At 68.8% G+C, this 49,261-nt stretch carries 38 protein-coding genes (1 of these 38 only partly in view); 19 read left to right on the forward strand and 19 right to left on the reverse strand.

Annotation, left to right across the window (positions count from 1 at the left end):
- A protein-coding gene (locus tag ACFVJ3_RS07635; protein WP_378451487.1) for a sensor histidine kinase crosses the window boundary here: on the reverse strand, positions 1 to 185 show its start. Its footprint begins 1,000 nt before the window's first position; the window shows 185 of its 1,185 coding nt (coding positions 1-185); it begins with the start codon at positions 183 to 185; the stop codon falls past the left edge of the window.
- Between the two features lies 1 nt (position 186).
- The gene (locus tag ACFVJ3_RS07640; protein ID WP_378451488.1) at positions 187 to 822 is read right to left on the reverse strand and encodes a response regulator; all 636 of its coding nucleotides are present in this window, start codon (positions 820 to 822) and stop codon (positions 187 to 189) included.
- 268 nt (positions 823 to 1,090) lie between these two features.
- Between ACFVJ3_RS07640 and ACFVJ3_RS07645 the strand changes: the two genes are divergently transcribed.
- Complete coding sequence (locus ACFVJ3_RS07645) at positions 1,091 to 1,567, forward strand: hypothetical protein (RefSeq protein ID WP_378451489.1); 477 nt, start codon at positions 1,091 to 1,093, stop codon at positions 1,565 to 1,567.
- A gap of 53 nt (positions 1,568 to 1,620) precedes the next feature.
- On the forward strand, positions 1,621 to 1,761 hold the full coding sequence (locus tag ACFVJ3_RS07650) for a hypothetical protein (protein WP_162130654.1): 141 nt from the start codon (positions 1,621 to 1,623) through the stop codon (positions 1,759 to 1,761).
- Positions 1,762 to 1,847: 86 nt separating this feature from the next.
- Here ACFVJ3_RS07650 and ACFVJ3_RS07655 read toward each other — a convergent pair whose 3' ends face one another.
- Genes ACFVJ3_RS07655 through dnaK form a run of 4 tightly spaced genes read right to left on the reverse strand, consistent with a single transcriptional unit; the run spans position 1,848 to position 5,953 of the window.
- Positions 1,848 to 2,255: a heat shock protein transcriptional repressor HspR gene (locus tag ACFVJ3_RS07655; RefSeq protein ID WP_378451490.1), complete on the reverse strand. Its 408-nt coding sequence runs from the start codon at positions 2,253 to 2,255 to the stop codon at positions 1,848 to 1,850.
- Complete coding sequence (gene dnaJ, locus ACFVJ3_RS07660) at positions 2,255 to 3,439, reverse strand: molecular chaperone DnaJ (RefSeq protein WP_378451491.1); 1,185 nt, start codon at positions 3,437 to 3,439, stop codon at positions 2,255 to 2,257. Before dnaJ ends, ACFVJ3_RS07655 begins: the two co-directional genes overlap by 1 nt.
- Positions 3,440 to 3,461: 22 nt before the next feature.
- Positions 3,462 to 4,112 carry a nucleotide exchange factor GrpE gene (gene grpE, locus ACFVJ3_RS07665; protein ID WP_378451492.1) on the reverse strand — a complete coding sequence of 217 codons (651 nt, stop codon included), beginning with the start codon at positions 4,110 to 4,112 and terminating at the stop codon, positions 3,462 to 3,464.
- Positions 4,109 to 5,953, reverse strand: a complete 1,845-nt coding sequence (gene dnaK, locus ACFVJ3_RS07670; protein WP_037243515.1) for a molecular chaperone DnaK — start codon at positions 5,951 to 5,953, stop codon at positions 4,109 to 4,111. Before dnaK ends, grpE begins: the two co-directional genes overlap by 4 nt.
- Positions 5,954 to 6,267: 314 nt before the next feature.
- Here dnaK and ACFVJ3_RS07675 point away from each other — a divergent pair, with 314 nt between their 5' ends.
- Positions 6,268 to 6,834: a hypothetical protein gene (locus tag ACFVJ3_RS07675; protein ID WP_378451493.1), complete on the forward strand. Its 567-nt coding sequence runs from the start codon at positions 6,268 to 6,270 to the stop codon at positions 6,832 to 6,834.
- Between the two features lie 5 nt (positions 6,835 to 6,839).
- Here ACFVJ3_RS07675 and ACFVJ3_RS07680 read toward each other — a convergent pair whose 3' ends face one another.
- Positions 6,840 to 7,094, reverse strand: coding sequence for a hypothetical protein (locus ACFVJ3_RS07680; RefSeq protein WP_378451494.1), 255 nt, complete (start codon positions 7,092 to 7,094; stop codon positions 6,840 to 6,842).
- Between the two features lie 131 nt (positions 7,095 to 7,225).
- Between ACFVJ3_RS07680 and ACFVJ3_RS07685 the strand changes: the two genes are divergently transcribed.
- Positions 7,226 to 7,768, forward strand: coding sequence for a DinB family protein (locus ACFVJ3_RS07685; protein WP_378451495.1), 543 nt, complete (start codon positions 7,226 to 7,228; stop codon positions 7,766 to 7,768).
- A gap of 198 nt (positions 7,769 to 7,966) precedes the next feature.
- On the opposite strand, the gene ACFVJ3_RS07690 is transcribed toward ACFVJ3_RS07685, so the two are convergent.
- Genes ACFVJ3_RS07690 through ACFVJ3_RS07705 form a run of 4 tightly spaced genes read right to left on the reverse strand, consistent with a single transcriptional unit; the run spans position 7,967 to position 13,422 of the window.
- Complete coding sequence (locus ACFVJ3_RS07690) at positions 7,967 to 10,216, reverse strand: alpha-galactosidase (RefSeq protein WP_378451496.1); 2,250 nt, start codon at positions 10,214 to 10,216, stop codon at positions 7,967 to 7,969.
- The gene (locus tag ACFVJ3_RS07695) at positions 10,213 to 11,148 is read right to left on the reverse strand and encodes a carbohydrate ABC transporter permease (RefSeq protein WP_378451497.1); all 936 of its coding nucleotides are present in this window, start codon (positions 11,146 to 11,148) and stop codon (positions 10,213 to 10,215) included. Before ACFVJ3_RS07695 ends, ACFVJ3_RS07690 begins: the two co-directional genes overlap by 4 nt.
- Complete coding sequence (locus ACFVJ3_RS07700; protein ID WP_378451498.1) at positions 11,148 to 12,071, reverse strand: carbohydrate ABC transporter permease; 924 nt, start codon at positions 12,069 to 12,071, stop codon at positions 11,148 to 11,150. Before ACFVJ3_RS07700 ends, ACFVJ3_RS07695 begins: the two co-directional genes overlap by 1 nt.
- 55 nt (positions 12,072 to 12,126) lie before the next feature.
- Positions 12,127 to 13,422: an ABC transporter substrate-binding protein gene (locus tag ACFVJ3_RS07705; RefSeq protein ID WP_378451499.1), complete on the reverse strand. Its 1,296-nt coding sequence runs from the start codon at positions 13,420 to 13,422 to the stop codon at positions 12,127 to 12,129.
- 230 nt (positions 13,423 to 13,652) lie between these two features.
- On the opposite strand from ACFVJ3_RS07705, the gene ACFVJ3_RS07710 reads away from it, so the two are divergent.
- The 6 genes from ACFVJ3_RS07710 (at position 13,653) to ACFVJ3_RS07735 (ending at position 21,429) form a co-directional block, all read left to right on the forward strand.
- Positions 13,653 to 15,731, forward strand: coding sequence for a beta-galactosidase (locus tag ACFVJ3_RS07710; RefSeq protein ID WP_378451500.1), 2,079 nt, complete (start codon positions 13,653 to 13,655; stop codon positions 15,729 to 15,731).
- Entirely contained in the window at positions 15,728 to 16,534 is an 807-nt protein-coding gene (locus ACFVJ3_RS07715; RefSeq protein WP_378451501.1) for a DeoR/GlpR family DNA-binding transcription regulator, read from the forward strand. Before ACFVJ3_RS07710 ends, ACFVJ3_RS07715 begins: the two co-directional genes overlap by 4 nt.
- On the forward strand, positions 16,521 to 17,687 hold the full coding sequence (gene galT, locus ACFVJ3_RS07720; RefSeq protein ID WP_378451502.1) for a galactose-1-phosphate uridylyltransferase: 1,167 nt from the start codon (positions 16,521 to 16,523) through the stop codon (positions 17,685 to 17,687). Before ACFVJ3_RS07715 ends, galT begins: the two co-directional genes overlap by 14 nt.
- Positions 17,684 to 18,874, forward strand: a complete 1,191-nt coding sequence (galK, locus tag ACFVJ3_RS07725) for a galactokinase (RefSeq protein ID WP_378451503.1) — start codon at positions 17,684 to 17,686, stop codon at positions 18,872 to 18,874. Before galT ends, galK begins: the two co-directional genes overlap by 4 nt.
- Positions 18,875 to 18,902: 28 nt before the next feature.
- Complete coding sequence (locus ACFVJ3_RS07730) at positions 18,903 to 19,985, forward strand: ABC transporter ATP-binding protein (RefSeq protein ID WP_378451504.1); 1,083 nt, start codon at positions 18,903 to 18,905, stop codon at positions 19,983 to 19,985.
- A 124-nt stretch (positions 19,986 to 20,109) separates the two neighbouring features.
- Positions 20,110 to 21,429, forward strand: coding sequence for a DUF2252 domain-containing protein (locus tag ACFVJ3_RS07735; protein ID WP_378451505.1), 1,320 nt, complete (start codon positions 20,110 to 20,112; stop codon positions 21,427 to 21,429).
- Positions 21,430 to 21,435: 6 nt separating this feature from the next.
- On the opposite strand, the gene ACFVJ3_RS07740 is transcribed toward ACFVJ3_RS07735, so the two are convergent.
- From ACFVJ3_RS07740 to ACFVJ3_RS07750, 3 genes are all read right to left on the reverse strand, one after another.
- Complete coding sequence (locus ACFVJ3_RS07740) at positions 21,436 to 22,932, reverse strand: dynamin family protein (protein WP_378451506.1); 1,497 nt, start codon at positions 22,930 to 22,932, stop codon at positions 21,436 to 21,438.
- Positions 22,929 to 24,773: a dynamin family protein gene (locus ACFVJ3_RS07745; RefSeq protein ID WP_378451507.1), complete on the reverse strand. Its 1,845-nt coding sequence runs from the start codon at positions 24,771 to 24,773 to the stop codon at positions 22,929 to 22,931. The genes ACFVJ3_RS07740 and ACFVJ3_RS07745 overlap by 4 nt, the downstream gene beginning before the upstream one ends.
- A gap of 172 nt (positions 24,774 to 24,945) precedes the next feature.
- A complete protein-coding gene (locus ACFVJ3_RS07750; protein ID WP_378451508.1) occupies positions 24,946 to 28,269 on the reverse strand; it encodes an IniB N-terminal domain-containing protein in 3,324 nt (1,107 codons plus the stop codon).
- A 357-nt stretch (positions 28,270 to 28,626) separates the two neighbouring features.
- Between ACFVJ3_RS07750 and ACFVJ3_RS07755 the strand changes: the two genes are divergently transcribed.
- The 6 genes from ACFVJ3_RS07755 (at position 28,627) to ACFVJ3_RS07780 (ending at position 37,039) form a co-directional block, all read left to right on the forward strand.
- Positions 28,627 to 30,447: an Hsp70 family protein gene (locus ACFVJ3_RS07755; RefSeq protein WP_378451509.1), complete on the forward strand. Its 1,821-nt coding sequence runs from the start codon at positions 28,627 to 28,629 to the stop codon at positions 30,445 to 30,447.
- A gap of 7 nt (positions 30,448 to 30,454) precedes the next feature.
- On the forward strand, positions 30,455 to 32,416 hold the full coding sequence (locus tag ACFVJ3_RS07760) for a LuxR C-terminal-related transcriptional regulator (RefSeq protein ID WP_378451510.1): 1,962 nt from the start codon (positions 30,455 to 30,457) through the stop codon (positions 32,414 to 32,416).
- A gap of 134 nt (positions 32,417 to 32,550) precedes the next feature.
- A complete protein-coding gene (locus tag ACFVJ3_RS07765) occupies positions 32,551 to 33,696 on the forward strand; it encodes a hypothetical protein (RefSeq protein WP_378451511.1) in 1,146 nt (381 codons plus the stop codon).
- Between the two features lie 112 nt (positions 33,697 to 33,808).
- A complete protein-coding gene (locus tag ACFVJ3_RS07770) occupies positions 33,809 to 35,128 on the forward strand; it encodes a S1 family peptidase (protein ID WP_378451512.1) in 1,320 nt (439 codons plus the stop codon).
- Positions 35,129 to 35,367: 239 nt separating this feature from the next.
- Positions 35,368 to 36,678, forward strand: a complete 1,311-nt coding sequence (locus ACFVJ3_RS07775; protein WP_378451513.1) for a S1 family peptidase — start codon at positions 35,368 to 35,370, stop codon at positions 36,676 to 36,678.
- Positions 36,679 to 36,847: 169 nt separating this feature from the next.
- On the forward strand, positions 36,848 to 37,039 hold the full coding sequence (locus tag ACFVJ3_RS07780) for a TetR/AcrR family transcriptional regulator C-terminal domain-containing protein (RefSeq protein WP_378451514.1): 192 nt from the start codon (positions 36,848 to 36,850) through the stop codon (positions 37,037 to 37,039).
- On the opposite strand, the gene ACFVJ3_RS07785 is transcribed toward ACFVJ3_RS07780, so the two are convergent.
- The 4 genes from ACFVJ3_RS07785 to ACFVJ3_RS07800 all read right to left on the reverse strand — a co-directional run bounded on the left by ACFVJ3_RS07785 (position 37,040) and on the right by ACFVJ3_RS07800 (position 40,241).
- Complete coding sequence (locus ACFVJ3_RS07785) at positions 37,040 to 37,741, reverse strand: hypothetical protein (protein ID WP_378451515.1); 702 nt, start codon at positions 37,739 to 37,741, stop codon at positions 37,040 to 37,042. It lies immediately after the preceding gene.
- Positions 37,738 to 38,448, reverse strand: a complete 711-nt coding sequence (locus ACFVJ3_RS07790) for a hypothetical protein (RefSeq protein ID WP_378451516.1) — start codon at positions 38,446 to 38,448, stop codon at positions 37,738 to 37,740. The genes ACFVJ3_RS07785 and ACFVJ3_RS07790 overlap by 4 nt, the downstream gene beginning before the upstream one ends.
- Before the next feature lie 381 nt (positions 38,449 to 38,829).
- Positions 38,830 to 39,501 carry an ammonium transporter gene (locus ACFVJ3_RS07795; RefSeq protein WP_378451517.1) on the reverse strand — a complete coding sequence of 224 codons (672 nt, stop codon included), beginning with the start codon at positions 39,499 to 39,501 and terminating at the stop codon, positions 38,830 to 38,832.
- Positions 39,502 to 39,794: 293 nt separating this feature from the next.
- Complete coding sequence (locus ACFVJ3_RS07800) at positions 39,795 to 40,241, reverse strand: hypothetical protein (RefSeq protein WP_378451518.1); 447 nt, start codon at positions 40,239 to 40,241, stop codon at positions 39,795 to 39,797.
- Between the two features lie 618 nt (positions 40,242 to 40,859).
- Between ACFVJ3_RS07800 and ACFVJ3_RS07805 the strand changes: the two genes are divergently transcribed.
- Positions 40,860 to 44,063, forward strand: coding sequence for a heterodisulfide reductase-related iron-sulfur binding cluster (locus ACFVJ3_RS07805; protein WP_378451519.1), 3,204 nt, complete (start codon positions 40,860 to 40,862; stop codon positions 44,061 to 44,063).
- A gap of 101 nt (positions 44,064 to 44,164) precedes the next feature.
- Here the strand turns inward: ACFVJ3_RS07805 and ACFVJ3_RS07810 are convergent, their stop codons facing one another.
- The gene (locus ACFVJ3_RS07810) at positions 44,165 to 45,685 is read right to left on the reverse strand and encodes an Hsp70 family protein (protein ID WP_378451520.1); all 1,521 of its coding nucleotides are present in this window, start codon (positions 45,683 to 45,685) and stop codon (positions 44,165 to 44,167) included.
- Between the two features lie 227 nt (positions 45,686 to 45,912).
- Here ACFVJ3_RS07810 and ACFVJ3_RS07815 point away from each other — a divergent pair, with 227 nt between their 5' ends.
- Together ACFVJ3_RS07815 and ACFVJ3_RS07820 are read left to right on the forward strand one after the other, a co-directional pair.
- Positions 45,913 to 47,337 carry a hypothetical protein gene (locus tag ACFVJ3_RS07815; protein ID WP_378451521.1) on the forward strand — a complete coding sequence of 475 codons (1,425 nt, stop codon included), beginning with the start codon at positions 45,913 to 45,915 and terminating at the stop codon, positions 47,335 to 47,337.
- A gap of 88 nt (positions 47,338 to 47,425) precedes the next feature.
- A complete protein-coding gene (locus ACFVJ3_RS07820; RefSeq protein WP_378451522.1) occupies positions 47,426 to 49,171 on the forward strand; it encodes an Isoniazid-inducible protein iniA in 1,746 nt (581 codons plus the stop codon).
- The last annotated feature ends 90 nt before the right edge of the window (positions 49,172 to 49,261 follow it).

Raw genomic sequence — 49,261 nt, forward strand, 5'->3', positions numbered from 1 at the left:
CCGAGCGCGACCGCCGCGTACCCGATCAGCAGGCCCGCGAAGACGTCGGGTTGCCAGTGCGTCACGCGGATCACCGGCCCGAGCAGCGCCATCAGTCCGATCAGCGGTAACCGGAGAATCGCGGTCACCCGGACCGCCTCGGTGCTGTAGCGACGAACTACGCGACTCTGGGACGGATGCGGCACGTCACTCCAGCAAGCCGCGTCGCATCGCCTCGGCCACCGCGGCCGCGCGGTCGCTCACCCCGAGCTTCTCGTAGAGACGCTGGACATGGGTCTTGACCGTCGACGGCGCCAGATACAGCTCACCGGCGATCGTGGGAATGCTCTGGCCGCGCGCAATGAGCGCCAGCACTTCCTTCTCCCGACCACTCAGCACCGGCCCGACCGGTTCACTGCGACGACGCACCTCGCCGGCCAGTCCGACGGCGAGGGAGGCGGGGAGGACGTCGCGGCCCTGAGCGCAGTCGAGGACGGCTTTCACGATCTCCGCCCGGGTCGACTCCTTCGGCAGGAACCCCGCCGCCCCCTCCTGCAACGCGTGGTAGACGATCGCGGACTCGTCGTGCGCCGAGAGCAGCAACACACGTGTGGCGAGTTCGGCTCGTCGCACGGCCGCCGCCACCTGGGAACCGTCCAGCTCCGGCATCCGGTAGTCGAGCAGTGCGACGTCGGGGGCGAGTTCGCGGATCAGGGCGAGCGCGGCCGCGCCGTCGTCCGCCTCGCCGACCACCTCGATGTCGCCACTCGCGAGGAGCGCACGGACGACACCGTCCCGAAAGATCGGGTGGTCGTCGCCAACCACGACCCGCACGGCACTCACGGCGCGGTCCGATGCGAAGCGACTCCGGCGAAGTCCATTGCTCACTTTCTCACGAGAGCAGGCCCGCGCGGAGCACTTCGCGGCGCCGGTGTCCCCCGATCGGTGGACACCGGATTCATCCCGCCCTCGGTCCTGTCGGTGGACAGACGACGGCGCACATTCGCGACATAGTTGGTGCACACCGGAAAACGGGGCCATCGGAAATCGAAACCCCCACGGCCCCAGACGTTCCACCCCCCCGAAGCGTCAGAACTCAGGAGAAGCCATCATGCGCACCACCGCCCGCCGCCGCATCGCCCTCTTCATCGCCCTGCCCGCCACCGCACTGGCTGTCACCGGACTCGCCGTTGCGGCCGCCGGGACGGCCACCGCCGGAACGATGCCGACGTCGGGACCCACGATCGCGATGACGATCAGCAACGACACCGACCTGCCGATGGTCCTCCAAGGGTGGTCGAACCCGTACGGGCAGTGGATTCAGGCGCCGTCGGACTACCTCGCCCCGCACAGCAGCCAGATCGTGAAGGCATACTCCACCGACCCGAACGGCGTCGAGGTGGACGCCACCTACTCGCTTCCCGGTGGCGCCCAGGCCGTGTTCCGCGCCGACAACTACAACAACACGACCGACGTGGACGGAACTCGCGTCGACGCCAACTACGGCCACGCCTACGGCATCAGCAGCTGGATCGACTCGGGCTACCCGAACATGAACGCCGGTTACCACCTGTACGGACACCCCTGACAGACGATCCCGACCATCCACTGAACACTCGAAGAAAGCCGGAGAACATGATCATGCACGTCACCGAGACCCCCACCCCGACGGTCTCCCGCACGATGTGGACCACCGAGGAGATCAAGGCGCGTCTCGAGGAGATGAACATTCCGCGCTCACGTACTCGCCGCGGGCCCCGCTGGGGAAACCGCGACCGATAAGCCGGGGGTTGGGGCCCGATGTCGCACTGGTTCACTCCGACAGAACCAGTGCGACATCGGTTCGGTTCACCCGGATGTTCGCCGGGTCAGCGCTGGTGTCGCGGCTTCCACACGACGAGCGCGTTGCTCCGCGGGATCGGCACGAGGTCGCGCCGGTAACCGGCGTGAATCTTCGCGACCTCCTCGGCCAGCTCACGGACCCGGTGCTGCAGAGCCTCCACCTGGTTGGTGAGTTCGATGATCCGCTTGATCCCGGCGAGGTTGACACCCTCGTCCTGCGAGAGGCGTTGCACCTCGCGGAGCAGCGCCACATCCCGCGGCGAGTATCGGCGCCCGCCACCGGACGTGCGGTGCGGGGTGACGAGACCGAGCCGGTCGTAGGTGCGCAACGTCTGGGCATGCATGCCGGCGAGTTCCGCGGCCACCGAGATCACGAAGATCTGGGCGTCCGGATCAACCGCGGTCTCGCGTGGATCCTGGGTCGTATCGCTCATCAGGCACCCGCCCACCCGGCCCTGGGATCGAATCCGCTGGCCTTCTCTGCTTCCAGATAGGTCTTCAGTGCTTCGGTGGCCGGGTCGTCGAGCTTCTGCGGAACGGCGACCTTGACCGTGACCAGCAGGTCACCGGCGCCACCGGCGCGCTTGGGAACGCCTCGGCCGCGTACACGCAGGACCCGGCCGTCGGCCGTGCCCGCCGGAATCTTCACACCGACACGCCCCTCCAAAGTGGGGACGGAGGCGGTGGTTCCGAGCACGAGCTCACCGTAGCTGACGGGGACGACGAGCGTGAGGTCGTCGCCGTTACGGCCGAACACCTTGTCGGGACGCACCCGGACCGTGACGAACAGGTCGCCGGACGGCGCGCCGCGCAGGCCCGCCTCGCCCTGGCCTGCCAGCCGGATCTTCTGTCCGTCGCTGACACCAGCGGGGACGCGGACGGTGATGGTGCGGGTCCGGTTGGTGACCCCGTTGCCGTGGCACACCTCGCACGGCGAGTCGATGATCGAGCCGGTACCGCGGCAGTCGTCGCACGGCTCACTGAACCCGAACGCGCCCTGGTTGCGGCTGACGATTCCGGTTCCGTTGCAGCGCGGGCAGACTCGCGGGCTGGTTCCCGGCTTGGCACCGCTGCCGTGGCAGGTGGTACACGGCGACGGGCTGGTCAGTCGCAGCGGCACCGTGACACCCAGCGTGGCTTCGCGGAATTCGAGGGTCGTCTCCGTCTCGACGTCGCTGCCACGACGGGGACGGTTGGTCGTGCGGGTCGCGCCGCCACCACCGGCGCCGCGATTGAACAGGCCACCGAAGATGTCGCCGAGGCCGCCGTCACCGGCCGCCGCGCCGCCGCCACCGAACAGGTCGTTGATGTCGAATCCGCCCTGGCCGAAACCGCCCGCTCCCGGGTTGAATCCGCCGCCGCCCTGACCGAACCCGCCGCTCGCGAACAGCCGCCGGGCCTCGTCGTATTCCTTGCGCTTGGCAGGATCCGAGAGCACGGCGTGTGCTTCGCTGACGGACTTGAAACGCTCCTCGGCCTTCGTGTCGCCGGGGTTCGCGTCGGGATGAAGGTCGCGGGCGAGCTTGCGGTACGCCTTCTTGATCTCGTCCGCGGATGCGTGGGACGAGACGCCCAGCTCCTTGTAGAAGTCCTTTTCGATCCACTCCCGCTGGCTCACTGGGCGTCTCCTCCTCTCGCTCTTACTCTTGTTCCGACTCGGCGGGCTTCGCCGCCTCGTCGGAGGTGTTCGCGCCGTCATCGCCGGCGCGGTCGATCACAGCTACCATCGCATGCCGCAGGACGCGATCACCGAATTTGTAGCCCTTTCGCATCACCGTGCCGAGAACGGGGTCGTGACCCTCGCCCTCGTGCTGCACTGCCTCGTGCAGCGCCGGATCGAATGCGTCGCCCTCGGCACCGAACTCGCTCAGGCCGAGCGAGGTGAGGGTGCCGGTGAGCTTGTCTGCCACACCCTTCAGCGGCCCCGAGTCGAGGTCGCCGTGGCTGCGTGCACGGTCGAGGTCGTCCAGCACCGCGATGAGCTCACCGACGACGGACGCCTTGGCGTTCGCGATGTCGGCCTGCTTGTCGCGCTGGACACGGCGGCGGTAGTTGGCGTACTCCGCCTGCAGTCGCTGCAGGTCGGCGGTGCGCTCCGCCAACTCGTCCGTCTCCGGAGCTGCCGTCGCCGGCAGGTCCCCTTCGTCCACCGAGCCGGGCTGCGGGGCGGCAGCGGTGCCCGCGAGGGGCTCCACTACCGGCTCCGCGTCCCGTGTCCGACCGGTCTCGGGGTCGATCTTCCGCTTGTCCACGAAAGTGACCGGTTCCTGCTCGGTGTTGTCGGACGTCACTTCTTCTCCGAGTCGGACGGCTCGTCCACGACCTCGGCGTCGACGACGTCGTCGGCACCACTCGCGCCGGAGCCGTCGGTGTTGGCGGCTTCCTCAGCGGCACTGGCTTCGTAGATCGCCTGGCCGAGGGCCTGCGACTCGGTGGCCAGCTTCTCGACCGCGGTCTTCACGGCCGCGATGTCGGTGCCTGCGAGAGCGTCGTTGGCTTCCTTGATGGCAGCCTCGACCTTCTCCTTGACGTCGGCGGGCACCTTGTCCTCGTTGTCCTTGATGAACTTCTCGGTCTGGTGCACCAGCGACTCGGCCTGGTTGCGAACCTCGGCCTCCTCGCGGCGGGCCTTGTCCTCCTCGGCGTGAGCCTCGGCGTCCTTGACCATCCGCTCGATCTCTTCCTTGGACAGACCGGAGCCGTCCTGGATCTTGATCGTGTTCTCCTTGCCCGTGCCCTTGTCCTTGGCGGTCACGTGCACGATGCCGTTGGCGTCGATGTCGAAGGTGACCTCGATCTGCGGCACGCCACGCGGGGCGGGCGGCAGGTCGGCCAGCTCGAACGAGCCGAGCAGCTTGTTGTGCGAGGCGATTTCGCGCTCACCCTGGAACACCTGGATCTGCACCGAGGGCTGGTTGTCGTCGGCCGTGGTGAAGGTCTCGGAACGCTTGGTCGGGATGGTGGTGTTGCGCTCGATGAGCTTGGTCATCACGCCACCCTTGGTCTCGATGCCGAGGGACAGCGGGGTGACGTCGAGGAGCAGCACGTCCTTGACCTCGCCCTTGAGGACGCCGGCCTGCAGGGCGGCGCCGACGGCGACGACCTCGTCCGGGTTGACGCCCTTGTTGGGCTCACGGCCACCGGTCAGCTCGCGCACCAGATCGGAGACGGCGGGCATACGGGTGGAACCACCGACGAGCACGACGTGGTCGATGTCCTTGACGGCGATGCCGCTGTCCTTGATCACGGCCTGGAACGGCGCGCGGGTGCGGTCGAGGAGATCGGAGGTGATCTTCTGGAACTCGCTGCGGGACAACTGCTCGTCGAGGAACAGCGGGTTCTTGTCCGCGTCGACGGTGATGTAGGGCAGGTTGATCGACGTGCTCTGCGAGGAGCTCAGTTCGATCTTGGCCTTCTCGGCAGCCTCACGGAGACGCTGCAGGGCCATCTTGTCCTTGGTCAGATCGATGCCGTTCTGAGCCTTGAACTTGTCGACGAGCCACGTGACGATGCGCTCGTCCCAGTCGTCACCACCGAGGTGGTTGTCGCCGGACGTGGCGCGAACCTCGACGACGCCGTCGCCGATTTCGAGCAGCGAGACGTCGAAAGTGCCGCCACCGAGGTCGAAGACCAGGATGGTCTGTTCCTTGTCGCCCTTGTCGAGGCCGTAGGCCAGGGCGGCCGCGGTGGGCTCGTTGACGATGCGCAGGACGTTGAGTCCGGCGATCTGGCCGGCTTCCTTCGTGGCCTGACGCTGGGCGTCCTCGAAGTACGCGGGGACGGTGATCACGGCGTCCGTGATGTCCTCACCCAGGTACGCCTCGGCGTCGCGCTTCAGCTTCATGAGCGTGCGCGCGCTGATCTCCTGGGGCGTGTACTTCTTGCCGTCGATCTCCACGTTCCAGTCGGTGCCGATGTGGCGCTTGACGGAGCGGATGGTGCGGTCGACGTTGGTGACGGCCTGGTTCTTGGCGGGCTGGCCGACCAGCACCTCACCGTTCTTGGCGAAGGCGACGATCGACGGGGTGGTGCGTGAACCTTCGGCGTTGGCGACCACTACGGGCTCGCCGCCCTCCAGCACAGACACGACCGAGTTCGTTGTACCGAGGTCGATACCGACGGCACGAGCCATAGTGTTCCTCACTTTCGTTTTGCAGTCCTGTGGGCAGGTTATTCATGACTGAACTGCGATGTTGGCGCTTGATGAGCGCCCTCCGCTCAAGTTTGCACTCCGACACCGTCGGGAGTCAATTCGAACTTGAGTCTTGCACGCTCAATCTTGTCGTAAGGCTCAACGGAGGGGTGCGGAGATTTGTTCCCGGGTGCCCACACTTTTTTCGGCGCCTTGTTTCGGCGCCTTGTTTCGGCGCCTTGCTTCGGTGCCTTGCTTCGGCGCGGACCCGCGCGTCGGCACGCCACGGTACGGCAGGTCGATAGGATCGCAGCGTGACGACACCCGAACAGCCGCCACGCCGGCCGGAACCGCCGCGACCCGTACCGCCGCGTCCGGAGTTCGCGGTCACCCCGCTGCGCGCAGCCCCCACCGATGCCACCCCGAAGGCGGTCGCGGTGTCGCTGTCCGCCTGGGTGGGATCGTTCGTCGTTCTCGCCGGAATCGCCGGGGCCATCGCGCTCGACCTCGGCGCGGTACGCGACGCCCTCGAGTCATCGGTGGCCGCGGACAATCCCGGGGACTCCGCGACGGACATCACCGACACGGTGAACCTGACGCTGATCGGCAGCGGCGCCATCGCCGTCGTCCTGATCCTCCTCGGGCTGCTGGGGATACAGCTCCTGCGCGCCCGGAAACCGGCGGGCCAGATCACCCTCGCCGTCGTCGGCGTCCTCAGTGTCGCCGGCGGGGTGGGCCTGTGGATCCTGCTGTCCGACGCCGGTGACGCGACCGCCGGTGTGCTGCAGTGGGCGCCGCTCGCCTACAGCGCCCTCGTCGCGGTGGGAGTGCTCGCCCTGTTCGCCCCCGGGGTGTCCACGTGGCTGCACCGGAGTCGCTGAGACTCTCACTTGGCACGCGTCGGTGGCGGGGAAAGTGTTCCGGGCAGGTTGTCGTCCGGTGCGAGCAAGGGAACCGTCAGGGCTCGCCCGAATTCCATCCGCCCGCCGGTGTCGATCTCGGCGGCGGTCGAGGCGTATGCGAACGTGCCGACTCCCACTGTGACGGCGACGAGAACGGGCGACACCATGCCCCCGAGAACGCGGGGCCATACGCGTCGGCGCGAGGGCCGGGGTGCCGGTCCCGGCGAGTCGAAGTTCATACGAGAATCCTTCGCGGCGGGAGCTTTCCGCACATCCAGGAAGGCACCCAACTTGGACCCCGAGAAAAACCCTGAGAAGGCCTTCCTAATGAGGACCGTTTCTGACCTCAATCGCCCCTATCGTTCTTCTCATGACCACTTCGCAGAAGTCCCCGGCCACCGGTGAGCGCGCCGACCTCCTCCAAATCCTGCAGGAGCAGCGAGCCACCCTGTTGATCACCGTCCGCGGCATCGACGACGAACAGGCACGGCAGCGCTCGACCGTCAGCGACCTGACGCTCGGCGGACTGATCAAGCACGTGTCCCACACGGAAAAGCACTGGGTCGAAACCATTCTCGAACCCGACGAGAACGCGGAGTTCGACATGGAGTGGGCGATGGAGAAGTACTACATGCGGGACGACGAAACCCTCGAGGGACTGCTGGCCGAGTACGCCGAGGTGGCCCGCGCGACCGAGGCCGCCGTGGCCGGACTCGACGACCTGGACGTGCTCGTCCCCCTGCCCACCGCACCCTGGGCGCCCGACCGGCAGTGGTGGACGGTCCGTCGCACCCTGCTCCACATCATCCGGGAGACCGGCCACCACTCCGGTCACGCCGACATCATCCGGGAATCCCTCGACGGCGGAAACACCACCATGCAGATGGGCGCCGACGCCGGCATGGAGTTCTGACCGGCGGCGAGAACAGACGAAAACACCTCACCGGGTTCGGGTTCCGGTGAGGTGTTCTCTTCTCAGCGTGTGGCGTTTCGAGTGTTGACGGGCCTCCTGCGGTTCAACCTTTTCGCCGACTGGTGAGAACTATGGTGCCCCGATCCGGGGGCTCCGGCTACCTACCCCAGGGTGCATGTTGCCCACCTGCTGCTGCGGTTACGCCTCCGCCGTGACGGAGAGCACGACCACGTCGTCGGGGAACGACGCGGGTGTCTGCAGACCCACCACCGCGAGGGCCCGGCCCGTCATCGAGATGCCGGGAACCTCGCTTCCCGCGGACAGTCCGTCGGCTCGTCCGCCGCCGGGTGCGGTGGTGATGGTCGGCTGGTCGTGTGGGGGCACGTTAAACCACGCGGGCGGTTTCAGGCCCTCGTCCGGTTCACCGGCGAAGACGGGACGCACCCGGTAGCGTCGGTCGGGGTCGAGCCCGGGCAGCGTGAACCTGCCGCGCGGTGACACCTCGGAGCGCCCCACGTACGCGAGGAAGAACAGCGCCTCCGCCCGGTCCTGCGCGACGGCGCCGTAGACGAGCAGGGTCGGGTCGATTTCGTCGGCGCGCACCATCGTTCCCGTGTGCAGGAGTTCACGGTGCCGCTTGTACAGGTCGATCCACACGGCGAGCTGTGCGTTCTCGTCGTCGGTGGCGGTCGCGAGGTCCCACTCGATCCCGAGGTGACCGTAGAGCGCCGTCCCCGCCCGGAACGACAGGCGGTGGTATCGGCCCGTCGTGTGCGAGATGCCGGACGCGATGTGCGAGCCGAGCAGCTCAGGGGGAAGCAGCTGCATCGTCCACCGGTTCATCTGCTGGCGCTCGAGCGGGTCGATGCAGTCCGAGACCCAGACGCGGTCGGTGCGTTCGAGGATGCCGAGGTCCACCCGCGCTCCTCCCGACGAGCAGGATTCGATCTCCAGTCCGGGGAAGCGGCGCTTCAGTTCATCCATCAGCCGATAGGTGGCGAGAGTCTGGTCGTGGACGCCGGCGCGCCCGTGCGGTGCGGTGCCCGCGTCGATCAGGTCGCGGTTGTGGTCCCATTTGATGTAGGCGATGTCGTACTCGCGGAGGATCGCGGACATCCGCTCGAGGATGTGGTCGTACGCCTCGGGGATCCCCAGGTTGAGCACCTGCTGGTTCCGGGACGGCACGGGTGTCCGCCCGCCGGTCGCCATCACCCACTCGGGATGTTCCCGCGCGAGGTCGGAATCGAGGTTGATCATCTCCGGTTCGAACCACAGGCCGAACTCCATGCCGAGGGAACGGACGTGATCGACGATCGGATGCAGACCGTCCGGCCACACCGTTTCATCGACGTGCCAGTCCCCCAGTCCCGCCAGATCGTTGCGCCGGTACCTGAACCAGCCGTCGTCGAGCACATAACGTTCGACGCCGAGCTTTGCCGCGCGATCCGCCAGGTCCGTCAACCGGGCCAGGTCGTGGTCGAAGTAGACCGCCTCCCACACGTTGATCGTGACCGGGCGCGCGCGCCGCGGGTGCGTGGGGCGCGACCGGAGATAGTTGTGGAAGCGATGCGCCTGGTCGTCGAGCCCGTCGCCATAGGCGCCGTAGATCCAGGGCGTTTCGTAGCTCTCGCCGTCCGCCAGCCGTACCTCGCCGGGCAGGAGTAGTTCCCCGCCGCCGACCACCTGGAAACCGGTGAAGAGACGTTCGGCGTAGTGGCGGTGGTTGCCGCTGAACGCGACGTGGGTGCCCCACACCTCGCCGCGCGCGAGACCGAAACCGGGTACGCCGACGGAGAGCACCGTCGCGGCGTCCGGGCCGGTGCGACCCTTGCGCCCTTCCCGTTCGTGGATCCCGACGGTGAGCTCGCTGCGCTGCGGGACGCGTTCCTTCCCCCATCGGCCGGCGAAGTCGAGGATTTCCCGCGCCTGCGGCGGGACCGGGAACGCGAGCTGGAGGTCGTCGAGAAAATAGAAGGAGTCGCCCGCGTTCGTGACCTCGGCGCGCGCCCTCAGGAGGCCGCTCGGCAGCAGTTCGATGTCGAGGACCAGACCGAGATCGGCGACCGTGTCGTGCGCCGTGACCCGGACTCTGCCCGCACCGGCCGAGACGAGTCCCGACCGGTGCTCGGCTCCGTCGACCGTGAGCGTGGTGGTCGTGAACAGCGGCGACCAGTCGGCGCCATCGCGATGCCCCGCGATCCCGGGTTTCCCCACCCACCCGGTGTGGTGTTCGGGGAGTATCGACAGCCGCACCGGGAGATCGACCACGTTGCCCGCCGGGGGCTCGATGTTCGCCTGCGCCAGGGCTTCGACGTCGACGAGGTTCAGAGCGTCGAGCGCCGCACCCCAGTGCACGATCGCCGGCAACCGTCCCCCGGTGAGGTCGAGCACGACGGACACACCGCCGGCGGTGAGGTGGACGTACGCGTGCGGTGGAGTCGCACTCACTTGTTGGCTCCCATCGTCAGTCCGGAAACGAAATGCCGCTGCAGCGCGACGAATACGAGCACCGTCGGCAATGCGACGAGCACCGATCCGGCGGCGAGCAGGTTGGTGTCGGTGAAGAAGCTGCCCTGCAGATTCTGCAGCGCGGTGGTGACCGGCAGCTTGTCGCCACTGACCATCAACGCGAGAGCCCAAAAGAAATCGTTGTAAATCCAGGTGATCATGAGCGTCGCGAGCGCAGCCAGGGCAGGGCGGCACAGCGGGAGCACCACCTGCCAGTACTGGCGGAACAGCCCGGCGCCGTCCACGGTCGCCGCCTCGAGCAGTTCCGGCGGAACCGTCTTCATGTAATTGCTCAGCACGAACACGCAGAACCCGGTCTGGAACGCGACGTGCACCAGGATCAGTCCCCAGTAGCTGTCGTACAGCGAGCCCGACGAACTCATCCAGTACGGCAACGGAATCGCGTTGTACAGACGGAACAACGGGGTCAGCAGCGTCTGCTGCGGCAGCAGATTGCCCGCGATGAACACCGCCAGCATGATCACGTTGAGCTTCCACGGGAACCGGGCGAGCACGAATGCCGCCATCGACCCGATGAACAGGATCAGCAGCACCGCCGGGATGGTGATGAGCATCGAGTTGAGGAAGTAGTGCGGGATTCCGCCAACCTCCCACGACTCGGTGTAATTGCTGAGCGTGAATCCGCCGACCGACAGGTAGCCATGGGTGAGGACGTAGTCGTAGTCGCGAAACGAGTTGTAGAGCGCCCACAGGAGCGGGAAGATCCACAGCAACGCCAGGGCGGTGAGCAGGAGGTACATCGCCGCGTGCGCGGTACTCAGCCGGCGCCGGTTGGCGACCGCGGCCTTGTTGCGGGGCCCGGTCCGGTCGACGGGCGCACTGTGGTCGGCGAGGGGTGTCGTCATGGTCATCAGTCGTCGCTCCGCATCACGATCCAGAGATAGAGGGCAATGAATACCAGCGAGATCACCAGCATGATCGTCGCCAGGGCCGAACCGAATCCGACCCGGCCCGCCTCGCCCACCACGTTGGCGGTGACGAGGGCGGAGATGAGTTCGAGTCCGTTGCGGCCCTTGTTGATCACCCACACGAGGTCGAAGGCGCGCAGGGCCTCGATGACGGTGATGACGATGATCAGCAGGTTGGTGGGCTTCATCAGGGGGAACACGATCCGGAAGAACGTGCGGATCGGGCCGGCGCCGTCCATGAGCGCCGCCTCGCGCACCGACGGGTCGATAGCCTTGAGGCCCGCCAAGTACAGCAACATGATGTAGCCGGTATGCCGCCAGCTCGCGGCGACCATGACGGCCCAGATGTTGACGTCGGGGTCGCCGAGCCAGTCGACGTCCGTGCCGAGGATGGTGTTGAGCACTCCGCCGTCGGTGGCGTAGATCAGTTGCCACACGAATCCGACCAGTGCCATCGACAACACCACCGGGATGTAGAAGATGCTCTGGTACAGCCGGCTTCCCTTCAGGCCCCGGTCGAGCAGAACGGCGAGGAAGATGCCGAGGATCGTCGGGAAGACGAACAGGAACGCCAGCCAGAGGACGTTGTTATGGAGGGCCTGCTGGAACGGTGGGTACGCCTGGACGGCGTCGACGTAGTTCTGCGGGCCGATCCACTCGATGGTGGACGTGCCGCCGATGCCGTCCCAGCGTGCGAACGACAGGATCACCGTGAACACGGTGGGAATCCACACCAGCCCGATCACGATCGCGGCGGGCAGCCCGAGCATGACGGCGATGGTCCACCGGTCACCCCGGCTGCGCCGGACCTTCGGCGCCGGGATCCTGGGTTCGGTTCCGGCCTGGGGAGGAACTGTGCTGGTCATGAATTCACCTGACCTGTCGGGACGGCGATGGTGGTCGTTGTCTTCTCGTGTGCGCTCATTGCCCGAACACCGCCGCCTTCTGACGCTCGATACTGCGGACCAGACCGTCGACGTCGTTCGGGTTGCCCAGGAACTGCTGCATCGCCGGGATCATCACGACGGACGCGAAGTCGGGGCGGGTGTCCCGGTCGAGGAACTGGGTGATGGACCCCGCACCCTGGACGAGGGCGGCCGACTTCTGCACGAGCGGAGGGAAACTCGACAGATCGGCGTCACGGTGCGCGGGTATCGCCTGCGGGTCCTGCTTCGCGTACGCGACCGCGGGCGCGGCTTCGGTGAGGAAGGAGAGGAACTGCTCGGCGCCCGCGCGGTTGCGGGGGTCCTTGCGCATCATGAATCCGTCCATGGGCGCCTCCACCGCCGAAGTGCCGACAGCGGAGTCGAGTTCGGGGAACGCGAAGAAGTCCAGATCCTCGCGGTCTGGCCCCGCGGGGAAGCTCTGCGCGACGAACATGCCGGCCACCAGCATGCCGACCTCCTTGTTGAGGAGGGCCTGCTGCGCCTCGGACATCTTGCGGCCCAGTGGTTGCGGCTGGTGGAACGGGAGGATCTCGCGCCAGGTGTCGAACACCGACCGGACGCGGTTGTCGGTCCAGCTCACGTCGCCCGCGAGGAGGGAGCGGTGGAAGTCGACGCCGTTGAGGCGCAAGTCGAGGTAGTCGAACGTGCCGAACGGTGGCCAGCCGTCGCGGACGCCGAACCCGATAGGGGTGAGTCCGTCGGCCTGCATCCGCTTGGACAGGGTCACCCATTCGTCGAACGTCTTCGGCGGCGCGTAGCCGCGCTGCTGCCAGAGGCTGGGACGGTAGAACACGGCCCACGGGTAGTAGAAGAACGGGACCAGATACTGCTTGCCGTCGGTTCCGGTGGAGGCGTCGCGGAAACTGTCGCTGAAACCGCTGCCGTGCGACTGCCACACCGAGCTGACGTCGTCGACGAGACCCTTGTCGGCGAAGTACTTCATCCGGTACCCCGACATCCAGGTGAAGACGTCGTCCGGGGTGCCCTGCAGGTAGTTGTTGACGTTCTCCTGGAACGAGGTGGAGTCGACGGAGTTGATCCGCACGGTGCCGCCGGTCTGCTGCTGGAACATCCCGACGACGTCCTGCACGCCGCGTTTGGCGTTCTTGTCCGACAGCCGCGATCCGAGGGTGATCACGTGGGGGTCGACACCGCTCGTGCACCCGGACAGTAGGCCCGCCGTCGACAGGGCGCCCGCGGCGCCGAGCGCGGCCTTGAGAAAGGTGCGCCGGGAGGGTTGCCACGGGTGCGGCAGCTCGTTTCGGTTCATGGTGCCCTTTTCGATTGAGTACCGGGTGGGCGGAGTCGCTCACCAATTTGATCGAAATCGAACAACTTCGATCATGTTTCGGTGCTGCCGTCTCACGCCCTTACGTGATGCAGGTTACAAAATCACGCCGCATTGCGCGTTGTCAAGCAGTTAGAAGTGCTTTCACCTGCGGAAGTGCAGAAATGTTCATTCATGTTGACTTTTGAACAGCGATCGGACAGATTGTGAGCATGCACACAGCGAGCGAGCCCGGCGGGCGGCCCCTGCGGTGGCCGACCCGGGGCATTTCCTTCGGCGGTGACTACAACCCCGAGCAGTGGCCGGAAGAGGTCTGGCAGCGCGACGTCGAACTCATGCGCGAGGCGGGTGTCGACTTCGCGACCGTCGGCGTCTTCTCCTGGGCGCGGCTGCAGCCCACCCCCGACACGTGGGACTTCGGCTGGCTCGACCGCGTCCTCGACCTCCTGCACGACGGCGGCGTTCGCGTCGACCTGGCCACGGCGACCGCGTCCCCACCGCCGTGGCTCACGACCGCGCATCCCGAGGTCCGGCCCGTGGACGAGCGCGGCTACCGGTACGAGATCGGCAGCAGGCAGACGTGGAGCCCGAGTTCGCCGATCTACCGCGACCACTCCCTCGTCCTCGTCGAGAAGATGGCCAGCCGTTACGGCGGCCACCCCGCACTCGCGCTCTGGCACGTGTCGAACGAACTCGGCTGCCACAACTCACGCTGCTACTCCCCCGACAGCGCGCGGGCGTTCCGGCGGTGGCTGCAGCGTCGCTACGGCGACCTCACCGAACTCAACCGGGCATGGGGCACGACGTTCTGGAGCCAGCACTACAGCGATTGGAACGAAGTGGTGCCGCCCGCCGCGAGCACGACGTTCGGCAATCCCACGCATCTGCTGGACTGGCGCCGGTTCTGCTCGGACGCCCTCCTCGACCAGTACCTCGCCGAGCGGGAGGTGTTGCGGCGCATCACCCCCGACGTCCCGGTCACCACCAACTTCATGGTGGGCATGGGCTCACCGCAGTCGCTCGCCGGCGACATGAACTACGCGCAGTGGGCGCCCGAACAGGACCTGGTTTCCACCGACCACTACCTGGTGGGGCCCGCGACGGGCGACGGCGCCGCCCACCACCGGCTGTCGTTCTCCGCCGACCTGACCCGCGGCATCGCGGGCTCGCGGCCGTGGCTGCTGATGGAACACTCGACCAGCGCCGTCAACTGGCAGCCGGTCAACCGGGCGAAGTCCCCCGGGGAGATGCTGCGCAACTCCCTCGCCCACGTCGCCCGCGGGGCGGACGGCATCGCCTTCTTCCAGTTCCGCGCGTCCGACGCCGGTGCGGAGAAGTTCCATTCCGCCCTGGTTCCGCACGCGGGCACCGACTCCGCACGATGGCGGGAAGTCGTCCAGCTCGGCGCCGTGCTGCGCCGCCTCGAGCCGGTGGCCGGCAGTCGCGTCGAGGCCCCGGTGGGCGTGCTGTTCGACTGGGAGTCGCAGTGGGCGTGCGAGCAGGACGGGCACCCGTCCCGATTGATGCAGCCCAAGGCGATCGCCGAACGCGCCCACCACGCCTTCTCCGGCGTCACGTGCGACGTGATCCCGCCGGACGCCGACCTGAGCGGGTACGCCGTGGTGGTCGTTCCGGCCGTGTACCTGTGCAGCGACGAGGACACCGCGCGCATCGAGGCGGCGGCCCAAGCCGGCGCCCAGGTGCTCGTCACCGCGTTCTCCGGGATCGCGGACCGCGACGATCACGTCCGGGTCGGCGGCTACCCCGGGGCGTTCCGCGACCTGCTCGGTGTCCGCGCCGAGGAGTTCTTCCCGCTCGGCGCGGACGAGACCGTCACCCTCGACGACGGCACCGCAGCCGGCATCTGGACCGAGTACCTGACGGTGTCCGACGATGTGGACGTTCTCGCCCGCCACACCGAGGGGCATCTGCAGGGCGTGCCCGCCCTCACCCGCCGACCGGTCGGCGACGGCGCGGCCTGGTACCTCGCCACCGTCCCCGATGCGCAGGGCTGGACGAGGATCGCCGAGACGATCTGCTCCGCAGCCGGTCTCGATCTCCACGCGGGGCAGAACTCCGACGTCGAGATCGTGCGCAGGCAGGGCGAGAACGGATCGTGGCTATTCGTCCTCAACCACACGACCGAGAAGGTGACCGTCGAGGTGTCCGGCACCGATCTCGTCAGCGAACGGGTGGTCGACGGACCGCTCACGCTGGAACCCGGCAGCTGTGCTGTGATCCGCGAAGACAGCGCCACCACCGGCGCCCGGACCCGAAAGGCGGACGCATGATGCTCGCTCGTCAGCGCCAGCAGGTGATCCTCGACGAGGTCACCTCCCGCGGTGCGGTGAAGGTCGTCGACCTCGGCGCGACGCTCGGGGTCTCCGACATGACCATCCGGCGCGACATCAACGAACTCGTCGAGCAGGGTCTCGTCGAGCGGGTGCACGGCGGGGTCACGCTGCCGCGGTCGGCAAGTGTGCACGAACCGGGGTTCTCGGCGAAGTCCGAACTCGACCGCGAGGCCAAGAGGGCCATCGCCCGCGCCGCCGCCCGACTGGTCCGCCCGGGCACGTCGGTGGGCATCTCCGGCGGCACCACCACGCACGCCCTCGCCCGCGAACTCCTCGACGTCCCCGACATCACCGTCGTCACCAATTCGCTGCCCGTCGCCGACGCGTTCCACGAAGGCGGCCGCGACGACCAGACCATCCTCCTCACCGGTGGTCAGCGCACCCCGTCGTTCGCGCTGGTCGGGCCGCTCACGGTCGCCGCCCTCCGCGGGATCCACGTGGACATGCTGTTCCTGGGTACGCACGGCATGGGGATCGACTCGGGGCTGACCTGCCCCAATTTGATGGAAGCACAGACCAATCAGGCGCTCGTCGCGTCGTCGCGGCGGGTCGTGGTGCTCGCCGACCACACGAAGTGGGGGGTGACCGCACTGGCGAACACGATCCCGCTGTCCGACGTCGACATCCTCATCACCGACGCCGGGCTCGAGCGCGCCGCCCAGGAAGCGCTTGCCGACCACGTCGGGGACCTCGTGGTGACACGGGAGAACCGGGAAGGACCCACCGATGACCGTGCGTGACGAACAGGATGCGCCGGAGTCCGCCACACGGCTCCGGATGCGCAAGACCCGGACGACCCTCGCGGACGGCCGCGAACTCATCTACTTCGACGACTCCGAGCCGTACGTGTCGGGCGGCGCCACCCGCGAGCTGGTGGATTCACGTCCGCTGCCGCCGGCGGTGTCGCAGTCGCAGATGCGCTTCGACGTGCTCACCGGGGAATGGGTGGTCATCGCCGCCCAGCGGATGGACCGCACGTTCCTGCCGCCGCCGGACGCGTCACCACTCGCCCCGAGCGTGCCGGGCAAGGCGCCCACGGAGATTCCGGCCGACGACTACGACGTGGTGGTGTTCGAGAACCGCTTCCCGTCGCTGGCGACGGCCGCCGCCGAGCAGGACCTTCCGGACTGCGTCGACGGAGAAGCGTTGTGGCCGTTGGCCCCGGGGGCGGGCAGGTGCGAGGTCGTGTGCTTCACCAGCAACCCGGATGCCGCCTTCTCCACCTTGAGCGTCGACCGGGTCCGCACCGTCGTCGACGTCTGGGCCGACCGCACCGCCGAACTGTCGGCGCTGCCGGGGGTCCGGCAGGTGTTCTGCTTCGAGAACCGGGGCAAGGAAATCGGCGTCACCCTGACCCATCCGCACGGACAGATCTACGCCTACCCGTACCTGCCGCCCCGCACGGACGCGCTGATCCGGCGCTCCCGCGAGCACTTCGAGAGCACCGGGCGACTGCTGCTCGCCGACGTCCTCGACGCCGAACGCCGGTCCGGCAGGCGGGTGGTCCTGGCCGGCGAACACTGGACCGCGTACGTCCCCGCCGCCTCGCGCTGGCCGCTGGAGGTGCATCTCGCCCCGCACCGCGACGTCCGTGACCTCACCGAACTGTCCGACGACGAGCGCGACGAACTCGCCCACGTCTATCTCGAATTGCTGCGGCGGGTCGACCGGTTCTTCGAGGGTGTCGACGCCGTGCCCTACATCGCCGCGTGGCATCAGGCGCCCGTCGGCGAGGACCGCCCGCTCGGACGCCTGCACCTGCAGCTGTTCTCGATGATGCGGTCGCCGGGCCGGATGAAGTACCTGGCGGGATCCGAGTCCGGGATGGGGGCGTGGGTCAACGACACCACCCCCGAGCGCATCGCCGACCGGCTGCGGGAGGTGGCGTCGTGAGTGCGGCGCAGTGGGTCGACCCCGTCGACGTCGACGCGGTCGCGGGCACTGCGGAGGCGTTGTTCCGCAGCACGTTCGGCGGCGCCGCGGACGGCGTCTGGACTGCGCCCGGCCGGGTCAACCTGATCGGTGAGCACGTCGACTACGCCGGCGGGCTGGTGCTGCCGTTCGCGCTCCCCTACGGGACCGTCGTCGCCGTCCGAGTGCGCGACGACGGGATCCTGCACGCCGTGTCCACGCACACCGGCGAGTCCTGGCAGGGTCCGCTCGCCGACGTCGCCCCGGGCCACCCGGCCGGCTGGGCCGCGTACGTCGCCGGGGTGGTGTGGGCGCTGGGCCGGTCCGGGCACCTGACGGCGGCAACGGGTTTCGACGTGGCGGTGCATTCGACGGTCCCCGTCGGCTCCGGGCTGTCCAGTTCGGCCGCGCTCGAGTGCGCGTTCGCGCTGGCGGTCGCCGACCTCGCCGGACTACCCACGGACGACGCCGGCCGACGGCCGCTGATCACCGCATCCATCCTCGCGGAGAACGAGATCGCCGGCGCCTCCACCGGCGGCATGGACCAGACGGTCGCGATGCTCGCCCGCCCCGGACACGCGTTGCTCCTCGACTGCCGCGGCGGCGCGACCCGGCACGTTCCGCTCGACTTCGGCTCTGCGGGCGCCCGACTGGTGGTCATCGACACCAACGCGCCGCACCGGCTGGTCGACGGCCGGTACGGCAACCGGCGCGCCACCATCGAGAAGGCCTGCGCCGACCTCGGCGTCACCACCCTGCGCGACGTCGCCGACGCCGACGCGGCCGTCGCGGCGCTGAGTTCCCCGGCGGCGCAGCGGGTCCGGCACGTGCTCGGCGAGATCCGCCGCGTCCGGGAAGTCGCCGACCTGCTCGACCGCGGCCGGATCGCCGACATCGGCGACGCCCTGAACCGCTCCCACGCCTCGCTGCGCGACGACTACGAGGTCAGCTCCGTCGAACTCGACTCCGCCGTCGACGCCGCCCTCGCGGCCGGCGCGTGGGGTGCGCGGATGACCGGCGGTGGCTTCGGCGGCTCCGCGATCGCCCTCGTACCCGCCGACCGGGTCGACGCCGTCGTCGAGAACGTCGCCCGCCAGGCAGACTCCACCGGTCTGCCGGTCCCCCAGTTCCTGCACGCCGAGCCGTCGGGCTCGGCACACCGACTCTGAGATCCCCTTCCACGACCAGGAGAACACCATGGCACGAGTCACGTACGACGCAGCCACCAAGATGTACCCCGGTTCCGATGTGCCGGCCGTCGATTCGCTGAACCTCGACATCGAGGACGGCGAATTCCTCGTCCTCGTCGGCCCGTCCGGGTGCGGCAAGTCGACGTCGCTGCGGATGCTGGCCGGTCTCGAGGACGTCGACTACGGCGCCATCCGCATCGGCGAACGCGACGTCACCGCCCTCGCCCCGAAGGAACGGGACATCGCGATGGTGTTCCAGAACTACGCCCTGTATCCCCACATGACGGTGGCGAAGAACATGGGCTTCGCCCTCGAGATCGCCGGCATGGACAAGAGCGAGATCGGCCGCCGCGTCGAGGAGGCCGCGAAGATTCTCGATCTCGGCGACTACCTGAATCGCAAGCCGAAGGCCCTCTCCGGTGGGCAGCGACAGCGTGTCGCGATGGGCCGGGCGATCGTCCGCGACCCGCAGGTGTTCCTCATGGACGAGCCGCTGAGCAACCTCGACGCGAAACTGCGCGTGCAGACCCGCACCCAGATCTCACTGTTGCAGCGCCGGCTGGCCACCACCACCGTGTACGTCACCCACGACCAGGTGGAGGCCATGACCATGGGCGACCGCGTGGCCGTCATGAAGGCGGGCATCCTGCAGCAGTGCGCGAGCCCGAAGACGCTGTACGAGAAGCCGGTCAACAGCTTCGTCGCCGGATTCATCGGGTCACCGGCCATGAACCTGTTCGAGGTCGACGTCGTGAACGGCGACGCCCGGATCGGTTCGCTGTCGACGCCGATCGAGCGTTCGGTGCTGGGCGCCCTGGACACCAGCCGGGTCGTCGTCGGTGTCCGCCCGGAGGCATGGACCGTGTCCGACCAGGGCACCACCGTGAAAGTCGACGTGGTGGAGGAACTCGGCGCGGACGCCTACATCTACGGACGCATCGTCCGCGACGGCGAACTCGGCGGACACGACATCGTCGCGCGCGTCAGCGACTCCGCGTCCCCGGCCAAGGGCGAGGTGATCCGGCTGGCACCGGACCCGGCCCGCCTGCACTACTTCTCCCCGACGACGGGTGCGCGACTCGGCGACTGAGCGCCGGGTCGTGGCCGATGCGTGGACGTATCTGCAGTCGCGGGGCGCGCGGGACCGCTACCGTGGTGCAGTGCGGTCGTGACGAGGCGTGCGGCGCCGCGTGGACCGCGAGAAGGAGGCTGGTGTGGACATCGCCGATTCCACGAGGCAGGGTCGGATCGTGGAGGTCCTCGTCGAGGCCTTCGCCGATCTGATGGAGGCGGACCCGAGCGCGTTTCGCACGAAGTTCCGGAAGATGGCCGCCGATCCGTTCGCCTTCTACCGGGGCAGCGCGTGCCTGTTCTACGACGATCTGCGTGACTTCGACGATCCGTGGGCGGACGAGCGCACCGGCCGAGTGTGGATTCACGGCGATCTGCACCTGGAGAATTTCGGCACGTACATGAACTCGGAGGGCACCCTCGTCTTCGACGTCAACGACTTCGACGAGGCGTACGTGGGGCCGTTCAGCTGGGATCTTCGCCGGTTCGTCGCGAGTCTCGCGCTGATGGGCTGGCAGAAGGCCCTCCCCGAGAGCGATGTCCGGGCACTGGCCGACACCTATCTGCGCAGCTACGTCGAGCACGTCCTGCACTACGTGCAGCGGGAGGCGGACGAGGCGTACGCGCTGCGCCTGGACAATTCGCGCGGCGCCATCCAGGACCTGCTGCTGAGCGCGCGGCTCGCCACCCGGGTGGACCTGCTCGAGTCCGCCACGGTGATCGAGGATTACGACCGGCGTTTCCGGCGTGGCCGCGGTGTCCGCGAACTCGACGAGGAGGAACGCACGACCGTGTGCGAGGCGCTGGACACGTACATCGAGAGGGTGCCCCGCAGCAAGCGATCCGCGCGATCGGTGTTCTACCGGGTCAAGGACGTGGTCGGGCGGAAGGGCTTCGGGATCGGCAGCGCCGGCCTCCCGGCGTACAACGTGCTCATCGAAGGGGCTACCCAGGCGCTCGAGAACGATATCGTGCTCTCCCTCAAGCAGGGCAACGTCGCCGCGCCCAGCCGCGTCGTCGACGAACCCCGTGTCCGCGACTACTTCGAGCACGAAGGCCACCGCACGGTGGTGAGTCAGCGCGCGCTGCAGGTCCACACGGATCCGCTGCTCGGCTACACGGAGATCGGCGGCACCGGTTTCGTGGTCGCCGAACTATCCCCGTACGAACTGGACCTCGACTGGTCCGACCTCACCGAACCGGAGGACATCGCGCCGGTGCTCGAGGACCTCGGCCGGGCGACGGCGAAGGTGCATTGCGTCTCCGACGAAGACAGCGACCAGACTCTGGTCACGTTCCAGACCGAGGACGCCATCCAGAGCGTCGTCGACGGCAGGCTGGACGAGTTCGTCGGCGAGATCATCGACTTCGGTATCGCCTACGCCGAGGTGAGCCGCAAGGATCACCAGCTGTTCGTGAACGCGTTCCGGGAGGGTGAGATCGCGGGCGTGTCCGCCACCTGACCCGAACTACAGACGGACGGTGTTCAGTTCCTCCAGAACACCTTCCGCGCTGCGGGCGGCGACGGTGCAGGCCCGCGCGGTGAACTGGTCGAGCAGCGGGTGGCGGGCCCGTTCGCGCCACTTTCGCACCGCGGCGAGTGCCCGCATCCGCTGCAACTCCACGGAGTCGTCGCCGTCGGTGCCCAGTCGTTCGGCGATCTGGATCCCGAATCCGCCGATCAGGCGTTGCAGCTCGGCCACGTCGTCGGCGGGCAGCCCCACCTCGGTGGACCGCAGCCGCCCGAGCAGGCGCAGTTCCTGGAAACCGTGCACGTCGGAGAGCAACCGTTCGGCCGACATCAGGATCTCGCCCGCACCCTGCACCGGTTGTGCCGTGAGCACTCGCTTGAGTGCCACGAGTGCCGAGTGGGTCTTCAACTGATCGGCCCGCTGCCCGAACTGGATGTCGATCACCTGGCGCAGTTCGTCGAGGCCGCTGCGTTCCACCAGCTCGGCCGCCAGCGTCGGCGAGTCCTTGGTGCCCAACCGGATCAGGGTGACGGCCATCCGGATCCCGAAGAGCCCGAATCGATCTGCCAGCTGGGCGCGCATCCGGGCGTCCACGGGAAGCGGACTGTCCTCACGCGCGAACCGGTCGGCGGACAGCATCGCCAGGTTCAGATCGTCCACCGGGACCTCGGCCAAATGCTGGAATGCGGTGAACTCGGCCTGGCGCATCGTGCGGGCACCGAGCGCCAGCAGACCCGCGACGGGGACGACGGCCTGGCACAGCCCGGTGCGCTCGAGTTCGCCCGCGAATCGGGAGGCCACCTCTTTCGCGGACATCATGGCGTCGAGGCGTCCCGCCCCCACCTCGTCGGCCCGCGACACGACACCGACCACCCCGAGCGGTCCCGATTCGTCGCCCACGTGGTCGCCGATCTGACCGAGGAAGTGGACGTCGGTCGCGTTGAGCGTGCGCAGCAGGTAGACCACGGCGTCGGCGCCGGACGCCTCGTTGTCGGGTGTCAGCATCTCGAGGGTGCGGGCCGAGACGTCGCGCGACAACGAGGACGTGCCCGGGGTGTCGATGATCGTCGTGTGCGCCAGGGCGGACGACGGCCACTCCACGTCGAGGCGGTCCACCTGGTCGGCGGTGAGGTGGCCGAGGTCGAACGTGAGATGTCCGTCCCGGCGCAGCACCGGCACGTTGGCGGACCGTTGCGCGCCGCTGCCGGGGTCCGGCTGGTACCACGCCGTCACGGTGGGCGTCGACCCGCTGCGATACCAGGTGACGACGCGGGTGCACTCGGTCGCGTCGGTGGGTGCGATGTCCTGCCCCACCAGGGAATTGAGCAGAGTGGACTTGCCGGCCTTCAGCGAACCGGCCAGGGCCACCCGCAGCGGTTGTTCCAGTCGCCGGGCGCATTCGGTCAGCTGATCCCGGATCTCGGGTCTGCCCGCGTACAGCTGCCGGGCGGACGCGATGAGTGCCCGGGCCTCGTGAAGCGGAGCGGCCGTCATGCCGTGACCGCTCCCGCGTCGCCTGCGACGAGTTGCGCGGCTTGCTGTTTCAGTTCGGATGCGACGTGCAGATCCTTCTCGAGCTGCGCGATCCGGCGGGTCCGTTCGGTGGACTCGAGATTCGCCGCCTCCTGCGCGCCGCGCAGCGAGTCGTTGATCGAGCGCAGCGCCTGCTCGGCGATCGCGGTGAAGTGGTCGCGCAGCAACCGTTGGATTGCCCGGAGCCGATCCTTCGACTCCTTGCCCACCTGGAAGCTGGCGTCGTCGGCGAACCGGCGGATCGCGGCCTTCGCCTCCGCACGCCGCTTCAGGATCCGGCTCTCCCGGTCTTCCCGGTACGCCTTGGTGCCGAGGAGGACTCCGGCGCCGATCGAGATCGGATTGACCAGCGCCATCCCCATCATCGTGGTGATCAGACCGAACATGAGCACGCCGCCGTACGATCCGCGCATACCGACGAGGACCTTCTGGGTGATGCCGATGCGACCCGCCTCGAGGTCTGCGAGCGAGGCCACCGGTTCGAGGACCCCGTCCACATCAGCGACATCGAGGTGCGGCAGTTCGACGGCGCCGGTCTCGGCGAAGTGCTGCGCGACCACCTCGGCCAGCCACAGCGCGCGGTCGTGGGCCCACACGAAGTTGTCGCCGATCGCGGTGGCGAATTCCTGCTCGAGCCACTGGCCCAGCGCGTCCCAGTCCTTGCCGGGGTCGCCCTCGTCGACGGTCTCCTCCGCCTCGCGCGTGACGCGGCGCAACCGGTCCCGGAGGTCGTGGTCGATGTCCGCGGCCAGGTCGGCGATACCGTCGCCGAGCGTCTGCTGCCACAGCGACGTCTTCTTGTGCAGCTCCTCGGCGGCGGCCTTCGCCTTCTGCAGTTCGGCGACCGCGGCGGCGCCCTTCGCCGGATCACGCAGGGCGGCAAGCTCACTGCCGATCCCCAGCGTGAGATGCTCGGCCGCGGAGGACACGTCCAGCGACACGGCCCGGCGCGTGTTCGCCTCCGCCCGCGCCACCACCCGGTCGCGCAGGAACGCGTACAGGTCGACGAAACCGGATTCGGTGTTGAGTTCCTCGTCCTGCAGTCGCAGCGCGTGCGAACGCAGCACCGAGGAGACCGGGATCAGGGGAACGTCGAGACCGGCGCGCGCGAGGTGCCCGTGGTCGGCCTCGACGATCTCGCGCCAGTGCGGGTACAGGTCGGTCTTGCTGATCAGGCACGCCACCGACGGGCACAGGCTCGTCACCTGGCGGATGAAACCGAGCTCGGGTTCGGTGAATTCCTGGCTGGCGTCGGAGAGGACGAACACGGCGTCGGACGCCGGAATCAGCCCGAGGGTGCTCGCGGCGTGCGGGTTGCCGGCACCGCCCACGCCAGGGGTGTCGACGAGGACCAATCCGTCGGCGAGAAGCGGGCTCGGGACGTTGACCTCCACCCGCAGCACCTCCCGGCCCCCGGCGCGAGGCGAGGCCGGCGTGATGCCGTTCAGCTCGTCGAGCGGAAGGGGAACCCGGATCGGGTCGGCGCCCGGATCGGCGAGGATCAGTTCCGCCGACGCCGTCTCGGCGTTCTGGACGACGGTGGGGATCGCAGTGGTCTCGTCGTCACCCACCGAGCACACGGTGAGGTTGAGAAGGGAGTTCACGAACTGGCTCTTGCCCTGCTTGAGCGGTCCGACCACCACGATCCGCATCCGCGGGTCCTGCACCCGGGTCCGGGCCGAGTCGAGGCGCTGCGCCAGATCGCCGCGACCGAACCTCTTCGCCACGTCCAGGGCCTGCTCGAGCAACGCCGTCATCGACTGGGATCGGGCTGGACTCTTCTCGACGGCTGCACTGTCCATGAGCTTCGTTGACCCGCAATTCTTCCGACCTCTGTGCGGACACCGCGTTCAGTGCACCGACACCCGACTGTGTGAAACAGCCCCGCACGCATAACGCGTCCGGGGCTGATTTCGTTACATCGTACGGCGGTTCCGGCCGCCCCGTCTGGGGGATGCCGGAACCGCCGTCTCATCACGGCTCGAGGTGATCGACCACGTCCGTGACGTCGTGCGTCGTGGCCACCGAGGTGTCGGTGTCACCGAACAGCGAGCCGTCGGTGTCCGCATGCAGGCCCGAGTCGGCGCCGAACGCATTGTCCGCGTCGATCGACGACCAGGTGTCGGCGCCGGTGTCGACGGCACCGCCCAGGGTGGACCCCAAGCCGCCTGCGATCGACCCGGTGGTGTCGGCCACGACCCCGCCGACCACACCGAGGTCGGCCGAACCGTCCGTGGTCGCGTCCGCGTCGGCGGAACCACCGGCGGACGCTCCGCCGTCGATGGCGCCGCCCACTGCGGCTCCACCGTCCACCGCTCCGCCGACCGCACCGTCGAGTGCGCCTCCGACCGAGGTGCCGAGCGATCCGAGGCCACCCACGCCGCCGGACAGTCCGGCGCCGAGGCCGGTGACCGCGTCGGTGGTGGCATCCAGGCCACCGGTCAGACCGGCAGTGGCGTCGACCGCGCTGTCCACGCCGCCTTCGATGCCGCCGGCCACGTCGCCGCCGATTCCGGCCGCAGCATCCACGGTGCCGCCGAGGCTTCCGCCGACATTCGCAGCCGTGTCCAGGGCGCCACCGACCGTGCCGCCCAGGTTGGCCGCCGTGTCCAGGGCGCCACCGAGATTCGCGTCCACGCTCGCACCGGCGTCGGCGACCGCGCCGACCGAGGCGCCGGCCTCGCCCACCGCGTCGACGGCACCGCCGACGCTGCCGGTCAATGCGGAGCCGAGGCCCGCACCGGTTTCGAAGATTCCACCCAGACCGCCGGTGAGGCCGCTGGTCAGACCGGCGCCCAGGCCACCGGCCGTGTCCAGTCCGCCGACCAGGTTGGTTCCCAGGCTGCCGCCGAGGTCCGCTCCGGCGTCGGCAACCGCACCGACACCCGCCGCGACACCGGCACCGATGCCGGCCGCGGCGTCCGCGCCGCCTGCCACGCCGCCGCCGACAGCGCCGCCCACGTTGCCCGTGACGTCACTGCCCACGTCGAGCAGTCCGCCGAGCGCTCCGTCGATGCCGCCCGTCAGGCCACCCGCGAGATCGGTGCCCGCGTCGAGCGCACCGTCCAGGGCGCCGCCCACGCCGGCTGCGGCGCCGAGTCCGAGGTCGGCGTCCAGAGCGGAGTCGAGATCGAGGCCGCCACCGGCCTCCAGTGCCGTCTCCAGTGCGGAACCGAGGGTCGCGCTGAGGCCGCCGTCGGCTCCGAGGACGCCGCCGAGAGCGGTGCCCAGCGTGCTGCCGATGCTTCCCTCCGCGCCGAGAACACTGTCGAGGTCGAGGGCGCCGCCGGTCTCCAGCGCACCGCCGAGCACTCCGCCGAGAGCCGCACCGAGGTCTGCGCCCGCGCCGCCACCGACACCGAACGCACCGCCGAGCAGGCCGCCCAGGTCGGTCACGCCGCCGAGGTCGACTCCGCCGTCCGCGCCGAGCACCGCATCCAGCGCCGCACCCAGACCGGCGGTGGCGTCACCGTCGACGCCGAGCACCCCGCCGAGCGCGCCGCTGATGGTGGTGCCCAGGTCGGCACCGGTGTCGAGAACGCCGCCCAGCCCGAGGCCGCTCTCCAGAGCGCCGCCCAGGACCGTGCCCAGGTTCGCGCCGGCCTCGCCGCCCAGCCCGAGGGCTCCGCTCAGAGCCGTCGTCAGCTCCGACGTCAGTTCTCCGCCGAGACCGAGGTCGGCGCCCAGCCCGAGGTCCAATCCGCCGTCCAGCAGGCCGCCGAGGTCGATATCGGTCACGCCGCCTGCGCCGAGCACGGCGTCGAGGGTGCTGCCCAGTTCGGTGGCCAGGCCACCGTCCAGGCCGAGGGCCCCGCCCAGGACCGTGCCGAGTGCGGCGTCCAGTCCCAGTCCGCTGTCGAGTGCGCCGGACAGGGCGCCGCCGAGGCCGCCGTCCAGGTCGAGGGCGCCGCCGAGCAGACCGCCCAGGGCGCCACCGAGGTCGCCGCTGACGTCGCCGCCTGCGCCGAGGACGCCACCGAGGATGCCGCTCAGCGCGCCACCGAGGCCGCCGTCGGCACCGAGAACGCCACCGAGGTCGAGCCCGCCACCGGCGCCGAGAACGGCGTCCAGCGCGGTGCCCAGACCGGCGGTGAGGTCGCCGCCGACTCCGAGTTCGCCGCCGAGCAGTCCGCTCAGCGCACCGCCGAGGCTGCCGCCTGCACCGAGGATCGCGTCGAGGTCCAGTCCGCCGCCCAGGTCCGCGATCGAACCGAGCGTCGCGCCGAGTGCGCCACCGAGGTCTGCGCTCAGGTCGCCGCCCGCACCGAGAACACCGCCGAGAGCGCCGCCGAGAACCGCGCCGAGGTCGGTGCCGAGGACTCCGCCGAGCGAGCCGGCGACGTCACCGAGCAGTTCACCGCCGAGCAGGCCTTCGAGGGTGGCGCCCAGTCCGCCGCCGGCGCCGATCGCCGCGTCGAGGGCACCGCCCAGCGCGCCACCGAGACCGGCGTCCACTCCGAGCACGCCGCCGAGGGTCGTTCCGAGCACGCCACCGAGGTCGAGGCCGGCACCGAGTCCGGCGAGGATGTCGCCGTCCAGGCTGCCACCGAGGTCGACGACGCTTCCGAGGGCGGCACCGAGAGCCGCACCCAGCTCGGCGCCCAGGTCGCCGCCGATCGACAGTGCGGGCGCGAGGATCCCGGTGAGACCACCGGCCACGTTGACTACCGGCAGGGCCGTGATCGCCGCGGTGAGAGTGGTGGCGAGCTGCGCGGTCAGGTCGGCGCCCAGGCCGAGGGCACCGCCGAGGGCTCCGCTGATCGCGGCGCCGAGGTCGAGGGCACCGCCGAGGTCGAGGCCACCGGTGAGGGAGAGTGCTGCGTCGAGGGCCGCACCCAGCGCGGCGCCGAGCTGCGCACCGATCTCGCCGCCGATCTCCAGGGCCGCACCGAGCGCGGCGCTCAGGCCGGCCGCCAGTTCCGCGGCGAAGTCGAAGTCGCCGCCCAGGCCGGCACCGAGACCGAGGCCGGCGCCGGCACCGATACCGACCGCACCGCCGAGACCGCCGCCGAGACCGAGGCCTGCGCCCAGTCCGCCACCGACACCTGCGCCGAGACCGCCCGCGACGTCACCGGCGACGTCGGCACCGGCGTTGACGATCGCGGCCAGGTCGGCCCCGCCGCCTGCGAACAGTCCCGACTCCGCGACCAGGGGAGCGACGGAGACGATGTCCGCGTGGCTCACACCCTGCAGGCCGGCGGCGCACAGCGCGTCGGTCGGGTTGGCGCAGTAGGCGGCCGCAGCCTGCTCGTCGCGAAGAAGGCCGAGGATGAAGTCGAGGACGGCGTTGGTAGCCATGGCAGCTCTCCTGTGGTCGAGGTTCGGGGAGTTCGGGTGGCCACCACAACTGCTGTGACGGCGAGTGAAATACACGTTATGGATCGGCGGCCCCCTTCCCAACGGGGCGGCGCCCCCTACTCGGGGACCCCGGTATCGGGGATCTCCCATCGGGGGTCGGGCCCTCCCCGTTAGGGGATAGGGGGCCATTAGGGGATCGGCCCCGTAACTGCCGTCGACCAGCGGCGTCGCGTAACGAAACGGCCGCTCCACGCGACAATTCGAGTGACCACGACGGCATCGGCCGTCATTTACGACGGCGGCACCGTCCGCCTGACGCAGGCGGCGTGACGCCCGCCCGGACCACAGGAGTGGAACATGGCTGCAGCGCTCGGCATCGGTGTCGGATCGGTCAATACGGTGGCCGCCGTCGACACGGACGGGGCGAGCGTGACGGATGCCGCCGACCTCACGGTCCTGTCCCGCGCGAGTGTTCTCCACCTCTCCCCCGACCGCGCACCCGTCCTCGGCGACGACGTCGGCGAACCGGACGCGGTGACGGTCTCCGACTTCGCGAACCGCGTGGGCGACCCGGTCGGGATCCTCACCGACGACGGCTCGACCTACTCCGGTGAAGACCTCGTGGCCACCGCCGTGAGCTGCATCGTGCACGAGGCCGCGTCGGGCAGGCACGGCCTCCCGACCACCGTCGTCGCCCACCCGACCGTCTGGCCGCCGTATACCGTCGGTGTCCTCGCCGACGCGCTCGAACAGGCCGGCGTCACGGACGCCACCCTGGTGTCGGAGGCGCAGGCGGTGATGACGTGGCTCGAACGGACCCGCGGCACCCTCGGCGACGCGTTGACCGTCATCTACGACCTCGGCGGCACCTCGCTCGACATCACCCTCTTCCGTTCGGACGCACACGGCACGGAGACCGGCGTCCTCGGCAAGCCGGTGCGGTCCGAGGACTTCGGTGGCGCCCACTTCGACCACGCCACCATGCAGTACGTCCTCGGCAACGTCGCCGAGGAGTTCGGCGACATCGACCCGTTCGCCCCCGACACGGTCGCCGCCCTGACCCGGCTGCGGACCCGCTGCACCGCGGCGAAGGAGGCACTGTCCTCCGACACCGAAGCCACCATCGGCATCGAACTGCCCGGCATCGCCACCGACGTGCGGCTGGTGCGCTCAGAACTCGAAGACCTCATCCGCGAGTCCCTGCAGGAATCGGTGACGCTGGTGCGCGAGAGCATCCACGCCGCCGGCCTCGAATCCAGCGACGTCACCCAGGTGGTGCTCACCGGCGGAAGCGCCGCGATCCCGCTGGTCGCCGAACTCCTGTCGGCGGAACTGCGTGTTCCCGTCGTCGCGGCCGAACGTCCGGGCCATACCGCGGCCCTGGGCGCTGCCCTGCTCGCCGCCGACCACGATGCGGGACGCGCCGCCGCCCCGACAATCGCGCGGATGCCGGTGGTCGTGCCCGCCGTGACACCGGCCGCAGTCATCCCGGACGTCGAGGCTGATGCCGAAACCGTCGTCTTCGCCGCCCGCACCCCCGCGCCGACCCTCGCCGAGCCCGTCCGCGCCGGCATGTCGCGGAAGAAGAAGGCCGGGATCATCGCCGCCTCCGCCGCGGCCATCGCTGTGCTCGCCGCCGGTGGGCTGTCGCTCGGCACCGTGTTCGACGTCGCACCGGCATCCAGCTCGGGTCCCACCACCTCGCAGTCGTCGAGCACGTCGGCGGGCGCGGCATCCACGTCCGGTGCTCCGGCCGAGGCCGCCGCGACGGGCGCCGTCCCACCCGGCGCCGAAGCTGCAGGCGTCGTCGCCGCGACCGGTGTCCCCGGCACCGCGGCCGGCGTCGCGACTCCGGTCGCCGCACCCGGCACCGTCCCACCCGGCACCGTGGCACCGGCCGCGGCCAAACCGGTTGCCGCAGCGCCCGGCACCGCACCGGCTCCCGCGGCGGCGGCTCCCGCACCGGCACCGGCACCGGCACCGGCTCCCGCACCGGCACCGGCCCCCGCACCGGCGCCGAGCGTTCCCCAGACCGACGGCGGCGCCGCGATCGCCAACACCATCGTCGGCGGTGCCGGCGCGGTGGGTAACACTGTCAACGGCGTCGGCGACACGGTCGGCGGCGTCGTCGGCGGAGTCACCGGCCTGGTGCCCGGCGTCCTCGGCAACGGCGGATAGGGCGCCGGTGTCCACGCTGCCCTCACCACTTCCTCCCACGGAACTCGCGGAGCTCGACGGCCCGCAACTGTCCGCTCTCGCACTGGTTCTGCTCGGCAGCGACCTCGACGAAGCCGTGGTCGCCCGAGTACTCGACGTCGAACCCGATCGTGCCCGTGCCGCTGTCGACGCGCTCCGCTCGGACGGCTGGGTCGACGAACGGGACACGCTGGTTCTCGCGGACCACACGCATCTCACGACAACGCTCGGCGAGAACCGGCTGAACACGCTCGCTCGCCGCCTGCTCACCCATCACGTCGACGGCGGAACGCTCACGCTTCCCGTCGCCCGCGCGGTCGCCGCGACCGGCACACCGAGCGACGAACTGAGCCAATTCCTCTGCGCCCAGGCCGAACTCGCCGAACCGGCCACCGCCGTCGCGCTGTACGCCGAAGCCGGCCGGGTCGGCAGGCTCGCCGACAGTGCCGTCGTCGCCTACGCCGAGGCCTGCGCCCTGAACGGCGACCTCGACACCGCGGTCGGCCTGGCCGATTCGGTCCTCGAACGGTCCGGCACCGTCGCCGATCCGGCACTCGCTGCGGCCGTCAGGATTTCGGCCGCAGGCGCCGCGTTCTGCGGCATGATCGATCGCAGCGCCGAACTGTACGCCTGGCTCGGCGCCGACCGGGCGGGCGCCGACGCCTCCCTCGCCGCCTCCGTCCTGGTGGTCGCGGGGCGACTCGACGACGCCGAAGCCGTCCTCGCCACCAGCGCGGGCGCACCCCCCACCGCCGCCACCGCCGGCGCCGCACTCGTCGCGACCGGACTCGTCCAGTCGGTGACCGCGTCCGCCAACGCGGCACTGAACTCACTGACGCGTGCGCTGTCGCTGCCCGGACGCGCGTCCCGGCCACGGGTGCTGCCCGACTCCCCCGCCGCGATCACCGCCCTCGCCGCCCTCCACTGCGGCGAACTCGCCCACGCGGACACCGTCCTCGCCCGGGCACGCGGCGCCGAACGGCCCGGCAGTGTCACCGCGAACCGGCATCAGCTGCTCACCGCCTGGACGTCCATGGTCCGCGGCGACCTCGCCGCGGCGCAGTCCCGGCTCGACAGCCTCGACGCCGGGTCGATGCGGCAGCGCGATCTGCTGTTCGTCCACGGCCTGCGGGTCGGGCTGGCCCGGCGCACCGGCGACAACGCGGCACTGCTCCAGGCCTGGGCGGGCGCGCAGGGCGTCCTCGCCGAGTATTCGGTGGACCTGCTGAGCCTGCTGCCGCTCGGCGAACTGTGGCTGACGTCGATCCGGGTCGGCGAACCCGCCCGGATCACCCACCTCGTCGAGGACGCGCAGTCGTTGCTGCGGACGCTCGGCGAGCCGGCGATGTGGGGATCGGCGCTGCACTGGTACGGCGTGCAGGCCTCGATCCTCGCCGAATGCCCCGCAGACCTGATGCCCCACGCCCGCGCGCTCGGCGAGGCCGCCAAGGTCAGCACGTACGCGTCCGGGCTCGCCACCGCCGGTCGCGCCTGGCTGCGCGTGCTGCAGGGCGACATCGACGCCGCCTCCGTCGAGGACGCGGCCCGCACCCTCGACCGGATCGGCCTGCCGTGGGACGGTGCGCGCCTCGCGGGCGAAGCCGCGCTGCGCGCGTCCGATACGAGGGTCGCGACCACTCTCCTGCAGGTCGCGAGGGCCCTGCGGCAACCGACGTCCGTGGGCAACGGCGCCGACTCCGCGGTCGTGTCGAGTCCGAGCACGCCGGGGTCGCTCACCGACCGCGAGGCCGAGGTCGCCGAACTGCTCGTCCAGGGGCTGACGTACCGGGAGATCGGGTCACGCCTCTACATCTCCGCCAAGACGATCGAGCACCACGTGGCCCGGATCCGGCGGCGGCTGGGCGCCGGGTCGCGGTCGGAGCTGCTGTCGATGCTGCGTGCGATGGGCCACGGGTATTCCGCCGACTCCGGACCCGTGAGTACTTATTAACCGCGGGCGGTTGATAAGTACTCACGGGCGCCGGAGGCGCAGCAGCCCCGTGTAACCATTCGACTTCGGCAGGCGACACACTGTGCACATGGTGCGGTGACGCACTCCCTCGAACTGTGCCAGTAAGGATCTTCATGACCACCGGAGTCGGACTCACCGTCGGCGATTCGGTTTCCACAGCGGTGGTGACCGCTTCCGGAACCGATGTGAGGACGATCGAACACCCGTCCGTCCTGTTCACAGCCCCGGACGGCACGGTTCAACTCGGCGACCCCGGCACGGAATCGACCGGCGCCGTCCGCGACTTCCTGGGCCGCGTCGGTGAGCCCGCGGGCATCGAGTACGCCGGTTCGCTGACCCGCGCCGAGGACCTCGTCGCGACCGCGATGTTCTGTCTGTTCCGGGAGGCCGCGGACGGAACGTCCGGGACGGTGAAGGTCACCGCGACCCATCCGTCGGACTGGGCGCCGGAGATCGTGACGAAGCTGCGCGAATCCCTCGACTACATGGGTCTGGGCGAGGCGACTCTCGTCCCGGAGTCGGTGGCGCTCGCCGCCTCGCCGGAGTCCCCGGCCCACGGCGCGGCACTGCTGGCGGCCGGGCTGGCACTGACCGACGAGGACACGAGCGCCGACACCGAGTCGATTCCGATCGTCGAGGCCCCCATGCACACCGCGTACTCCGCCGTGACGGCGGTGCCCGCAGCCGCGGCCGCCTCCGACGCGTATCCGCCCGCCGAGACCGAGGCGTCCGCTGCCGCGAGCGCCCCGAACCCACCCGCCAAGCGCACGGACCGTCGGCCGCTGATCATCGCGGGTGCCGCCGCGGCCGCGCTGGTGGTGGCCGGCGGGGCGCTCGCGTTCGCGCTCACCGGCAACGGCAGCACCGCGGTCCCGTCGATCCAGGACGCCCAGACCGCGTCGGTGACGACGTCGAGCGCCCGACCCACGCCTGCCGCACCCGCGGTCTTCCCGACTGCGAGCACGCAGGAGGTGGCCGTGACGACGGAAGTTGAGGCCCCGATCCCGGTCGCTCCCCCGCCTGCACCGGTGGAGACGACATCCGTGTTCGTGCCGCCGCCTCCGCCCTCGACGACGCCGGAGATCACCCTTCCCTCGATCACCACGGTCACGCAGACGACCACGCCGACGACGACCGCAACAGCAACCACCACCACGACAACGACTCCGCCGGAGACGACCACGACGACGAAACCCGCGGCCGCGACCACCACCACGACGACGACCGCGAAGCCGGCTCTGAAAAGCCCAGGTGAGTGAGGCTCTAGTCACACCTCCCAGTCCGTCTGACTCGTCCGTAGCTTAAGGTGGGGCGCTGATACCCACCCCAGAAGGAATCCTCAGTGAACGGATTCCGTGCAGAAGGGATTTCATGCGTAACGTGCTGGCGCACCGCGCCGCTGTTGTAGGCGCCTCGGCAATGCTTCTTTTCTTCCCGTTTTCCACTGCCGCCCAGGCCGACCCTGTTACGCAGCCCGACACCACTCAGCTGAGCGCCGACAAGTTGCCGGCCGAACTCGTCGAGGCCATCACCCGCGACCTGAAGATCAGCCCGCAGGAGTACCTCGACCGCGCCGCGAAGGCACAGGAGCTGGGTAGTTACGCCGAGGACTTCCGGGAGCAGCATCCCGACGACTTCGCCGGCGCCTGGATCGGCCTCGACGGCCAGCCCGTCGTCGCGGTCACGACGAACGAGGCCGCCGACGCCGCAGCGAAGGCCGGGTACACCACCCGCATCGCGCCCGTGTCCGCGAACGGCCTGGAGAAGACCCTCTCCGACGTGAACGGCTGGATCGCGGGACTGCCGAAGGACGTGGCTTCCCAGGTCAACTCAGCGTCGATCGACGTCCTCGAGAACCGCGTCGTCATCGACGTCGTGAACAGCCCCATCGGCCAGGCGCTGAACCTGCCGACGCTGCTCGCCAACGTCAAGGTCATGCTGAGCCCCGGTGGCGGCGGTCCGGTCGAGAGGGGTCCCCTCGCCGGTGACACCTACATCACCACCGCGGATGAGCTGCCGAAGACGCCGATCTCGGAGATCTCCGTCTGCTCGCTGGGTTTCAACGCCGTGGACGACAGCGGCCAGGCCGTGAACATCAGCGCCGGACACTGCAACCCCGCCGAGGGTCAGCCGTCGCCGGTGTTCCTCCCCAATCACCAGAACGTCGACGACAGCCAGCAGATCGGCGCGTTCTCGAAGTCGTCGGTGGGCAACCCGGCCGACAAGCTGGACTACTCGGTGATCAAGCTCAACGAGGCGGGCGTCAAGGCCGGTCTGGACCGTCCCGCGGTTCGCGGCGCGAACGGCACCACGCTGGAGATCACCGGCACCGCCCGGCCCGTCGTCGGCGCCCCGATCTGCAAGTCGGGTCAGACGTCGTCGTTCACGTGCGGCGTGGTGGCAGCCGATCACGTCGAGACGCAGCTGTTCGTCGCCGACGGTTCGAGCCGCGTGGTCAACGGTTTCGCCGGCACGGCCTGCACTCTGGCGGGTGACAGCGGCGGCGCCATCGTCACCGGAACCCTCGCGCTGGGTATCACCAGTGGTTCCAACGCCAGTGGCGCCCCCAACTGCACGGAGGCGAACCTGGTGCTGGCACCGGAGGGTGGCACCGCCAGCCTGGGCATCCCCGTCGCGGACATCGTGGACACGATCGGATCCGGGATGCGCGTGCGCACCATCTCCGACTAGTTCTCCACCGCTTCACCCTGTGCCCGGTGTCCGTTCCGCTCGGACATCGGGCACAGGTGTGTTCAGGCGTGGTGTCCGCTTTGTCCAGCTGCGTCGTCCACCGGGAGTGTTACAGGTGGGAATAGACGGGGCGAACCCATATAGTCGACTCCGACTGTGTACGGCCTTACCTGTCGGGGGGTCGTATTCGTATGCGCCCGCGAGGCAACTGCGAACAAACAAACATCAGAAAGGCCCCCATGCGAAGCTCCATCGCACGTCGTGCCGCCGTGTTCGGCTCCGCCGCGCTGCTGCTCCTCGGCCCGGTCGCCGCCTCCGCTCAGGCCGATCCGGTCGAGCCCGGAGTGTCCGGCCAGGCCGCCAGGCTTCCCGCGGAACTGATCGACGCGATCCAGCGTGATCTGTCGCTGAGCCCGGACCAGTACCTGGAGCACTCCGAGCTGGGCCAGAAGCTGGCCGAGTTCGCGAAGATCGCACGCATCCAGTTCCCGGACGCGTTCGCCGGAACCTGGCTCGACAACGCCGGCACCCCGATCGTCGGGCTCGCGGACGGTGCCGACAAGGACGCCGCCGTCGCCGCGGCCGAGAAGGCCGGCTTCCAGGTGAAGGATGTGGCACAGAGCGAGAGCAGCCTGCAGGCTCAGGTGAAGTCGCTCGACGGGTGGCTGGACACCCAGCCGCCCGCCGTCGCGGATCTCGTTCGCGGTGTGGCCATCGATATCGTGAACAACGATCTCGTGCTCCGCGCCGACAACGTGGGCGGGTTGCAGCTTCCGGACTTCCTGAAGGGCGCACGCGTCGTGCAGTCGCCTGCCACGGCCGCTCCGCTGCCGTCCACCGACCTCGCGCCCATCGCCGAACCGCTTCCCGCCGACGCCCTGCTGGGCGGCGACGCGTACGGCTCGCTCGGCGGCGGAGTCGGGCTGCGCTGCTCGCTCGGTTTCAACGGCACCGACAGCTCGGGCGGGCCGGTGAACATCACGGCAGGACATTGCGACCCGAACCGGGCCGCTGCCGGCACCTCGGAGGCATCGGAGGCGTTCTCCCTGGTCCCGGGTGGCACCGGTCCGCGGATCGGCACCTTCGCCAAGACCAGCCTGGACATCCACGACTACTCGATCATCCGGGCCGACGACAGCGCCGCACGCCGGTTCGAGAACAACGGCGTCCGGGTTCCCGGCGCAGCGCCGGTCGCCATCACCGGAACCGCCGACCCGATCGTCGGCGCCCCGGTGTGCAAGTCGGGTCTGACCACCGGTTTCACGTGCGGTCGCGTCACGTCGGTCGCGCAGACCGTCTCGGTCGGTGAGCGCACGCTGGCCGACAGCTTCTCGACGAGCATGTGCGCCCTGCAGGGCGACAGCGGCGGCACGATCGTGACGGGCACGCTGGCCCTCGGAATCTCGAGCGCCTCCAACGTCGGGCAGTACCCGGTCTGCCAGGTCGCGGACGTCGTCACGTTCGTCCTGGGCGAGAGCCCCGAGTTGTTCGCCACGCCGATCAACGAGGTGCTGGCGGAGAACCCGGGTCTGCGCGTGCGCACCTCGTAACGCACTCCACGGACGACAGCGGCCCGCTTCCCTCTCGGGGAGGCGGGCCGCTGTCCTCGGTAACCCGCTCAGGCGGCGTAGGGCCGGACCGCCCGGGCATCCCGCTGTATGACACGAGGACGGCTACGCCCCCGCCGGAATCGACACCATCGCCACCGAGGCCGACGTCTTGCCCACTTTCCAGGCCGCGCTCGACGCCGGGCAGGAGTCAGGACCGCGCCGGGTTCAGCACGCACTGGCGGACGCGTTCGCGCGACTGGACGCCTCCGGCCTGCTCCGTGTCGACGACCCACGCGGGGCCGCACACCATTTCGCCGGGGTCGCGGCCTTTCTCGACCGCTACCGAGCGCGCGCGAACTGATCAGGCGGTGGGCTCGGGCACGGGCGGAACGAACGGCGTGTTGATGGTGACGAGGTACTGGATTCCGAGGATCACCAGTGCGGCGCCGCCCACGAAAATGGTTCCGGCCAGTCCGCCGGCGGCGAATCCCGCCAGCAGCCCGCCGAGGCACCCGACCGGCGTGCCGATCACGGTCACGGCGAACAGGCCGCACCCGACCGCGAGACCGACGGCGCCGAAGATCACACCGAAGATCAGGCCGCCGATCAGCGTCGCGTAGCCGAGGTAGCTGTTGAAGTCGGCGAGCGCCGAGTCGTCACGCTCTTCCTGAGTGTCGAATCCGTCCTGCGCAACCGATTTCAGCGACGACGCGACGTCGGCGGGAACGTGCGGGGTGAGCGTCACCGTCCGCCCGTCGAGGTCGGCGTCGATCGGATAGACGGCGTCGCCGACTCGAATCGTCAGTGGCAGTGCAGCCACCACGTTGCCGCTGTCGTCCACCACCTCGATCGCTTCCCTGGTGTCGGTGATCCGGAAGGCGCCCGCGTCGATCGACGTGACGACGGACTCGCCCTCGGCGTGTGCCTCGTAGCCGATGTGGGACGAATCCTGCTGCGTCAGTGGAGCTGTGTGTGCGGTCCCGGCGGAGATCCCGAGGGAAGCGACGACGAGGAACGCTGCTCCGGTGACGGCCCGCAGGTTCCGTGCGAACCGGCCGCTCATGCCATGGGTTCCGGTGCGACGAACGGGCTGTTGATGGTGTTGAGGTACTGAATGCCCAGAACCACCAGGGCGCCACCACCGACGACGATGGTGCCGGCAAGCGCGACGACGGGCGCGACGATCAGCGCACCTCCGATGCACCCGGCGACCGGCCCGGCGAGGCCGAGGAACGGAATCACCAGCGCAGCCGTCCCGGGGATGATGCCGATCGCGCAGCCGATCGCCCCGCCGATGATGGCGGCGACGATCGCGGTGATCGCGCTCGTGATTCCGAGTTGCTGCTGGAAGTCGTCGAGTGCGCGGTCGTCGCGTTCCTGTTTGTCCTGCGGTGCGGCGACGTCGTCGAGGGTCAGCCGTTCCGAGACGGGGACGGGGGTCGCTGCCGACGGATCCATGTTCGGGACGAGTCGCAGGACGCGAGCGGACTCGTCGACCGCCACGGCGAAGGGATGCTGCAGGTCGTCGACCCGGAAGAACGTGGGAATGGAGGCGACGACGCGGCCGCCGTCGTCGACCACGTCGACGGTGTCGTTCGTGGCGTTGATCGAGAAGGCACCGGCGTCGAGGGTGGCCACAGCGGCGTCACCGTCGCGAGCGGTCTGGTAGTTGATGTTCGGGATGCCCTGTGCCGCACCCGACTGGGGTGCGGCGGCCGGATCGGCGTATGACGTGGCCGCCCCGACGCCCATCGCCGCAACGACGAGCATGGCTATGGCAGTAAACCGTCGGAGGTTCATCGAGATCCGTTTCGAGAGCAGCGCTGTGACGGACGAAGGTTAGCCTAAGCATGGGCTAGCCCGGCAGGTCAGCTCCGCCGGTGTGACGAGGTTCACTCCCGCGAGGCGCACAACGACGAACCGCCCGCCTCCGAGGGGAGGCGGGCGGCGTCCGAGGTACTGCGGGGGGTGCGGCTACTTCACCCACTTCGGGGTGCCGGAAGCCCGGCTCACATCCCGTGAAGACGTCAGAACAGCTTCGGTCCGACAGTCACGATCGTGATCACGTAACCGAAGATGTCGGCCAGGATGCCAAACAGTTCCGCCATGGATATTCACACCTCTCCTGGGCGCCTGCGCCCCTACAACCAGCTACTTCGCGCTCTTGCCGTTCTTCGCCCAGATCGTGGTTCCATCGGGCGCCGTCAGAGTCTGGGCCAGCTGAATACCCGCGATGACGAGCGTCGGCCCACCGACTATGACAGTTCCGGCAATCGCGCCGACTGCCGCGAATATGGGGACGGTCGCCAGCGCGACGGGCCCCGCAATCAGTCCGACCAATCCGATCGCGCCTCCGACGACGGTGCCGGCCAGCCCACCGACTGCCGAGGCCAGTGCAAGTTGCTGACCGAAATTAGTCTGCGCACGCGTGTTTTCCTCGACCGAAGCAACGTCGCCCAGCGGGAAGTCAGCATCGGCGATCGGCGTCGCCTTCGCGCGATCGACGACCGGGGTCAAAGTGAGAGTTTTGCCGTCCTCGCTGACCTTCTCATCGAAGGGGAACTGCAGACCATCGAAGCGGTACGCGAGGGGCAGCGAGACAACCGCATTTCCGGCGCCGTCTTCGAGCGCAACAGATTGCCCGTCCGACGACACCACGAAAGCACCCGCGTCGATCTTCGTGACGACGGCACGATCTTCCACTCGAGTCTCGTAGCCGATCTGCCCCTGAGGCTCAGCCGGATCAGCAGCCGCAATCCCGGATCCTGCGGCGAAGACACTCGCCACCAAAGCCGATGTCGTGACGACTCGACGCAACTTCATTCGGTTCCCCTTTTAAGTCCAACCCCATCCGTTGCTAAACAGTAACTTGCTGATGTAAAAGATCCCAATTGAGTCACGAGTCGAGAAAAGCGCTCGGAAAATAGTCGGCGAGGGGCTTTGAAATTATGCCCTCGGGCGGCACCGAGACCGAATTCCAAGAATGGCACCGGTCACTGATTCAGTTATCCAGACACAAAGCGGGGAACCGGTCGGTTTCCTTGCGGGTGGCCCTGCACACACGACTCGGCCCCGCCGTACGAGTCACGACGGGGCCGGGCGGTGAGGCGAGGGCTCTACTCGCCCCTATCCGCGTAGATCGACGTCCCCGGAGCGGCGTTGTACGTCTCCCACAACTGGTACGCACTGACCCCGAGAGTGGGACCGCCGGCGACGATGGTTCCAACAACCCCGCCGATACCGGCTCCGGTCACGAGTCCGGCGACACAACCAGCGGGAAGTGTTGCAATACAGCCGATTCCGGCCCCGGCAATGGTTCCGATCAGGCTTCCGACAGTAACGGCAATGCCGACCTGTGCACCGAACTGACCGAACGCCCTGTCATTCTCCTCGCGGGACGCGACGTCGTGGAACGGCAGCGAAGGAACCGCGGGCGCGGCCGTTGCCGGAACAGGCGCCGCAGGAGCAGGTGCTGCGACCGGTCCCGCATGTGATACTCCGGCGGCCAGACCCATGGCGGCCACCGCCATGCTTGCCGTCACTGCAGCTTTTCTCACGATCATTGATGCCTCATTTCAGGAGGGTCCCGACGAAGTTCTGGTGTGATCGAAGTGCACTGCTCGGCCAACCGGGCGGCCGCTGGCCAGGGCCGGAAAACACGCTCAGAGTAACAGCGGAATCACGGCCGAAATGTTCATTGACGAAAAATTCATCGCACCTGTAAGTTACCGGCCAGTAGCACACCGGATGAGAGTAATTCGCGCGAATTACACGCCATGAATTACGTCACTCGGGAAGATTTTCGGCAGCCCGGCGTGAGCCCGCAGACTATTTAGCCGTCGTTATCCGGCCGCAATACAACCGGTTCGAATTCGTGACGAAAACGACCTCCGGAGCAGTTTCACGAAGCAGCCCGGACGGCCTCCGGCGGCTGTCGGCCGAAGTTAGGGCGACCTTGGGCGAACGCCCCGATTCCGACCCTTTAACGTGGCGAAGAGAAAGTCCGATTGTGGCATGCACCACATGCCCCATCGGCGCCCCAGCTGCAGATATCCCGCTGAACACCGGTAAGTTACCCACAGGTAGGCTACTTAAGTTACTAACGGGTAACTTAGCAAGCGTTAGGATCACGAGCAGTCCCGAGGTGGCCGCCCTGCCGCCCTGAAACGAAAGGCCGCGACATGAATGCCCTGACGATCACGTTGGGCACCATCGGCGTGCTGCTGAGCCTCGTATGTTGGTTCTCCTTCATCACTGGCGCATTGAAGATGGTCAACGTCGTCCGGATCGGCCAGTCGGCCCCCGACCGATGGCGGCCCTTCTTCCCGCGCTTCAAGCAGATGTGCATCGAGTTCATCGCGCACACCCGCATGAGCAAGTTCCGCACCGTCGGCTGGGCTCACTGGCTGGTCATGGTCGGCTTCATGCTCGGAGCCATCGTGTGGTTCGAGGCGTACGGGCAGACATTCGACCCGGCGTTCCACTGGCCGCTGGTCGGTAACACCGCCGTCTACCACTTCATCGATGAGATCCTGGGCCTCGGCACGGTCATCGGTATCACCACGCTGATCGTGATCCGCCAGCTCAACCACCCCCGCGTGCCCGCCCGGCTGTCCCGTTTCAGTGGCTCCGATTTCAAGGCCGCGTACTTCGTCGAGGCCGTCGTCCTCATCGAGGGCCTGGGCATGATCTTCGTGAAGGCCGGCAAGATCGCCACTTACGGCCACGCAAACCCGTGGACCGACTTCTTCACGATGAACCTCGCGAAGCTGCTGCCCGCGAGCCCGAACATGGTCGCGTTCTTCGCCTTCGTCAAGCTGATGTCGGGCATGATCTGGCTCTACGTCGTCGGACGCAACATCACCTGGGGTGTCGCCTGGCACCGCTTCGCGGCGTTCGCGAACATCTACTTCAAGCGTGAGGACGACGGCGACGTCGCCCTCGGTGCGGCCAAGCCCATGATGTCCCAGGGCAAGCCCATCAACATGGAGGACGCCGATCCCGACAACGACACGTTCGGCGCCGGCAACATCGAGGACTTCTCCTGGAAGGGCTGGCTGGACTTCACCACCTGCACCGAGTGCGGTCGCTGCCAGTCACAATGCCCCGCGTGGAACACCGGCAAGCCGCTGTCCCCGAAGCTGCTCATCACGTCGCTGCGCGACCACGGTTACGCGAAGGCCCCGTACCTGCTGGCCGGTGGCCGCAAGGACATGGGCGGCGACGAGGTCGGCCTGGTGAACGGCGAAGGCGCCGTGGACGAGGCGAAGCTGGCCGCGATCCCCGAGGCCGCGCGCCAGGAGGCCGAGCGCAAGCTGGTCGGCGAAACCGTCGAAGGCGAGCTGGCCCCGGTCATCGACGCCGAGACGCTGTGGAGCTGCACCAACTGTGGCGCATGTGTCGAGCAGTGCCCCGTCGACATCGAGCACGTCGACCACATCATCGACATGCGCCGCTACCAGGTGCTGATCGAATCGGAGTTCCCGTCCGAGCTGGCCGGCTTGTTCAAGAACCTCGAGAACAAGGGCAACCCCTGGGGCCAGAACTCCAAGGACCGTCTCAACTGGATCAACGAGATGGACTTCGAGATCCCGGTGTTCGGCCAGGATGCAGACAGCTTCGAGGACTACGAGTACCTCTTCTGGGTCGGCTGCGCCGGCGCCTACGAGGACCGCGCCAAGAAGACCACCAAGGCCGTCGCCGAGCTGCTCGCCACCGCCGGCGTCAAGTTCATGGTGCTCGGCGCCGACGAGACGTGCACCGGTGACTCCGCTCGCCGCGCAGGTAACGAATTCCTGTTCCAGCAGCTCGCCATGCAGAACATCGAGTTGCTGAACTCGGTCTTCGACGGCGTCGAGCAGCGCAAGCGCAAGATCGTCGTCACGTGCGCCCACTGCTTCAACGCGCTCGGCAACGAGTATCCGGAGGTCGGCGGGGAGTACGAGGTGGTTCACCACACTCAGCTGCTCAACCGCCTGGTCCGCCAGAAGAAGCTGATTCCGGTCGCGTCCGTCGGTGAGGACGTCACCTACCACGACCCCTGTTTCCTCGGCCGCCACAACAAGGTCTACGACGCTCCCCGCGAGCTGATGGAGGCCTCCGGCGCCAAGCTGAAGGAAATGCCCCGTCACGGCGAACGGTCCATGTGCTGTGGTGCCGGTGGTGCCCGCATGTGGATGGAAGAGAACATCGGCAAGCGCATCAACATCGACCGGGTCGACGAGGCGCTCAGCACGGATCCGAAGAAGATCGCGACCGGCTGCCCGTTCTGCCGCGTCATGCTCACCGACGGTGTCACCGCTCGCCAGGAGTCCGGCCAGGGCGAGGGCGTCGAGGTCGTCGACGTCGCCCAGCTGATGCTCTCGTCCATCACGCGTCTCGAGCCCGAGAAGCTGAGCGAGAACATCAAGGTCATCCCCCGCGAGAAGCCGGCCGAACCGGCCGCGGCCGAGGCCAAGGCTGAGGTCGTCGAGAAGGAGCGCGTCGAAGAGGTCGAGGAGGCCGCTGCAACGCCGGCTGCCACGGAGGCTCCGGCGGGCAAGGGCCTGGCGATGAAGGGCCTGGCCAAGGCACCCGGGGCGAAGGCTGCCGGCGCCAAGGCGCCCGGTAAGGGGCTCGGCATGGCGGGCGGGGCGAAAGCTCCCGGCGCCAAGAAGGCTGCTCCCGCTCCGGCCGATGCCGGTACGGAGGCGCCCGCTGCGGAGGCACCCAAGCCCAAGGGCCTCGGACTCGCCGGCGGCGCGAAGGCACCGGGCGGCAAGGGTCTGCAGATGAAGGGTGCCGCCAAGGCTCCCGGCGCGAAGGCCGCCGCTCCGGCCGCCGATGCACCGGCGGCAGAGGCTCCCGCAGCGGAAGCCCCTGCTCAGGATGCCCCCGCGGTGAAGCCGAAGGGACTCGGACTCGCGTCCGGCGCCAAGGCACCGGGCAAGGGTCTGCAGATGAAGGGCAAAGCGAAGGCTCCCGGCGCGAAGGCCGCTCCCGCGGACGCTCCGGCCGAGCCGGCAGTCGCCGAACCCCAGGCTGCCGAACAGCAGGTCGCCGACACCTCCTCCGCTCCGGAGGCCCCCGCGGCCGAGGCGGCGAAGGCTCCCCCGGCGGCGAAGGCCGGTGGGCTCGGTTTCAAGAGCGGCGCGAAGGCTCCCGGAGCCCGCAAGGCCGCAGCCCCCAAGGCCGCAGCGCCGACGGCCGAGGCACCGACGGCCGAGGCTCCCCCGGCTGAAGCCCCGAAGGTCGAGGCAACCGAGACCGCGGCTCCGGAGGTCGAGGAGTCGAACGGCGACGGATCCAACGGCAGGGCACCGGAGACGGTGAAGGCTCCGCCAGCGGCCAAGCCTGGCGGACTCGGTTTCAAGGCAGGCGCGAAGGCACCCGGCCGGAAGAGCTAGCCGACAGCAGTGAACGGCAGCGCCCCCACCGTGATCGGTGGGGGCGCTGCCGTTTTCCGTGACGACCTCACTGTCGGCTCGCGCACTCACCGAGATCTGACCTACCGCGGTCCGGTGCCGCCGCGTCCCGGCGTTCCGCCGCCCATCGGCTGGGCGGGCGCCGGGTTCTGCACGGTGTATTCCTGCACGGTGTCGTCCTGCGCAGTCTCGTCGGCGGAAGATTCCTGTTCGACGGACGAGGTTGTGGTGGTCGTCGCGGAGGGCGTGTCGTCCTGGCCGATCAGTTGGGTCGCCGCCGCGCCTGCGCCGAGGAGGATAAGCGCGGCGGCGCTCGCCGCGACCATCCATCCCCGGATACCCGACCTCGGCGTCTTCCTCACCGGCACACTGGTCGGCACCGCGACGACTGTTGCGGTCGGCGCGACACGCCGGGTCGGCGCCTCGGGCAATGCGGACGGAGGCAGCACGCGCGAGGACGCTGCCGCCACGATCGGTCGCGGCGCCGCCAGTGGTTTCACCCGCGGTCCCGGTGCCGACATCACCCGGGAACCCGACTGTTGGAGCGATGCCCGCTCGGCGATCACCGCCGCGCCGCGGGCGGACGCCGTCGCCGGCTCGGGTGAGACGACGAGCGGGACGTCCACGGCCGTCGAGAGCAGTTCCGTCACGAGCGGAACCGCTGCTCCGCCGCCGAGGAGGACGACAGCGTCGACGGGGGTGCCGGTCTCGGCGAGACGTTCGAGTTCACGTGCCACCATGTTCGCGGCGCGGATGAGTGCTCCGCGGATGACTTCTTCGAATTCGGAACGCATGACACGTATCTGGCGTCGGATCCCGGGAAGCTCGACGGTCACCACGGCAGAGGTGTCCTGCGACAACCGCTCTTTCGCAATCCGGCAGCGGGCGGCGAGTTCGGTCAGCGCACCGCGGTGGGCGGGATCGTCGACGTCGACGTCCGGGTTCGCGCTCGATACGAGCTCCACCACATGTCCCATCAGCAGCCGGTCGGCGTGGTCTCCGCTGAAGTCAGTGCTCCGCGTCGATCGGACCACGCCGAAATCGGCGCCGCGCCTCGTCGCCAGGGTCAGGTCGAGGGAATGGGCCCCGACGTCGCACAGCAGCAGCGTTGCGAAGTCGTCGAGTTTCTCGACCCGGGAGATCCACGCGAGTGCCGCAGTGGTTTCGGGGATCACGGTGACGGTGCGATTCTGCTGGAGACCCCAGCGGCGGATCTCGTCTTCGAGTTCCTCGACGGCGTATCCCGACCAGGCCGCCGGAGCCGCGACCACCACATGGTCGAGCGCCGGGGTGCGGCCACGAATGAGGCAGTCGAGCGCGGTGGTCACCAATTGCACGGCCGGGGTCCGGGTCCCGTCGTCGCCGATCACCGGAACGGGATCACCGACCCTGTCGATGAAATCACGAAACACGATGCTGCCCTGAGGAATCGGTCCGCTACGGTGCGGGCCGAGTGCGGGTGGGCTGCTCGACGACAGCGCGAGTTCGGCCGAGTGCCGCACCACCGTGAATCCGTCGTGCTCCTGGTGCGTCTGCGATTCACTGTGCATCTGTGCGGAAACGAACGAGTCGGAACCCATACTGATCCCCATCGATGTCCGCATGTCGTGATCTCCGTTCCGTGGTGACGGCAGGTGCCTTCCCTGCTGATCGAAACGCTAGACCGCATTCCTGTGCCGACCGCTGTGTGCTTCCTGCGATGTTCCTGTGTACGTGGGCTTCGCGGGCCCCTAGGGAAGGTGCAGCGTCCTCCCATGGTCTTCCCAGGAACGGCCCATAACGTCGTCGGCAGTCGCCTCGAAGGGGGCAACCCCGAGATGAAGGAGCACTCATGACGAGAAGCGAAATCCACCCATCGGCCGTCCTCGATCACGACGTCCCCGCCCCGCACGCCGCGATCGTGCAGGCACCGCAGCCCGACCTGGGCGGCGCACCCCCTGCGGCGGACCTTCTGCGCAACGGCCTCGACGGACTCCTGCGCGACCTCCGCCCGGCGAACCCCTCCGGCGGAGAAGCTGCTCAGCACGCTGCGCCGCAGCAGAATTCGCAGCCGTCCGACGAATCCCGCCACGAAGCACAGCACAACAACAGCGGCCGCGACGACCACACCGCCGACCAGGGCCGTCAAGACACCCAACACCATGACACAAGCAACCAGGACCACCAGAACGCCACCGACCACGACGAACGCACCGACACCCACAATGTTGCGGCCGCGGGCCACGAGAATGCACAGGCCGGCCCATCGACTTCGTTCGGTAACGCCGGTCGCGGCGAGTCGTCGATGAACCAGGCCGGCGCTTCCGCGACTCAGCCCGCGTTCAATCAGGGCAACCCGGTTGCGACGCAGCCGTCGACTCTGGCGCCGACGACGTCGGTGTCGTCACCGACGTCGCCCGCCGCCATGCAGCCTGCTGCAGCAAGTCCGGCCATGGGTGCGGCGCCGGCAACGGCGACGTCCGGGGCCCAGCCGATCACGGCGACGCCGGTATCGACCCACTCCGATGCGGCGGTGACGTCGCAGCCCCTCGACGCGACGATCCGGCAGACCAACACCGAACCGGCGTCCGTGTCCGCGACATCCACGCAGAATCAGAATCAGGTTGCGGATCAGCAGAATACGCGGAGTTCGGAGCCCACATCGACCTCCGCCGACGAGGGCACGCGAGCAGCGGGGACGGCGTCCGACTCGGCCACGCAGAACGCGACCGCACCCACCGCGGATCTCGGCGGGTCCCAGACGACGGCAGCATCGTCCACCGCGACCGACGACCATGCGACGGCCACCGCGACCCAGACACCGGAGGCGACCACCACGGCCACAGCGACCACCACCGCAGCAACGGCACCGGCCGCCGACCTCGGCCAGTCCCAGGAGACCAGCCCGTCCACGGCTGTCACCACCACCGCGGCGACCACTGATGTCTCATCGGCGGATCACACGTCCTCGAACACGGGTTTCGGCAACGACACCGCGACAACCGACAGCGCGATCACCCACACCACGACGACCGACCTGACGAATGCGACCGATACCGCAACGACCTTCGACACGGCGACCACAAACGACTCCGGCACCACGTACGACTCCAGCACCTCCTACGACTCCAGCACCGCGCTCGACACCGGCCCGTCACTCGACGCGACGAGCGCGACGAGCCTCGCGTCGGGGTTGACGACCGATGCCGGCACCACTCTCGACACCCACGATCAGAGCCTGACTGCGACGACGACCGTCGACCAGCACGTGTTCTGACCTCGACGTGGCGGGCCCACCGACTCCCCTGCACGTGGGCCCGCCACACCCCTCTCCCGACCGTCCGTCACCCACTCTTGCGGAGATCATGAACGCCACCCTCGAATCCCCAGCCGTCACCACCCCTTCGCGCCCGAATCTTCCTGCCGAGACCACGGCGTCGATGGCGGCGCTGCTGGCGCAGCTCGCGGCGCTCACCCGAACTGCGGGTCGCGGCGATCTCCTGAGCCGGCTGTCGCACACCGAGTCTCGTCTCGCCGATCCGCGGACGCGGGTCGTGGTGCTCGGCCTGACCGACAAGGGTGTCAGTTCGGTGGCAGGTGCGCTCGTCGATGCGGACGTGTCGGCGGCGGCGCAGTCCCGCCACGAGCCGGTAGTCGTCGAGTACGGGCCTGTCGCGTCGGACCCGGATTCGACGGTCACTCTCCCCCACGACCTGCTGGCCGAGGGTCTGGTGTTGGTCGACGCACCCGGATTCTCCGGTCACGCTCCCGCCCGCGCCGCGGACACCCTGGCACTCGTCCCCACGGCCGATGCGGTGCTGTTCGTGTCCGATGCGAGTCAGGAATACACCGAACCCGAGATCGCTCTGCTCACCCAGGTCCACAAGCTGTGCCCGATGGTGATCTGCGTCGTCAACAAGATCGACTTCTATCCACACTGGGCGGACATCCAGAAGGCCAACCGCACCCACCTGCAGAATGCTGACCTACCACTGCCGCTGCTACCGGTGTCCGCACTGATGCACGCGGACGCCCGCGAGGCCGGCGACGACGCGCTCGACGTCGAATCCGGCATCCCGCAGCTGGTCGACTACCTGCGCAATCAGGTCGTCGCACAGGCGGACGTCGTGCTCCGCAATTCGGTGATCGCCGATGTTCGCACCGTCACCGACCATCTCTCGCTGTCGTTGAGCGCCGAACTGGATGCGCTGCGCGATCCGCAGCGTGGCGCCGCGCTGCTCGAACAGATGACCCGGGCCCGCGCGGCAGCGGATCAGCTCCGGCAGCGCTCCGCGAACTGGCAGTACACGCTGGCCGACGGCGCGATCGAGTTGATGACGGACATCGAGCACGACTTGCGTCATCGTCTGCGCACCGTCATCCGCGCGGCCGAGGAGGACATCGGCAAGTCCGACCCGGCACCGCGATGGGAGGAGTTCGGTTCCTGGCTCGACGGCGAGATCGCGACGTGTGTGCGGGAGAACTTCGTGACGGCCCACACCCGTTCGCAGGCCCTCGCCCTCTCGGTCGCGCAACGTTTCGCCGAGGACGGCAAGGTACCGGTTCCCGCGCTCCGAATCGGCAACGTGGATCATGTGCTCGAACCGGTCAACACCCTCGAATCCCTCGAGAGCGCGCAGGGTTTCACACAACGCGTCCTCTCCAGCATGCGTGGGTCGTACGGCGGCGTGCTGATGGTCGGACTCGTCACGAGCCTCGCGGGCCTGGCACTGGTGAATCCCTTCTCGATCGGCGCGGGAGTTCTGCTCGGCGCCAACACGTATCGCGAGGATCGCAAGGCGCGGACCGCCCGCAGGCAGGCGGAGGCGAAGGTGGCGGTGTCGCGGTTGATGGACGATGTGATCTTCCAGGTGGGCAAGGAGTCGAAGCAGCGGCTGCGCGAGGTGCAGCGCGTCCTGCGCGACCATTTCACCGACCTGGCCAACGAGATGCTCCGATCCGTCGACGATTCCCTACGTGCGGCGACGGACGCGTCGAAGATGCACGACGATCACCGTGCGACGCGGTCGGCGCAGATCCGCACGGAACTCGACACACTGCGGCAGATCCGAATGCAGGCCGCCGGATTCGCGGGGCAGGTGGCGGCATGAGTTGCCCTGTGTCAAGCCGCCGGTTGTTGGTGGGCGATCAGTCGTTGGAGGGCGCCGTGTTTGTCCGGGTCGTAGGCGAGGTTGTCCTGC

This window comes from Rhodococcus sp. NPDC127593, assembly GCF_042671975.1.
GTDB lineage: Bacteria > Actinomycetota > Actinomycetes > Mycobacteriales > Mycobacteriaceae > Rhodococcus_F.

Coding starts and splice junctions, on each gene's coding strand:
- galT (WP_378451502.1), top strand. CDS start 16,521: ATGACCGTGCGTGACGAACAGGATGCGCCGGAGTCCGCCACACGGCTC.
- ACFVJ3_RS07820 (WP_378451522.1), top strand. CDS start 47,426: ATGAACGCCACCCTCGAATCCCCAGCCGTCACCACCCCTTCGCGCCCG.
- ACFVJ3_RS07700 (WP_378451498.1), bottom strand. CDS start 12,071: ATGACCAGCACAGTTCCTCCCCAGGCCGGAACCGAACCCAGGATCCCG.
- ACFVJ3_RS07685 (WP_378451495.1), top strand. CDS start 7,226: ATGACCACTTCGCAGAAGTCCCCGGCCACCGGTGAGCGCGCCGACCTC.
- ACFVJ3_RS07795 (WP_378451517.1), bottom strand. CDS start 39,501: ATGAAGTTGCGTCGAGTCGTCACGACATCGGCTTTGGTGGCGAGTGTC.
- ACFVJ3_RS07810 (WP_378451520.1), bottom strand. CDS start 45,685: ATGCGGACATCGATGGGGATCAGTATGGGTTCCGACTCGTTCGTTTCC.
- ACFVJ3_RS07730 (WP_378451504.1), top strand. CDS start 18,903: ATGGCACGAGTCACGTACGACGCAGCCACCAAGATGTACCCCGGTTCC.
- ACFVJ3_RS07775 (WP_378451513.1), top strand. CDS start 35,368: ATGCGAAGCTCCATCGCACGTCGTGCCGCCGTGTTCGGCTCCGCCGCG.
- ACFVJ3_RS07815 (WP_378451521.1), top strand. CDS start 45,913: ATGACGAGAAGCGAAATCCACCCATCGGCCGTCCTCGATCACGACGTC.
- ACFVJ3_RS07770 (WP_378451512.1), top strand. CDS start 33,809: ATGCGTAACGTGCTGGCGCACCGCGCCGCTGTTGTAGGCGCCTCGGCA.
- ACFVJ3_RS07750 (WP_378451508.1), bottom strand. CDS start 28,269: ATGGCTACCAACGCCGTCCTCGACTTCATCCTCGGCCTTCTTCGCGAC.
- ACFVJ3_RS07745 (WP_378451507.1), bottom strand. CDS start 24,773: ATGGACAGTGCAGCCGTCGAGAAGAGTCCAGCCCGATCCCAGTCGATG.
- ACFVJ3_RS07755 (WP_378451509.1), top strand. CDS start 28,627: ATGGCTGCAGCGCTCGGCATCGGTGTCGGATCGGTCAATACGGTGGCC.
- ACFVJ3_RS07655 (WP_378451490.1), bottom strand. CDS start 2,255: ATGAGCGATACGACCCAGGATCCACGCGAGACCGCGGTTGATCCGGAC.
- ACFVJ3_RS07695 (WP_378451497.1), bottom strand. CDS start 11,148: ATGACCATGACGACACCCCTCGCCGACCACAGTGCGCCCGTCGACCGG.
- ACFVJ3_RS07715 (WP_378451501.1), top strand. CDS start 15,728: ATGATGCTCGCTCGTCAGCGCCAGCAGGTGATCCTCGACGAGGTCACC.
- ACFVJ3_RS07765 (WP_378451511.1), top strand. CDS start 32,551: ATGACCACCGGAGTCGGACTCACCGTCGGCGATTCGGTTTCCACAGCG.
- ACFVJ3_RS07710 (WP_378451500.1), top strand. CDS start 13,653: ATGCACACAGCGAGCGAGCCCGGCGGGCGGCCCCTGCGGTGGCCGACC.
- ACFVJ3_RS07740 (WP_378451506.1), bottom strand. CDS start 22,932: ATGACGGCCGCTCCGCTTCACGAGGCCCGGGCACTCATCGCGTCCGCC.
- dnaK (WP_037243515.1), bottom strand. CDS start 5,953: ATGGCTCGTGCCGTCGGTATCGACCTCGGTACAACGAACTCGGTCGTG.
- ACFVJ3_RS07805 (WP_378451519.1), top strand. CDS start 40,860: ATGAATGCCCTGACGATCACGTTGGGCACCATCGGCGTGCTGCTGAGC.
- ACFVJ3_RS07785 (WP_378451515.1), bottom strand. CDS start 37,741: ATGAGCGGCCGGTTCGCACGGAACCTGCGGGCCGTCACCGGAGCAGCG.
- ACFVJ3_RS07800 (WP_378451518.1), bottom strand. CDS start 40,241: ATGATCGTGAGAAAAGCTGCAGTGACGGCAAGCATGGCGGTGGCCGCC.
- ACFVJ3_RS07680 (WP_378451494.1), bottom strand. CDS start 7,094: ATGAACTTCGACTCGCCGGGACCGGCACCCCGGCCCTCGCGCCGACGC.
- ACFVJ3_RS07645 (WP_378451489.1), top strand. CDS start 1,091: ATGCGCACCACCGCCCGCCGCCGCATCGCCCTCTTCATCGCCCTGCCC.
- ACFVJ3_RS07790 (WP_378451516.1), bottom strand. CDS start 38,448: ATGCTCGTCGTTGCGGCGATGGGCGTCGGGGCGGCCACGTCATACGCC.
- ACFVJ3_RS07650 (WP_162130654.1), top strand. CDS start 1,621: ATGCACGTCACCGAGACCCCCACCCCGACGGTCTCCCGCACGATGTGG.
- ACFVJ3_RS07705 (WP_378451499.1), bottom strand. CDS start 13,422: ATGAACCGAAACGAGCTGCCGCACCCGTGGCAACCCTCCCGGCGCACC.